This is a genomic window from Gluconobacter sp. Dm-62 (assembly GCF_018256155.1).
Lineage (GTDB): Bacteria > Pseudomonadota > Alphaproteobacteria > Acetobacterales > Acetobacteraceae > Gluconobacter.
Genome location: NZ_JAERLY010000007.1, coordinates 115,343 through 161,299, shown reverse-complemented (window position 1 = coordinate 161,299; position 45,957 = coordinate 115,343). Strand labels below are relative to the sequence as shown.

Genomic DNA, 45,957 nt, shown 5'->3' with positions numbered 1-45,957 from the left:
CGCGGGGTGGAGCAGCCCGGTAGCTCGTCAGGCTCATAACCTGAAGGCCGCAGGTTCAAATCCTGCCCCCGCAACCATCTTTAACGAAATCTCATCCAACGCCTCAGCTTCACCGCTCAAGGCGTTTTTTGCGTTCAGGGCTTTTGTCGTTTGGTCCGTGTTCAAACAGGATCGTAATGGTATCGGACAGATGTCCATGCATGAGCAGATCGGTAATTCTGGATCGATTGCAGCAGAGGGTGCCGAACACTTGGTAAATCCATGAATTTATCAATATAGAAGAAAGAATAGAATAATTATGCGTCCTCAACTATTTTTTTACTAGAAACCTGATCCATATATCCCTTCCAAAGCAACTCACGATCTGCATCCACTCAACAAGCATTCTCTCACCGCCGTAAAAACAGTTCTGCGCATGCGGGAAAACATTTCCCCATGATTTTCCCGGCCGCCCCTATCAGGTCCAATAACGCAGATGTATGTTTGCGAAGATATATGCATTAACTATTTTCCTGACGACATGAGGCTGAAGATACATGAAGATTTCTGACTGGATGGTGCAATCAGGAGTGGCGTTCGGGACAAGCGGTGCAAGAGGGCTTGTGATGTCCATGACGGATGCTGTCTGCTTTGCTTATACTGTCGGCTATCTGAAATATTTAGAGGCAGTCGGAGAATTCAGCCCCGGAAAACCCGTAGCTATTGCCGGGGACCTGCGTCCGAGCACCCCTCGTATTCTACGGGCATGTGCCGCCGCTATCGTGTGGATGAAGGGCAACCCAGTCAATTGCGGTCTGGTTCCTACACCCGCGTTAAGCTTGTATGCATTTTCGCAGGATATTCCGTCACTTATGGTGACAGGAAGTCATATCCCCAGCGATCGAAACGGTATCAAGTTTAACCGGGCAAAGGGAGAATTTCTCAAAAGCGACGAAACCGGTATGCGCGAACAGGACGTCAGCCTCCCGCACGGATGGTTCGATGACCAAGGTGCTCTGACGGCCGATATCACGCTTCCTTCCCTCACAAACGTTCTGCCGGAATACATTGCACGCTACGTGGAGTTTTTCGGTCCTAAGGCGCTCTCTGGTAAGACGCTTGGGGTTTATCAGCATTCAGCCGTAGGACGGGACGTGCTGGTGTCTGTTATCGAGGCATTGGGAGGAAAGGCTGTCCCTCTGGCACGTTCGGATGTGTTCGTTTCCGTGGATACAGAGGCAGTGCGTCCGGAAGACGTCATTCTCGCACGGGACTGGGCGCAGAATGGTGAATATGACGCTATCCTGACAACAGACGGGGACTCAGACCGTCCTCTCCTCACAGATCAGCATGGACGCTGGCTTCGGGGAGACGTTCTTGGAATCCTCGCGGCACAGAGCCTCGGTGCCGCTTCAGTGACGACACCCGTCAGCAGCAATACAGCCCTCGAAGCTTCGGGAATTGTTCCTTCCGTATGTCGTACCCGGATCGGCTCACCATACGTCGTGACGGGAATGATGGACGCCGTTAAGGCGGGAAACGTTCCGTCTGTCGGTTACGAAGCCAATGGTGGCTTCCTGCTGGCCAGTGATATCAGCCGTCAGGGAAAATTTCTCGCTGCCCTGCCAACCCGGGACGCGGTCTTGCCAATGCTCTGTGTTCTGACCTCTGTTCGGGAGGGGCGGGGCGGTGTGGCGGAACTTCTTGAAACACTCCCGCCGCGTTTTACACAGAGCGATCGTTTGCAAGACATTTCGAGAAAGCAGAGTGAAGAGCGCTTGGCTATGTTGCGTGAGGACGTTGCAGGTGTCAGTGAGAAGCTCGGTTTCGTCGCAGCCTGCGGTCCCGTTGCGAATGTCGATGAAACGGACGGTATCCGCATCACGTTCCATAAGGGCGACATCATCCACCTGCGCCCGTCAGGAAATGCCCCGGAACTGCGGGTATATGTTGAAGCTCCCACCCCTCAGCGGGCCGAAGAACTTCTGAAGCTGGGTATGGCGGCAGTCGGCCGCTGGATGGCATAGCAGCGCCGTATAAGTCCCTGCCTCTAAGGCAGGGACTTCACACAGTGTCAGTTCGGGTTGAATGCTGGCAAGGCAGGCCCGTAAACGGGAGCGGGGCCGTCCATGACAGCGATCTTTCCGCGAACGCCATATGTGTGGGCCGGAAACTGGATCGCACTATACGGGCTGTCGCTCTGGACCCAGTAGTCGCTGCTTGCCTTTCCATCGGACTGACTGACGATCACAAAGGACCCGGCTGTCATGAAAAGTGCACCCGCAGGCTGACCGACCAGGGCATGAAGCCGGATCGGAGGCGTGTGCGGGGGAGCGATTTCAATATGTCCGTCGAAACTCCACAGACCTGAGATGATTGCAGTCATCGCGTTGTAATCCAGACGCGACCCGAGCCAGTCCAGTTCCATGCCGGCTTCGTCATCGACGCCCAGGGTATTATTAAAAACGTTGACATCTTCCAGTGTAATGCGCTCTCCCGCATCCACTGCATTAGGGGTCGTATACAGACCCGTCGCGTTATTGTGGATCTGGACGTGAGAAAGACCAAAAACATAGGCATGACTGCCAAAAGTCAATCCGCGGCGGAATCCGGAAATCGAAACATTTTCCAGCGTCATGGCGGCCGTGCGGATATTATCATCATTCCTGTTATCGAGAACGATCCCATCCGCTTTGGGCTGCCCTGTCAGAACGATGTGGTCGATGCTGCTTGCCGCGGTATCGTAACTTTCAGGCTGCCCCGCACCATCTGACGACACAAGAATTGCAGGCTCACCATCCGGCAGGCCCGAGGCGTCCAGTACGCCGTTGGTCAGCCTCATCGTGAGCGGATTGAGATGCAGGGTATGCGGTATCTTGTAGACCTGTCCCTTAAGATCAATTTCGCAATGAACAGGCCATGCCGGACAGGCTGCAATCATTCGGGCAGGATCTGCTGCATCGGCATGTGAGGCAAAAATGAGGAATACGGCCGGGATCGCATTCGAAACAGCGAAAACTTTGAGAAAATATCCTGTCATAAACCTGCCTCTACAGTTGCTCCGGGAAAGGACCCGGGATGATCAGGAAATATTTTCTCTTGGCGTGTGCCGTGCAATCCGGCGGGCTTCTGTGGAAAAATATCCTGCCAGCCGTCCCTGAAGCGTCCTGAAAAAATATGTCGCCTGATCAGATTTCCGTCGCAGAAGGTTGAGGAATGTTCCTCCCAGCGGGCGGATAAAGAATGTCAGAACCGTTCGCATGGAAGCGTGGTTTTTACGCAGGACATATCCCATCCCGGTCCCGTAATCATAGGCGCGGGCACCATTGATCGTGGCAGACTTGTCCATGTGACGGACCAGCAGGCTGCGATCATGATATCCATGTGCCCCGGCGGACATCAGGCGTAGTGCAAGATCTGGCCCCTCGCAGGAACCGAATGGCGTACAAGGGCCCAGATTTTCATCAAAACCGCCGACCTGCTCGAACAGGTCACGAGGCATGAAGAAATTGAACTCGATCAGGCCTGTCCAGATGCTGTGACGGTCAAGCGGCTGACTTTGTTTCAGCCATCGCCCCATTGCGGTTGGTGCGCCATCCAGGTTCAGTACAGCGCCGGTTATGAAACCCTGATCATCCGTCTTCTGGAAATAGGCATCCACACGTTCGAGAGTGTCCGGTTCATAAATGCAATCATCATCAGGGAAAGCAATAAGTTTCCCCACGGCCTCACGGGCACCCAGATTACACGCATGCCGGGGCTTGCGGACGTCAGAACGGATATGCTTCACGGGCCATTTGCGGCCATATCGTGCAACAATGTCGTCAAAGAGGTCTGTTCCGCTCTGATCAACGAGGATGACCTCGAAGTCACGGAAAGTCTGGCGGTCGAGACCTTGCATGAAGGCTTCGACTTCGACCTGCCGGTTGAGAGTAGGAACAACAAGTGAAAAACGCATGTCAGGATGTTACTTTTGAAATGGTGAGTGTGGCGGCACGTTCAGGAGTGATGCGGTTTCGGACGAGATCGCCTACGCCGATCAGATTTCCCCGCAGACGTCCCCTGCGGTCAATGTAAGGTTCTGGTTTGAAGGATTTGACGGCATTGATGAGCAAATGTCTTCCCGCACTTTTCAGCGCATGTGACCAGGGGTAAGTCCCCTTCCCGGCAAGATAGATGCTATTGATGATCTGGGAATAACCGAGGCGGACGCCTGAATTTTTACCGGTCTTGTTGCCAAGGTGCACGCCCCGGGCGCCATTGACCCTGACAATCCTGCCATGCGGCAGGAGAGAACGGGAAAAATCCATGTCCTCATACCAGGAGTAAAGAGGCAGGTTTTCATCGAAGCGGGTGCCCAGACGCTTTATGGCATTGCAGCGAAACGCCATGTTGCAGCCATAAGTATTGAAGGCGTCTTCAACCTGAGGCCGAAATGTTGTTTCGGCGCTTGCGTTCAGCCGGTTGGCCTCTTCGATTTCCAGACCGGGCCCCTTGGCACCATCGGCCAGAAGATGTCCGGTGGCCCCCAGAACATCCGGATGATCACGAAAAGCCTCGATGATTCTGGAAATATATGTGGGATGCGGAAAGAAATCGTCATCCAGAAAGAGGATGATGTCCTCATCCTTCACACGATCAAGGATAACATTACGCTGGACGGCAGCGCCCATATGGCCGGTGACGAATTCAACGGGCATACTGCCCCAAAGCGCCTGGGGTATCGCAGCAATATCGCCCGGTTTGGCATAGCTGATAATGAGTCTGTAAGGCTGGATCGACTGTTTGGCCAGCTGATCCACAAGTTCGGCCAGAATTGCAGGACGACCCGTAGTCGCGATGCCAACGATGACCCTGGGGCCGGCTGACAGCAAGCCCGTTTCACCGCCCTGTATGAGCGGATCAACAGATTTCTTCGGAAGTAATGAGACAGTTTCAGGTGTCATGGCCTAATCCAGACCGATAGTAACGATGTGTTCGCCATGGTGTTGAGCCAGGGATATCGCGGTATCTCTGGCCGTCGTGGCATGTGTCTTATCCCGATAAACTGCACAGGCATGATCGCTGTTGCGGATCGTCAGATTGTAGCGACTGTTCACGACCGTCACGAAACGGCTGCTCGCAGTCCACAACGCCATGTGACTGAGTGTCCCTGTCGGAGCCGGATCAGAAACGAACAGACGGTTCGATGCTGCATCCGTGATCATACACCATAACTGCGTCGTCACAGGCGAAGGCGCTGAAGCCGTGTCCTCATCGACGCCGGGTTCCTGCGCACTAACCGGCATGATGCTACTGGCTGTGAACAGCATAACCAGCATGTGCAGGATGCGGACGATCTTCAGCATGCGGAGAATTCCTCTCGCATGACATTCAGAAGTTTCCCCGCCGCGATTGACCAGCGATATTGGCGCACCCGCTCCTCGCCCGCATGACGAAGTATTTTGGCAACGCTGGGATTATCAAGAATTTCCAGAACCCGGGCCGTCAGATCGGCCGGCTTGGAACCGTAAAGAGCAGCCTGACCACAAACTTCATGCAACACAGGAATATCACGCGCGACGACGGGGCACCCCGCTTCCATGGCCTCGATCGGCGGGAGACCAAACCCTTCATAAATGGAAGGGAAAACAAAGCAGGCTGCGTCTCTGTAAAGGGCGTGAAGTTCCTCATCCGTCACACGACCGACATACGTGGCGTGCTGCAGATCCGGTATGTCACTCTCAAAAACCCGCTTGTTCATTCCGCCGCTGATGACCAGTTTTACCCCGCGCTGCGGGAGCGTCGACGCCAGATGATCAAGTGCCGCGAAATCCTTGTGGGGAGCCATATTGCCAACAGCCAGCACATATTTCCCTGCTTCCAGGCCATTGCGCTCAAGAATGGTCCTGTCTGCCGGGAGACGCGTGGCGTGTTCCGCCCCCTCGGTGATGACACTGATCCTGGCCGGATCAATCCGCAGATGACTGGCAATGTCACTGCGGGCGAAGTTCGATACCGTGACAATCCGGGTCCTGCCTGAAGCCAGCAACCGGTGCAGCGTTTTGTAGTAGGCACGGAACTGCCGGGAGTAGGACTGGGGCGTAGAAAAGACACCGGCATCATGGATGACGACGATCTGACGGCTGTTTCGCGCTGGCAGGAGAAGGGGCCCGGTATTCCCCAGATTCACGAGCAAGCCATGCCCCGCGGCTCTCGGGAGATCAATCTGCTCCCACAACTGGCCTTGAAAATGACCACAGGGACGGACCGGAAACCCCATATCGACAGGTGTCGACGCAGAAGAAGCAACCCGCGGCGTCAGCAGTTCGGGGCGTGGCAGGTCAACTGGCCAGATTCCCGAAAGTGCGCGGGTAATCTCCGTTGCGAAACGCTGGACTCCACTGAGGGACTGAACGGAAAAACGTCCGTTCAGAGAAATCCGGGGCATGGAAGAAGCAGCCATTATGGTGCAGAGACAAGCTTGCGATAGTAGGCATATTCGCCAATCCGGACACTCTCTTCAGGGTGCAGATTCTCGATATCGACAAACGTCAGAACGGCACCCAGACAGTTTGCGTGATGGGTACGCAGGATTTTCTGTGCCTCAAGAACGGCACTCGCAGACGTATGATGCCACTTGACGGCAAGGATCACGCCTTCAGCGAAAGAAGCCAGAACACCCGCCTCAGGAAAGCTCAGAACTGGCGGGGTATCGATGATGATCTGATCATAATCATCCCGATGCGTCTCCATAAACTGCGCCAGGGCTTCAAAATTCATCACACCGCGTTCGCTGCTCTGACTGGCCACGAAAATATCCATGCCCGGCAACGCCTCGCGGATAAAACCATCAGCAGTTTCCTGCAGCCCGAGTGACAGAAGAACACTTGGACGATGGGCATCGCAATCGATCAGAAGAGCGCGTTTGCCCAGCGCACCCACACTGCTGGCAAGCGAAATGGCAAGTGTGGTTTTGCCTTCACTGCCCATAGCCGAGGTAATGACTGTGGTTTTCGTGCGGATGGAAGGATTGCCGAAGGTCAGGATGGCCCGCATGGAATTGAGCATCCGTCCGTAGAGGGAGTTACTCAAACCCAGTTGCTGCCGCAGGGGGCCTTCGAAACGCGGAAGAGCGCCAAGTCCGAACAGACGGGTCTGCTGCTCAAGCTCGCTCAGGGTCCGCAGCGTGCTACGGGAACGGTCTTTCAGCAGGGCGGCACCGGCTCCAAGTCCCAGAGAAATCAGCAGTAGCAGTACGCCATACTGTTTTTTGGGCGGCCCCGCAGGTCCAAGGGGCTGGTCAGCTGGCGTGATGAGACGTGCTTCCGCCTGCTGTATGGCCGTCTCGGCTGAAATCTGACCAACGCGCGACAGGTAATCCCGATACAGGGTCTGCGCGGCTGTCGCTTCGCCGACAAGCTGTCGCAGGCGGATGTCAGCGTGCTCTTCTTCCGTCGCATTTGCCTGCAGGGTGTTTGTACGCTCTTTCAGAGCGTTGACCCGCTGTTGGGCAGCTTCAGCCTCGTAACGGAGGCTCTGCAGAAGTTTTTGGCCTTCAATGCCAATCTGAGCATCAATTCGCGCTGCTTCGGCACGGGCAGCGATCAGTTCCGGGTTCTGATCGAGAGCTGTAGCGGCCAGCGTCGAGATACGTGCATTGACCCGCGCCTGCTGAAGACGAAGACTCTGGATCAGCGGCGAGCCCGTGATTGCCGTAATGGTGTCGATGTTTCTGTCAGATTCAGCCTGACTGTACATCGCCTGCTTTCGCGCAAGATCAGCTTCCGCTTCGCCAAGTTCACGGTTCATCTGCACGAGACGCACGTCGTTTGTTGTCGCGGGTAGCGCAACACGCCCCTTACGATCCGGATCATTGCCCGTATCGTCTCCAAGCAGGTGCAGATTATGTTCCTGCCTGTAGAGGGAAACGGCCTGCTCCGCCTGGATCGCTCTTTCGCGCAGTGGGGCAATCTGCTCCTCAAGAAGAACGCTTGCATTGCGGGCCGCCTGAATCTTGGCCTGCTGTTCGAAGTCGAGATACGCCCGGACGTAGGCATTGGCGATGGCCGGCGCCAGATCGGGCGTGGCAGACCGTGCAGCAATCCCGAGGATCGCCGAACGCCCGTCATTGCTGATGACCACCTTCTGCATGAGCAGGTCGGAAACCAGCTCTTCATGCTCTTCCTGCGTCAGCGGAGCCGGGGCCTTCTGGAGACCAAGACGCATCTTGAGTTTTGACACAAGCGAGGGACGGAGTGCCTGCTCGTATTCCGGGGTGCCCGCAAGATGCAGTCTTTGCGTCACCATCAGCGCAATTGCTGGGCTCTTGATGATGCGGAGCTGGGTATTGAGCGCGACCAGATCCAGCGCGTGATCAGCATAGGGGCTGAGCTGTGACGGCGAAATCATGCCGCGTGCGCCCACTGCGACTTCGGCAACGGACTGATAGTAGGGTTTCAGGCTCGCAATAGCGGCTGCACCCAGAAGGAACGTGCCTCCTGCAACAGAGCACATCAGAAGCCTGTGCCTTTTGAGGCTTGAAAACAGCTGGCTGAAACCAGCGAATTCCTGCTCGTGGGCAGGCGTTATCTCAATCGGATGCGGGGCATTCAGGTTCATTGCAGCAGAAATCTGACTCATAAATATTAATTTCCGCTTACCGAGCACCACGTCTGAAGAAAACTGCCGGAAGGGTTTTCGCTAGAATGGCAACGTCGTGCCACAGAGTCCAGTTACGAACATACTATCGATCAAGCTGAACACGTTCAGCATAACCCGTGTCGCTTCTGCCACTAACTTGCCACAGGCCGGTAATTCCCGGACGGATAGCCTGATAGTACTCGAAGTTCTCACCATAATGATGGACTTCCGCCTGCACAATCGGACGCGGCCCCACCAGGCTCATGTCCCCTCGAAGCACGTTGAGAAGCTGGGGCAGCTCGTCCAGACTGGTTTTCCGAAGCAGATGCCCAATACGGGTGATCCGAGGGTCATTCCGGAGCTTCTGTGTCTTCTGCCATTCTGCGGCGGCCCCACTATCGGTAGCAAGAAGATGCTTCAGGATCTCATCGGAGTTTTTCGCCATTGTGCGAAATTTCAGGCAATTGAATGTCTGCCCGTTCTGACCGATCCGGCGATGACCATAGATTGGCTGCCCCCCATCCAGAGCGATGAGCACATAGAGGATGACGTAAACAGGGAAAACGAGCGCAAGCAGAACCAGAGCTATTACAAAGTCGAACGTGAATTTGAAAAAGCGCTGAACCGGCTCTTCCAGATTGCTGCGGTACGACAGAATAATAGTGTCATGACTGAAATAGGATGACTGCGTCAGACCATGAGTAGGCATTCCTGAGACCTGCGGAATCAGGGCGAAAGGAATACGCTTGCGGGTCAGTCGTTCGATGAGGTCCCGAGAACATGTGTCGGTCGGGTCAAGGCATAACAGGAACTGGAACCAGCGGGAGAAATTCGTTTCTTCGGAGACCGCAAGGAGGTTAATCGCATCCGCCGGACTGAGGCATTTCGTGATTTCATGGCTGGGGAGAGATTCACTATTCAGGATGCGTTTTGCCTGATCCGTTTCGGCCTCGTCTCCAACCAGCACCGTGGGAATTTGCCATAGGTGGATTGCATGCAGTCCATGACGGCAGACCTGCCGCAACAGTTCACTGCAAAACGGAAAAATGACCCAGGGCAGCAGGAGCGCCATCCGCAGATCGGAAATCTGGAACGCAAATGCCCAGAAGCCCGATGCCAGTAATGCACAGAACGACGCTGCGATCAGACGTCCGAACTCGCTCCAGAACGGGTATCTGTTACGATATTCGCCGCTGACAAACATGTAGAGCAGAACGCCGATACAGATCGGCATAAGATGGCCTGCTGCACGGGATGCATTCAGGTTTGCATCAAGAAACAGCGGCGCGCCGGCTGACAGGTTGTGGACGGATGAAGCAATCCAGCTTCCGGACACGGCCGACAGAAATATAGCCGCGACATCACTTACGAAAAAGACGAGAGGGACCCGACGGGAAAACTCCATAACAAACCGGGACCGCACACCACCAGCCGCAGAAACCATCATCGTATCTGCAGGTGTTTTGAAAGCATCCTGGTTAAAGGAGGGGGATAATCTCATCTGTTCTCCGTGAATGACACGCATGATCGCAGGCGATAGCAGTGTTACTCACGGCCACTTTCCAGACGATATACAACAATAATAATTCTTGTCGCTGACGACGAGTTCTATCTACATGAAAACTGGCGCGCGTCTATATCGGCAGGAGTTAATAAAACGTTATAGCTTCAGCGGATATATACTTCCGAACTGATCCTATAGGAAGGATTTCTGGACAACTGTTTTTCTGATAAGAAATTTCCTTATGTTCTTGTCTCGGGAAAAATCTGGTCTGAGCGTATTGTTCGCTCTGGGAATTGGTGGGGCTCTCCAGTCGCCGCTGTTTCTGGGGAAAGCGGCGTATGCGCAGGTCGTCACACAGAACCTTTCAGCTCTGGGCAGCCCTGAAAGCAGCGCAACCGTGGATGCGTTTCAGTCGGACACAGATCACCGATACGGAGCCCAGGGTCTCAGGTTCGGTCCCTGGGCTGTGAATGGGGAAGCTTCCGAAGGATGGGGGTACACCAACAACGCCGACCAGATCATGGGTGGTGTTCCCAGCGCCGTCAGCCAGACCAAGGCCGATCTGGAAGGATTACTCACACAGAGCCGGCGACAGGTCAGGGTAGGGGCGTCCGTCAACCAGCTCTACTATCCCGAGCGCCAATTACAGGATCAGACCAACTGGTCGGCATTTCTGTCGGGAGATGAGAGGCTGGGCCATGATCGGCTCGAGTATCATCTGAGCCATGAGAAAATGACCCAGATGCCATTTGATCTGGGCGCACTGGCCGCAAACCGGCCCGTTCCCTATTTTGTGCAGGATCTGGCTCTGGACGACCGGATCGAGACGCACGGAAAGCTTTCGATAATTCCGAATTTTGATTTGAAACGCTTTCAGTTCGCAGATCTGGGTGGAAGCGATGCCTACCTGCAGCAGTCTTACCGCAATCGACTCCTGTTCTCCGAAGGGGTCGGGCTGCGCTATTCCCTGGCCGAAGGCAGCGATCTTCTCATGATCGCCCAAGGTGTCGAGATCCGGTATTCGAGCAACCGTTTCAACCTGCCTTCCAGAAATTCCAACGGTTTTTCTGCTCTGGCAGGATACGATTACCAAATTCCTGGCCCGTTCAACGTTCGCGTGCTGGGGGGATATCAGAGCCGTTCCTACGCAGCTTCGGCCTATAAAACCCTAAATACATTCTACGTTGAACTCAGGGGAACATGGACGCCCACGCATCTTACACGGGTTTCTCTGACCGTCTCGCGCGGGATTGCCGATAGCGCTTTCGAAAGTGTGGTCGGCTTTGTTTATACGAACGCTGCACTCGATATCCGCCACGTCTACTCCCGCAACCTCGTACTGCATGCCGGGGCTCAGGTTCAGCAAGGCGGAGCGGGCAGGACGCCAGCCATCTTCGAACATACGCCACTGTATCAGGTCATGACATCCCAGCTGAATTCTGACTTCAGCGTCGGCTTTGACTGGGCGCTGGACCGGAACTTCTCTCTGGGGGTATCGAATATTTACAGAAACGCAAACGCTGTCGGGACGGGGCGATACAGTATCGATACGGCTGTGATAAGCGTGAAATATCAATTATGATAAAGTTCTCATCATGACGGAATTTCTTGGGATGCGCCTTTTACAGAGCCTGCGAAAATATACTCTCCTGTGTGTGACGGGCTGTTGCCTGGCCGCCTGTAGTCCAGGCCGGGGCCTGACACCGGTCCCTGTGTACGATCCGATGCAATACAGACTTGGGACGGATGATGAAGTCCGTCTGATGACGTATGGTCAGGATCAGTTGACTTCTGATTTCCGCATCGACAGCGCAGGCAATATTGATGTGCCACTTCTGGGAAACGTACACGCGTCAGGATTGACGACCCGCGAGCTTGGACAGTCTCTTACGGCATCACTTCGGCAGAAAGCCATTCTTCGTGACGCGAAAATTGCGGTGCAGGTCACAGCCTACCGCCTCATCTCGGTCATCGGAGAGGTCGAGCACCCTGGTCAGTATGCGTACCAGCCGGGTATGACGCTGCTTTCAGCTGTCGCAGCGGCAGGAGGATTCACGTACCGGTCATGGGAACGCTATGCGTATACGATCCGGCAGCAGGGAGGAAGCACCGTCACCGGCCTTCTCTATCCCCAGAATTTTGTTAAGCCCGGAGATGTCATCAAGGTCTATGAACGGCATTTCTGACAGTGCGTCACCTTTTTCCGAAGATGAGCAAGCCGCCAGTCTTTGCGACTGATCAGGAAAAAAGCCAGTAGCCCCCGGCAATCCACATGCAGGCGCCGAGCACTGCTGCCAGACCGATGCCGCTTCCGGCAACTGGGGTAGAAGTCTTTTTTGACGACGGCGCTGCAAAGACATCGTAAGTCCCTGCTGCCAGCGGAACTTTTAAAACCGCAGAATGAGAAAAAATTGACATGAAATCTATCCAGGTTGCGATTGTACACGAGTGGCTGGAAAACTGGGCTGGTTCCGAGCTTGTCATCGAGCAATTAATTAAATGTTACCCGGACGCAAAAATTTTCTCTGTCGTGAACTTTCTTTCCCCAAAAGACCGCGCGCGCCTGGGAAATCGGGAAATTCAAACGTCATTCATTCAAAAACTTCCATTCGCACGCAAGTTTTTCAGGCATTACCTCGGCCTGATGCCTCTGGCGGTCGAGCAGTTTGACCTCAGCGGGTTTGATATTGTTATTTCCAGTCACCATGCCGTGGCAAAGGGTATTATCACCGGACCAGATCAACTCCATGTGTCCTATGTCCATTCACCAATGCGATACGCCTGGGATTTCCAGAATACTTACCTGCGTCAAAGCGGGCTGAACAAAGGACTGCGTGGCCTCTATATCCGCTGGCTTTTCCATCGTCTGCGCAACTGGGATGTGAGGACTGCGGCTGGTGTGGACGCCTTTGTGGCGAATTCGGGTTACATTGCCCGCAGGATCCGCAAGACATGGCGACGGAAAGCCCATGTCATTCCGCCCCCTGTCAATCTGGACCGGTTTTCCGTCAATGGCACAAAAGAAGACTACTACGTCGTTGTGTCACGACTGGTACCCTACAAGCGGATTGACCTGGTGGTCGAAGCGTTCCGCCACATGCCTGACAGGAAGCTGATCGTCATCGGTGGCGGAACCGATGCGGAGCTTGTCCGGCAGAAAGCTGCCGGGGCTTCGAATATCAGCCTCAAAGGACATATCTCCGACGCAGAATTGCAAACGACATTGAGCAATGCCCGGGCCTTCGTTTATGCCGGGGAAGAGGATTTTGGTATCTCCCTCGTCGAAGCCCAGGCAGCGGGAACGCCCGTAATCGCCTACGGACGCGGGGGCGCCTGCGATATTGTCCAGCCTGGAACAACAGGTCTTCTGTTCGAAAGCCAGAGCGTGGAAAGCATCGTCGATGCAGTGCAGTCATTTGAAAAGCATGAAAAGGACATGACGCCCGAACTCTGCCATCAGAATGCGCTCCGGTTTTCGGAAGAACTGTTCCGGTCGCGCTTCACGACGTTTGTTGAACAGCAGTGGCAGGCATTCGGACCTTCCCGAGCAGCCGACAAGGTCTGACATGGGCCTGACTGCGATGGGGCTGATCTTCTGGCCCCTCAGCCTTCTCTTCTTTTTCAGAAAAGATCCGCAGCGACTTCTGGAGCTGACGCTTGTTGGCGGAGTCTTACAGGCTGCCGCCGTTCTGGTGCTGGGCGGCCTGGGCCTGCAGCCCTCCATGGCGCCGGGAATGATGTTCATCGCCTTTATGGGGCTTCAGCTCGTGCTGGGCATCACCTTTCCTGGAGCCATGCGCCAGATAAGGTTTTGTGCGCCGCTGTTTCTTGCCTTTTTGTGGGCAATCCTCGGCTCCATTATCTTTCCGCGCCTGTTTGAAGGAAAAGTCCTCGTCTGGCCCCAGAAGCTGGATGAGATCGCAGTCCGAATGCCGCTTTCCCCGCAACGCGGCAACATGACGCAGGACGCCTATCTCGTGCTCAACCTCGTCATGTTCGTCATGACGGTCTTATTCCTGACGAGACGCGAGGCCGACCCGAGCCGGCTCTACCGGGCCTATCTCATAGGGGCGATGCTCGCCTGCGTTGTCGGGTTCTGGGAGATGGCACACAGGCTGATCGGAAGCATTCCGTTTCCAAAAACCCTTTTCTATTCCAATCCCGGCTGGGCTGTCCTCGATACGCAGATGAGCGGACCAGTGCCACGCATCAACTCCACGTTTACGGAACCTGCGGCCTGCGCAACATTTCTGATCGGGACCCTCTACTCGACGGTCTGGTCGACATTGAGGGGCTATGGCGGATGGCTGACGCGGCTCATGCTGGTCATGAGCGTGCTTTGCCTGCTGATGACGACCTCGACCACAGGCTATATCGCCATGTTGATCGGCCTGATGCTGCTGGTCATCTATGCGCTTGTCAGTCGAAAACGGCAGCTGTTCCGGCGGTTGATGCTGTTCATCGGAGCCGGTGTCCTGTGCATGGGTTTCACGACATTTGCCCTCGCAGCTTTCGCGCCTGACGTCATCAAGGGGGCAGCAGCAGTCCTTCTGGAAACACAGGAAAAGAAGCAGTCCGCGTCTTACGAAGAGCGCACTCAGAAAGACACCGATTCCTACCAGCTCGCTCTGGAAACCTATGGCCTTGGCACCGGCTGGGGCAGTAACCGCTCTTCCAGTCTTCTTCCTGGCTTTTTGTCCACCATTGGTGTGGTGGGAATTCTGGCACTTGTCGTCTGGAACGGACGACTCTTCACGACAATCTTCCGTACTCTCAAAGCAGCAGCAAATGAACAGTCGCTTGATGCATGGATGATCGAGGCCACAGTGACCGCGTTGCTGGGGCGCACAATAGCGACGCTTATTTCCGGTCCCGTTCTGGGAACAATGGATTTCTATGTGCTGCTGGCTGTGCTGGTCTCATCGCTGGTGAGGATTCAGACCAGAAAGGGAAAAACGGGGCGTGCCTGACAGCCCCATGATGTTGATCGGCTTTCTAAGTGATTTCGGGGACGAGAATATTCTGTGGCCCCTGATGGCACTGATCAGTCTGGTCCTCATCCTGCAAGGCCGATACAGGATATTTCTGTACTATTCTGCCCTGGTGCTTCTCGTCTTCGGCGGAACCCTGATTCTCAAGCTCTGTTTCGAGGCCTGCGGACGTCTTCCGGGACAAAGCCTCTACAGTCCCAGCGGACATACGGCCGGCACGACTTTTGTCTATGGCGGGGCGGCAGTGCTTTTCAGCCGATCCCCGCGCACATGTCTTGCTTTGGCGTTTGGGATTGCGCTGTTTGCAGGCTGTGCACGGATCGCCCTTCATGTGCACTCCCCCGCGGAAGTTGCTGTCGGTGCGAGTGTGGGTCTGCTGGGCGTCCTGTTTCTGACACTGGCGAGAAAAAACGAATTACATGCGCCTGAGGCAAGGGCGTGGTTGAACCGGCCCGTCATCTTCCTGATAACCGGCGGTCTGGTTCTGACGATGGTACTGCACGGTCTGCGCTCCCCGGCGGAGGCATGGCTCGAGTATTTTTCGCACCAGTTTGTTGCACCCCTCATGCGGTGTCCTGTAACCCCTCCTGCATTCCAGGAACCACATCATCATGATTTGGGAAAGTAACATGAAAAATTTTCGTGTCCCGTTATTTGGCACCTCTGAAGCGAAACTGAAACACGCACAGAATCTTCTGAAAAACGGGAAGACGAGACGAGGAATAAAACAGCTTCATACCCTGGCGACAGAAGGAAACGCGGAAGCCCAGTTCATGCTGGGAGAACTGTACCTGGCCGACCAGGACGTTCCGATGAACGCAAACGAGGCACTCCGCTGGTTTCGTCAGGCCGCAGCCCAACAGCATGCCAAAGCCTGTCACAGGCTGGGTGTGCTGAGTCACATGGGCTTCAGCTCCTCTGACGGAGAACAGGTCAAAGTCTTCGATATGACCCTAAAACAGGGAGAACCTGACCCTGAAAAGGCCCTGTTCTGGGCCGAGCGGGCAGTGGAAGGCGGCGATTTTGACGGCATGGTTCTGGCGGCACATCTCCTGACGCAGGGGCCGGAAACTCTTCGCGACCCCGCAAAAGGCCGCGAACTTTACCAGCGTGCGGCGGAAGGAGGACATGTCCAGGGATTATACGGCCATGGGGTCGCTCTGCTGAGTGAAGCACAGACCCCAGAAGACCGCAGCAGAGCCGTAGCGTTCATCCAGAAGGCGGCTAAAGGTGGTCTGCCGGATGCCGAATCGATGCTTGGTACAATTCTGGAATACGAAGGCGGGAAAGACGCGCAGGCTTTCAGTCATTTCATGAAGGCCGCAACACAAAACCATTCAGTAGCCCAGATGAAGACAGGAGTTGCCTATTATCAGGGGAGGGGGGTCGAGCGGGATGTGTCGAAAGCCGAAACATGGCTGCGAAAAGCCGCTCAGGCCGGCGAGGTGGAAGCCATCGCACTGGTCGGCGATATCAACCTTCAGGGAGATGGCGTCGCCCCGAATTTCCTTGAAGCCCATTCATGGTACCGCCGGGCCGTCGAAGCCGGACATGTTGGCGCGGCGGTAACGCTCGCCCAACTCTTCTACAATGGAATGGGGTGCGAGGCCGATCACGCGGAAGCAAAGCGGCTTCTTGATTTTGCCGCAGACCGTGGAAGTGAACAGGCAATCAAACTGCGTCAGTTTCTTGATGCCCGCTCCACTCAATCCAAGCCGTAAAACAACGCTACAGACCACACACCAACATTCAGATCTGTGGCTGTGGTTTTCTGAATTTCGACAGGCATTTTCCGACGATCTTGGCCTCAATATCGTCGGCCTTTTTCCCGGTCAGATGCCAGAGTGCAAGAAGAGCAATGATATAAGCGCCTATTCCGGCCCCTCCCAGAATGAACAGCCTCACAAGCCCTGGCCATGTCGAAGGCAGGATATCGTATTTCATGCCCTCTATGACGAGGCAGGATATGATCCCAGCCAGACCGGTACGCCAGTTCTGGAAAAAGATTTCAGTATAGGATGTCTTGATCAGAGATTTGGTCGTCGCAAGGCAAACAATCATCATAATGAATGCCACCCCGATACGGGCCCAGCACGCCCCGATCGCTCCGAAGAAAAATGAGACGCCCGTAATAATGGGGATCTTGAGACAGAACTCAAAAGCATTAAGGCGCATATAAAGATGGTTTTTCTTAAAAGCCATCACCAGAGCCCCGATCCCTTCAGCCAGTCCTGCAATGATTGGAGGAATGGCAAGAAGGGCAATGTAAGTTACCGATTTTTCCCATTTTGGTCCCAGAATCGTATGAACGATTTCATTGGAAAGCGAAGACATTTCAATGAAAATAGGAAGAATGACCATGAAAATGGTGGTGTTCGACAGGCGATAGAGATTTCTGAGCCGATCCAGATTGTCCCGGCTCGCCACGAGAGCCGAAAGGAGGGGGCGACTGAGCGGAACGGCAATGGCCTGAGAAGGAATGGCAACAAGATCGCTTGCTATCGAAAAAGCACCCAGCGTCTGTGCAGAAACAAGACGGCCGAGAATAAGACGGTCATATTGCCAGTTAATGGCGCTGAGAATCTGGGCACCGCTGCTCCAGCCAAGAAAGCTTCGGAAGTCATTCCATCGAGACAGCGTGAAACGTGGCCTATACGCAGATATGACGTAAGAGACGGCCATGGACGCAACAGAGCTGGTAATTGTTGCCGCCGCGATGGCCCAGTATGAGCGTGTTGTAAAAGCGACAAGAACGGCAACGGCCAACGCGCAGCCTTTCCCCAATAGCTCAATGATACATTCGCGCGAAAAATCGAGACGCTTGGCGTAAAGTGCGAGACCCGGACTCTGCATTCCGCGGAAGGCTGGCGCGAGACTGAGCGCGACAAGAAGCGGAAGCAGCCGGAAGTCGTGATAGAAAATCGAGAACGGTACTGAAATAACCAGAATGACGATACAGATGACAAAGCCACGCAGAAAACTCAGCGTAAATGCCGTATCAAGATGGTCTTTATCTATCAGATCCAGAACAACAAGCGCCTGATACAGAGGAAGCTCAAAAACGGCCTCTGCCAGATAGATTATGGACATGGCCAGAGAGACCACCCCGAAATCGGCCGGCCGCAGAAGATGCGTCAGGACGACAAGAGCAATAAAATCCAGAGCGCGGCCTGAAAGCTTGGTCCCAAGCAGAAATGCCGCGCCCCGCGCTGTTTTTGCACCTGTGTCCGTTATGGCCTCATGTTCCGGATTCATAAGGATTTCTGGCTGGGATCTGTCAGTCACGAGGTCAGTTCAGCCCTTCAGCGCGGCCGCGACCGCTTCAAGCGGCTTCAACCCGAAACGGGTTTCGGGTTCCAGAACATTGCCTTCCGCCCACTCATTCCAGGCTTTGAAGAAAATGAAATTATCACTGCCGACCTGCCGGTTCCGCAGCACAGCCTTGCGGACATATTCGCCCAGCAGCTCAGGAGAGTACCCCTCGAACACAACCCCTCTTCGCTTCGAACGCGGGGTATTGTCCCAGCCCGTTGTGATGCAGGGAATGTAAGCCGGAGACGCAGGAAGGTCTTTGAACGCCTGATCGACGACATCCCGGAATGGGTGATGAATCGGCGCATTCATTGCTTTTCGCAGGGAATCAGGCAGCCAGTCAGCCTGCGACGTGCAGGCGAGACGACGCAAGACGCGGCTGATCAACCCCAATGGCCGATGCTCCAGATAATCTCCTGGCCCAAAGGGCATGACCTGGTCGCAACAGGTCAGGAGTTTGTCAGCACCACTATTGGCCATGCCGATGATGTGCAGCCCCGGGAATCCATGCTCAACCGCCAGATTCCGCAGCGCCATGATGTAAGCCGGTGGATCAGGCAGGTCACGCACACCATAGATCGGAAAGACAGGCCGCCCGTTAAAGGTAATGTAGCGCGGATCACGGAAAGCCTCTGTGAGGAATGCAAAATGGGCGCGCATATCCTCATCGCCATTATAGGTCTGCTCCATGAGAACCCGGCCCGGAGCCCCATGCCACACACCTGTCCAGGACTGGTTGGCCCAGCACAGGCAGAAAGGAAAATCAGGCTTCCCCGTCTCCAGAACCTTGTTAAAGGGCTTCTCGAGGATACGTTTTCCGTTTCCGAACCAGTAATGCCAGTAGCAGAATCCCTCGATTCCGTGAGTCCGGGCCATCTGCGCCTGAGCGGCATAAACCTGCTCGTCCAGCAGATCGTAATATCCCAGCTCTCCAGGCACAATCGGCTGAACATGCCCCTTGAAGAGAGGCTTCGCTTTGCGGACGTTCGTCCACTCCGTAAAGCCCTCACCCCACCATTCATCGTTTTCCGGAATCCGATGAAATTGCGGCAGATAAAATGCGATGTTTCTTACTTCGGCGCTCAAGAGGGGTCTCACTGTAATACTGTTTTGCGGGAACGTGGAGAAGTCAGCCAGATTGATTTACGCAGCTCCTGCCTTCAGACGCTACGCCAGATCAATGATCTGACTGTCCCGGGACAGAAGAACGTCAGGCCCCGGAAACCCTGACCGTCCTGTTCCTGCATTCCGGATATGTTGTGAGTGTCATAATCACCGTTTGCCTGTCTGTGCAATTCTTCAGGGCGGATGAATCGCGGTCGAAAAAGCCGATCGTTCCAGGCGATCCCATGCAGCCAGACCTGCGCCATGTATCAGGAAATTTGAAAGAACCGGCACAATCCCCGGGATTTCCGGGGTTTTTCTGGCAATGCTCCGTTTGCTAAAAAAAAACATTTAACGTCTTATTAATGAGAAAATATTTTCGATATGTGCGAATTAATCCGGCATTGACCCGGGATGAGAGTGCGCGGGTTGAATAATTCTGCACTCGAGTTTTGAATATAGAAATATCCGGGTTTCCCTGGAATATAGGATACTTGTTTAATGGCTTCTACTTATTGGACCGGCGGCTCAAACGGCGATTTTTATAATGTTAAGAACTGGTCCACGGGTGCTTCTCCGACCACTTACCATGATGTCGATATTACAGGGACGAGCTCCACTGCCACGGCAGAAGCTGTAGCCGGAACTGCAAGCTCGACGGCTGTTCCCAGCCTCACGATCGGTGATTACGGCACGCTCGACATCACGGCGTCCTCCTGCTCGTCCAGCGAAAGCTCGCCTGTTTTCTCGACGAGTTCTTTCCAGGTGTCGCAGTACGGATCGATCGTCGTTGATACCGGTTCGGCTGTTCAGCTCGGTGACATCAACGTCATGAACGGCACCATGACCATTGAGAACAACCGCAGCAACGTCTTCATGGGCGATGGTGAGCGACTGAACGGTACCGGCACGCTGAACCTTGTCAATTCGACATTCGGCAGCCAGACGGACGGCGTCAACATCGCCAACTCGATGCACATCACCCTGTCCGGTCAGAGCTCCGTCTACACGGGCTTCCTGGCAACGGGCGTTTCTGTTTCCTTCGATCCCAAGTCGAGCGAGCAGTTCTTCCTCAACGGTCAGGACACGACCGTTGGCACAAGCTTCAGCGACGTTTCCGCCAAAACGCAATTCGGTATCACCGCCAACACAGGTGAAACCCCGGTTTCGGCTTCCTACGTCAAGAACGCCGACGGCAGCTACAGCCTCGTTGTCCAGGAAAGCGATAACCACACGCTGACCCTGAGCAATGTCTCGATGGCTTCCGGCTACACACCGGGTACGCTTCAGATCACGCAGGACAAGAGCGGAAATTATCTGATCTCTGATGCCTCGGCCAACAAAGGCAGCTCTGATTCGCATTGTGGCCACTGGGACCACAACGGACATTCCGGCTCGAACGGACAGTCTGGCTGGAACGGTCACGCCGGAAACTCTTCGCACAGTGACCACAATGGCGGTGCTTCCTGCGGGAACCAGAGCAGCCAGAGCGGAAACTGTGGCTGGGGCTTCGGCGGACATGGCGGAAGCGATCTCGCATCCTCCATCCAGAAGATCGTTTCTGCAATGCACGGCGCTTTCTCGTCCTGCAACAGCTGGCAGGCAAGCAGCTGCGGTAGCAGCAGCTGGTTTGGTGGCAGCAGCTTCGGCGGCAGCTACGGCCAGTCGAGCAGCGCATGGGGTTGTTCCACGGCGTCGAGCCACAGTGGTTCGCAGGGCTGCTACTCGTCGAGCACGCAGTCGGCTTCGCACACGCAGACTCCCGTATATCACAACACGTCCCACTGGGGCTGCTGATCGTCTCAGCACCCAGAGTGTTTCTGGACACGAAAGGAAGCACCCGTCCACGGGTGCTTCCTTTTTTTATTTCAGCGGTTTTGTAGCGAACTGAGAGTTACGGGAGAAAGAAGTAACGGTGTCTCATACGATTGGCAGATCATTCAGGGTCACGAAACCTTTTGACAACCATATTCCATCGCTCCAGTCCCTGCGGGGAATTGCTTCCCTGGTCGTATTGCTGCGGCATTATGTGCTTTGCTTTCCTGTAAGCAGTTCTTTCGGGCTTGTTGCTGAGAATGTTTTCCTCAATTCCCATGCTGCAGTCGTAGTGTTTTTTGTTCTGAGCGGTTTCGTTCTGTCACCGTCTTTTTTCAGCAAACCCCTTGGAACAAGAGAGATCGCGGGTTTTTATACACGCCGGATCTTTCGGATACTGCCTCTCCTGATGGTCGTCACCGTCCTCTCCCTGATTTACGTAAAATCGCATTTCTCGGAAAGACGCGTGCCATTCCTCAATGACTGGTTTGAGGGATTATTGCCTCACGGGATGCCTTTATCCGCTCTTGCCATCATTAAATGCCTTGTTGGCATGAACAGTGCTCTCGTCCCTCAGAACTGGACGGTTGCCTGTGAAATCCTGGTTGCGCTTGTCTTGCCATTCTTGATCAAAGCCTGCACCGGACGCATATGGGTATCCGCGCTGACGACCGTGGCCTTCACAGGACTGTCGTTTCTTGTGACTGGCGGTAGCGGAAAGACGCTGCCGATCTTCTATGCGGTAGACTTCATTATTGGAATTCTGACATTCAGAATTCTGAACGCGCATCAACGAAGCTATCCAGATGTATTCTTCTATCTTGCGGTAATCGGCCTTCTTGGCGTTCGGGAAACCTTGAATCTGCTGTCCCATCACGGGGAGATCCCATTCCACGACCCCTTATGCAGCCTGATAGAAGCCCTTTTTTCTGCGATCATTATTTACGGGCTGGCGACAAGAAATCACATGTCCAGAATTCTGTCGTATCGCTGGCTGTCCTGGATTGGAGATATATCGTTCGGGATATACCTTTTCCATTTTCTGGTAATCGTCATTGTCGCACGTCTGATAGCGCCCTTCCTGCTTTCAGCACCGCTCTCCGCGCAAATGCCGGTCATGCTGGTTCCTGTCCTGATCCTTTCGTTCCTATCAGCATATTTCTGCTTCCATTTCATTGAAATGCCGGCAAACAGGCTCGGTCGTACCCTTCAGAAATATATCCAGTGAAGCGCGATAGCTGCTGTAAAACCAGATCAAGCAGCTCCCCCTGTTCTATCACCTGTTAACCCGCGTGAAGGTAGCTGCCTCCATATTGCGACCGTCGCCTGCACAGGCGACGGTCGCAATCATCTGTCATCTTCTGGTTATGAGTCCGGCGCATGATGCGCTAGGGTATCGTCATGCGTTATACACTGCGTCAGTTAGAGTATTTTGTTGCGGCTGGTGAAGCGGGCTCAATCCGCCATGCGTCCGAACGCCTTTCAATTTCTCAGCCGTCCATTTCGACAGCGATTTCTCATCTTGAACTTGAACTGAACGTACAGCTCTTTATCCGGCATCACGCGCAGGGTCTTTCCCTGACCGCGGTGGGCCAGATCCTCATGGAAGAGGCCAAGCGCGTTCTGGGGATGGCCGAAAATCTCTATTCCTTGGCTGCCGAAGCCACGGACCAGGTTCGAGGAACACTTTCGGTAGGAGCAATGGTTACGCTTGCTCCAATGATCATGCCCGAACTCGTGCATAATTTCTGCACAAGATATCCTGCCGCTGAAATCCGTCAGGTAGCCTCCAATCACGAATGGCTTGCTGAAAAGCTCAAGCAGGCCGAAATCGATATTGCGATTACCTACGACCTTCATCTGCCGTCAGGAATCGAGTTCCTGCCTCTGGCCAGCTTGCCCCCCCATGTCCTGGTGAGCGAAAACCACCATCTGGCACAGCGCGCCTCTATAGATCTGGCCGAGCTTGCCGCAGAACCAATGATCTTTCTGGATCTCCCTCTCAGCAGGCAGTATTTTAACGCGCTCTACCATCGCGAAGGGCTGGAACCCAACATCTACGCCCGTACTGCCGAGCAGGAAGTCGTCCGGACGATGGTCGCCAACGGATATGGATATACGCTCGCGAATGTCCGTCCCTGTTCAGATATGGCCCTTGACGGCAAAAAGGTCGTTCGTGTGAAGCTGTCAGGCGACCATCGCCCCATGGTCATTGGAATGGCGACATGGCAGGGCGTCCGAAAATCTCGTCTTCTCGACCTTTTCGCCCACCACTGTCGCTCCTCGATTTCGGATAACGCAATACCGGGCATGAGTCCGCTTCATTAGAACCTGCTAGTTCAGCGCTTAGGGCAGGAGCGGGCCCCTGATGGAACGGATTACTCAGAATAATCCGGCTCTTCGCGGTCAAGGATAAGTTTCATTTCCTCAAAATGCCTGATGGAGAAATCTGTGATTTTCTCCCAGTCACGCGCGGTTCTCTCGGCAACATCATCAGACAGGATGGAGAGTTCACGTCCCGTGGAATAAGCCGTCACCAAAATCTGGCAGGCGCGTTCGATCGTGTACATGTCGTCGAAAGCCTCTCCGATGGTCGGAGCCACGACCAGCACACCATGATTGCCCATCATCAATCTGGTCTTGTCTTTCAGAAGAGAGCTCAGACGGGCTCCCTCCGCCTCACTGTCGGCCATGCCACCATATTGAGTATCGACGGCAACCCGGTTGAAATACCGCGCGGTATTCTGATCGATCGGCAGAATCGTGGGGTCCCGAAGCGTGGAAATCGTCGTGCTGTAGATGGGATGAAGATGCATGGCGACCCGCGCTGTAGGACACAGGCTATGTAACTGCCCGTGGATCGCCCAGGCTGTGGGATCCAGATCAAGTGCCGCCATGCTGGCAGGGTCTTTCGTATCGACCAGAATAAGATCGCTGGCCCGGATGCGTGAGAAATGACGCCATTTCGGATTGATGAGAAAGCGCGAACCATCCGAAGACACCGAAACACTGAAATGGTTCGCCACGGCTTCATGCATGCCAAGCCGGGCAGCAAGACGAAAAGCTGCAGCAAGATCGATCCGGGCTTGTTTCTCGTCATGGGCGGTCATGGGAGCAGCTCCTGCACAAGATAATCTGAAATCTCGGGATTCCTCCATCCTTTAAAGATCCCACGGTGTACGGGAAAGACGGATTTAGCGAATGCACTCTCTTGTTTTTCCGATGCAGCACGCCCGAAAACTCTTAGGAAAAGACTAAGCAACGATAATCAATTCGATTGTTTCTCACGGCATATCGTTTCCATACAACAACGGAGAGGTCTTCCTGAGTTGTGGAAGAATTCTTCTGTCAGTCCAGTAGGAAATGTCCAGCATGACAACGGAAACCGTCGATACCCTCATTATTGGTGCTGGCCAGGCCGGCGTGGCAATGAGCGAGCATCTGGGCAAGCGGGGTGTACCACATCTCGTCGTCGAGCGCGGAAAGATCGCCCAGAGATGGCGTGCCGAACGCTGGGATTCCCTTGTCGCCAACGGACCAGCCTGGCACGACCGTTTTCCTAACAGAACATTTGACGAAACCGCCCCTGATGGCTTTGCCCCCCGGGCACAGCTCGTCGAATATTTCGAAGCCTATGCTGGCCAGATCGACATGCCAGTGCGCTGCGGAGTAGAGATACGTCACCTCAAAAAGTCTGCGGACGGCTCGGGATTCGAAGCGCAAACGGCAGACGGCACCATCAGGGCGAAAAACGTCGTGGTGGCGACAGGCCCCTTCCAGAAGCCGTCTTTCCCCCAGATTATCCCCGAGGATTTCGACGTGCTCCAGATGCACTCGAACACCTACAAAAACCCGCAGCAGATCCCCGAAGGCGGCGTTCTGGTTATCGGCGCGGGCTCGTCCGGCGCCCAAATTGCGGACGAACTCCGCGCTTCGGGGCGTGACGTCTGGCTGTCCGTTGGCCCCCATGACCGTCCGCCCCGTCGTTATCGCGGCCGCGATTTCGTATGGTGGCTCGGCGTGCTCGGCCTGTGGGATATGAAAGTGCCCAGCCCGGATACGGAACACGTCACCATCGCGGTAAGCGGCGCGCATGGCGGCCACACCGTTGATTTCCGCAATCTCGCCGCCAATGGCATGACCCTGCTCGGCCGCACCGAAACCTTCGAGAATGGCTGCCTGCACTTCGCCAGAGACCTTCAGAAGAATATCGAAGGGGGAGACGCCAACTACCTGTCGATGCTGGATGCCGCGGACGCCTATGTCGCGGCTCACGGACTGGACCTGCCAGAAGAACCGGAAGCCCGCGCCATCGGAGCCCTCCCGTCCTGCGTGACAGACCCGATCCTGAGCCTTGATCTGGAAAAAGCCGGCATCAAGACCGTCATCTGGGCCACCGGCTACAAGTTCGATTTCAGCTGGATCGATATCGACGTCCTCGATGCCCGCGGCGCCCCGCGTCACGAGCGCGGCGTATCCGTCGAACCCGGGCTCTATTTCCTTGGTCTGGCATGGCTGTCACGACGTGCCTCTCCGTTCATCTGGGGGGTCTGGCACGATGCGGATTACCTCGGAGAATATATCGCGGACCGTCGTCTGGCTCTGGCAGGCTGACGGCGGAGGCGCCCGGTGTCCGTCTCCAAAATCGAGACCATCCTCTCGACGCTCGTCGGCTTTCCCAGCGTCTGCGGGTTGCCAAACGGTGAGATCATCGACTGGATCGAAGCGCATCTTCTGGCCTCCGGGGCCAGAGTGCGCCGCGTCCCCGGAGATCCCGCCACCGGTGTTCCGGGGCGCTACAGTCTGTTCGCTGCCATCGGCCCGGAGGAGGAAGCGGGCGGCATCGTCCTGTCCGCCCATGCCGATGTGGTGCCCGTCACCGGCCAGAACTGGTCTTCGGACCCGTTCGTCCTGACCCGCCACGACGACCGGCTCTACGGCCGGGGCAGCAGCGACATGAAGGGCTTTCTGGCCTGTATGCTGAACCTTGCCCGTGAAGCGGGCAGGGAAGGACGCCCCGCCCTGAAGCGCCCGCTTTATCTTGCGATTTCCCATGACGAGGAATTGGGCTGCCTCGGAGTGCGCTCCCTGATCGACGGCATCCGCGAAGAGGGCGACCTTCAGGCCGTCGGCTGCATCGTCGGCGAACCGACAGGAATGCAGGTCGCCGTCGCCCATAAAGGGAAAATCGCGTTCGAAATCATCTGCCGGGGGCAGGCGGCCCATTCGGCAAATCCGTTCCTCGGAAAAAGCGCCATCACACTGGCAGGTGACATGGTGGGGGCCCTCTCCCGCCTTCAGGAACACATCCGCCAGACCGAACGGCATGACGGACGTTTCGAAGTCCCGTTCTCCACCGTTCAGGCCGGGCTGATTTCCGGCGGAGCCGCCCTCAACATCGTCCCGGACCTGTGTACGCTCACAGCGGAGCTGCGCCTTCTGCCGGGTCAGGACGGCGCGCCCTATCTGGACTGGCTGGAAAACGCCGGACGCGAGGCTGTCGGGAAACTCGGCGGTGGTGCCGTCGAACTCCGCGTCATCAATTCCTACCCCGGCCTGAACGCGGTCCCCTCAAGCGATATCTGTTCACTTGCCTTGCATGAAGCCGGCCAGAATCAGGTCGGCACCATTGATTTCGGAACGGAAGCAGGGCTCCTGAGTGAACATCTCGGGATGGATTGCATTGTCTGCGGCCCGGGCTCCATCGCACGCGCCCACAAGGCTGACGAATACGTCACCCTGCCCGAACTGGCCGCCGCAGAGCGTTTCCTGAACGGGGTCCTTGAACATCTCAGACGATGAGCGGCGTCATGAGCCGCTCCATTCATGAAAGACACTGCCCATGACATTTTCCATTGTCGCCCGCTGTGAGCGGACCGGTCAGTTCGGGATGGCCGTTTCGTCCTCCTCCCCGGCCGTCGCCAGCCGCTGCGCCTTTGCCAGAGCCGGTGTCGGCGTCGTGGCTACCCAGAACATCACGGACCCCCGCCTCGGCCCGTCCGGGCTGGACCTGCTGGCGCAGGGCGCAACGGCGGAGGAATGCCGGGACATTCTGGTGCGCGGCAACGCCTTCCGGGAGTTCCGTCAGCTCATCGTCCTGGACCGGGATGGAAACACCGCACTCTGGGCGGGAAAACAGATCCTGGGATGCCACGCCGAAGTGTCCGGCACGAATGTCGCCGCAGCAGGCAATATGCTGGCCCGCGAAGATGTTCCGAATATCATGATCGCAGCATTCAATGCGTCCAGCCCGGCGCTGGAACTGTCGGAGAGGCTGATCCTTGCCATGGAAGCCGGTCTTGAGGCTGGCGGGGAAGCCGGGCCGGTCCATTCCGCCGGGCTGATGGTGGTGGAAGAGCAGAGCTGGCCTCTGGTAGATCTGCGTGTGGACTGGAGCGACGCCCCCCTCGCTGACCTGCGCCGCCTCTGGACGCTCTGGCAGCCCCAGATGCACGACTACGTCACGCGCGGCCTCAACCCGCTTTCGGCCCCGTCTTATGGGGTGCCGGGGGACCGCTAAAGCCCCCCGTTTTCTGGAAGAGCCTTATTCAGGCGTCTTCCAGAATCATTTTCGCCGCCTTCGCCCCGATCATCATGCTCGGCGCGCTGGTATTGCCGCTGATGAGCGTCGGCATGATCGAGGCATCCGCAACGCGCAGACCCTCAATCCCGCGCAGCTTCAGGCGCGGCGTGACAACCGCGTCGTCGTCTACGCCCATGCGGCACGTCCCCGCAGGATGAAAGACCGTCGCCGCACTCTGCCGCAGATACTCCAGAATCTGCGCATCGCTTTGTACGTCTTTGCCCGGCGCGATTTCCGCGCCCCGCGTTCCGTCAAACGCCGCCTGCTCCAGAATTTTCCGCGCCGCCCGGATGCCTTCGCAAAGGATTTTCAGGTCATGCGGGGCCGAGGCGAAATTGAAATCGATGACCGGCTGCTTCGAGCCATCCGTCGCCAGCCTGATGCTGCCCCGGCTCTTCGGCCGCAGAACACAGGTATGGATCGCAATCCCATGCCCCCACTCGAACAGTCGCCCGCGCGGACTGCGATAACCGGGCACGAAATGGAACTGGATGTCGGGCACATTGTCGCAGGCGATGGGCGTGCGGGCAAACCCTCCGGCCTCGACATAATTCGTGGTCAGCCACCCCTTGCGCCCGAAGAGGAATTTGAACGGAGATTTGAGAATGGCTGGCAGAGAACGGCCGGAAAAGCCCAGCGTCCGGTGATCTTTCGAACGGACCGTGACCAGCCCGTCCAGATGATCCTGAAGATTCTGCCCAACGCCGGGCAGATGATGAAGGGGCGAAATCCCCGCTGCAATCAGGTCCTCACTCCGCCCGATCCCCGACGCCATCAGGATCTGCGGTGAACCGATCGCGCCTGCGCAGAGCACGATTTCCCGCTTCGCCCGCAACAGTTGCGTTGCGCCGTCCTGAACGATCACGATTCCCCGGGCCACCCGCTCCTCAATCACCAGATTGCGGACCTCAACACCCGACATCAGAGTGAAATTCGGCCGCGTCAGAATCGGATGAACGAAAGCGCGATACGCACTGAGCCGATACCCATCGCGCTGCGTGACGTCATAGATCCCGACGCCCTCCAGCGTGGCTCCATTGAAGTCGGAGTTTTCCGGGAACCCCGCGCTGACACCAGCCTGCACGAAACTGCGTGACAGCGGATTGACGTCCCGCGGCGTTGTAACATCCAGCTCCCCCATGACGCCATGAAACGCCGGATCAAGCTTGCGATGACAGTGTTCAAGATCCCGGAACTCGGGAAGAACGCTGTCCCACCCCCATCCCGTGCAGCCCAGAGCCTGCCAGTGATCGTAATCCGTGCGGTCGCCCCGGATATAGATCATGCTGTTGAGCGTGGTGGACCCACCCAGCGCCTTGCCGCGCGGCACATGGATGCGCCGGGCCGCCAGATGCTCCTGCGGCGTGGAGTGGAACTGGTAGGCAAAACGCCGGCTTTTGTAGAGCGTCAGCGTCCCCGCCGGGATGCGGATTCTCGGGGTACGGTCGCTTTTCCCCGCCTCGATCAGACAGACGCGGAAACGGCCATCGGCGCTGAGGCGGTTAGCGAGAACACATCCCGCCGAACCGGCTCCCACAACGATGAAGTCAAAAGACCGGGACAGGTCGCTGTACATGTCCATCAGAAACCCGTGGAAACAGTCGCAAGGCAGGCGAAGGACGGCGCCACATAATAGCTGGATGTTCCTGCCACCGGGCCGGTGCTGTAAACGCCGGACAGGTAATGGCTGTCGCCCAGATTGACGATGTTCAGGCGGATGCTCGGCTTCTTGAAAAACCCGATATCGTGCGTGCGCGCACCCAGCATCATGTCCACCTGCTTGTGGCCGGGGATGCGCTCGTCGTTCATGAACGTGCCGTATTCCTTGTCGACATACTTCATGGACACGCTGCCAAAGAACGTCCCGTCATCATACTGAACACCAATGGCCGCCATCCAGCGCGGCGCCGACGTCGCGATCTTGCCCTTCGTGGCGTAGGTCACACCGCCCATCGTGATGTTGTTGTCATTGGTGGCGTAAAGATATTCGGCAGACATGTACGGCGAAAAATGGTGCCAGGGCGTAAAGCCGAGTTCCGCATCCACCCCGCGCGAGGTCATCCCACCCGCATCCAGGAAGTAGGGAACGGCGTTGATGTACTGGTTGATGGCATGGTGGACGAAGTTGTAGTTGAACAGCGTCACCGAACCCATGATCCAGTTGTTATGATACCGCGCGCCCAGTTCTTCGGCGATGCTGTATTCATCCTTCAGATGCGTATTGGCCGTCTGGTAAAGGCTGGCATCATACGGGCTGTTATACTGGTTGTAGAATGCCGACCCCATCGGAACACGGAAGCTCGTCGTCGCATTGGCAAAAAGCTGGATGTTGTTATTCACCTTGTAGCTGATCGACATGCGCGGAAGCGGCTCGGCCGAGTTGTAGCCAACAGCATATTGCGGCCCCGGCTGCTGAAGCGTCCCGCTGCGCGCGGTCATGACTTCCTTGAAGCCGACATTGATGTGCAGCCGGTCATTGAGCAGCCGCACCTCATCCCCGACATACAACCCGACCATCTGCGTAATCGTATGATACCGCCAGCCATTGAGAACGGTCCCGTCCGTCAGCTTGAGCAGCGAATTCGAAACATTCCCGGCCTCGTCCAGCCCCGAGAAAGGCTCGCTGACATTCATGTCGCTGTAGCCATACCACGCCCCGAAAACCAGATGATTAATTCCGGCGTCGTAATGCATGGCCGCATTCAGGCCGGTATAGTTCTCCCGCCCGTACCAGTCCCATTTCGCGGCGACATTGCCATCCTGCGAATAGGTGTTCCCCGCAAGCTGGCCATTCACCGGCTGCGTCCCATCATAATAGGTGCCGCTCGTCGGGATCGTATAAACGCCCAGCGGATAATTCCCCGACCCATGATAGAAATACGGGGTGATATCCACGGAAAGCTGATGGTTCAGCTTGAAGTGGGACTGACTGCTCAGGAAATAATCCGTCCAGTTCGTCTGGAAGCCCTTGTAGTAGTTTGCGTCGCCAAACTTGTAGGTCCCATCCAGATTGATCCCACCGCCAAGACCGCTCTTGTTCCATGCCGCCAGCGAAGGCGTGCTGTACCAGGCCGTGCTCTCGTTGTTGTACGTGAGAGACAGGGTCGTATAGCTCTCCGGCGCCCAGTCCTTGATCGCCTTGAAATCCATGTGCCGACGGTTATTCCGCCCCGGTCCGCGCCACGCCTGACTGGTCAGGTTCGAAAATGACGCAAACGCCCGCACACCCGTATTCCCGATCTCCCCGGTATCATAACGGATGAACTGCCGGTTCATCTGATGCGAGCCATAACTGACATCAATCTGCCCCGAACGCTTGTATTCCGGATTGCGGATCCGCACGTTCATCGTGCCACCAGCAGAATAAACAGTCGGAATTTCGATATCAGGCGCGCCCTGCTGAAGCTGGACACTTTCCATGTTCTCGCTGTCCACCCACTCCGACGAGTTGGGCGTGTAATTGTCCGGGTCGTTCATCGGCGCGCCTTCGAAGATGTAGCCGATTTCCTGCTGGTTGAGACCGCGGACGCTGACGGAGGACTGGTCGGTGACGCCGAAGGGGTCTCCCATGGCGACGTTGGCGCCGGGGGAAAGGTTGACGAGGGCCAGGGTGTTGGAGGCGGGGGACTGTTTGGCGATGAATTCGTGGGAGATGGTGCTGATGGAGCGGGCTGCGGTTTCGCGTTTGATCAGGCCGCCGCCTGGTCTGTGGCGGCTGACAGAGACGTTGATTGTTTCGCCAGGGCCGGTGTTTTCTACCGAGGTGCGTTTAGCGTGGGCTGGGGTAGCCGCCGGCTGGGCGTTGTGAGCGGGAGCGTTGTGTCTGGTTGTGGCTGCAAGGGCTGTTTTCGCGCCTCCTCCCAGCAGGAGAACTGTCGAGGAGAGAAGCAAACAATGGCGTGAAAGCAGGGATTTCGTCTGCATGGCGGTGCCTCGGCATGGATGACCCGTGCGGCGCGGGTCTTTCGTTAGGGAGGAGGGGCTTATGGCGTGTGTTCAGTCCGGGATGACGGCGATGACGTCCACTTCGATCAGCCATTCAGGCCGGGCGAGCGCGACCACGACCAGTCCGGTGAAAACGGGAAAAACCCCTTTGAGGTGCTGTCCCAGCACGCGGTAGGTGGCCTCGCGGTAGCGGATGTCGGTGAGATAGACCGTGACCTTGCAGATATGGGACAGGTCGGAGCCTGATTCCTTCAGGAGCAGAGTGATGTTTTCCATGACCTTGTGGGCCTGTCCGACTGGATCGCCGACGGCCACGTTCTCACGCGTGTCGAGATCCTGAGGGACCTGTCCGCGGACATAGACGGTATTTCCAGCAACGACGGCCTGACAGAGATCGTTGTCGAGGCTCTGTTCGGGGTACGTTTCCTTCGTATTGAAGGGGCGGATTCGGGTGTGGACGGGCATGGAACTGTTTCCTCAAACTCTTCGCGCCTGATGCGAGTTTGGTGCGATAGAGTAATGGTCGCAATTCGATGCGCTGAGTTAAAGAACGGATGTATGGGGAAGCGCTTCGGAAAAACTGAAGAAGGCTTTCGCAGAGAGGCCAACCGTCAGGTTCTGTGTCGCGCCAGCGCACGATAAAGAAGGCCGGGGACGAGGATTCCGAGGATCCAGGAGACGTCGATTCCGCCGATGGCGCGGGCAAGCTGGCCGGTATAGAGGCCGTTAGACAGGAACGGAATCTGCACGATGACGCCTATGGCGTAGCACAGCAGCGCCGGGCGGTTGGCGCGGCCGTAAATGCCGCCGTCGTGCCGGAAAAGGGAGGGGATATCGTAGGTTCCGTGTCGGACCAGATAATAGTCAACGAGGTTGATGGCGGTCCAGGGAGACAGGACCGCGAGCAGCAGCGCGATGACGTTGTCGAGAATTTCCAGCACGCTTCCATTCAGATTGATGGTGATGACGGCGCAGCACAGACACAGGGTCAGGGCAGCCAGGGCCCGCGATTTTCCGGTTGGGGTCCAGTTGGGGCGGAAGGTCTGGAGGAAAGTCAGGGAGGAGAGCGCGGCGCAGTAGATCTGCATCGTGCAACTTACCAGTGTTGAGACCATCATTACCGCAAAGAGGGCCATTGGGAGCAGCGGCGACCAGGGCCTTACGGCGTCGTACATGTTTCCTGAAAATCCGGTGCTGCCGATATAGGAGCCGATGAATGTCGGGAACGCGGTGCCGATGACGCTGCCTGCCAGACAGACGAGGAAGGCCGTGCGTTCACCGGTCGCTGATGGAAGATAGCGCGTGTAATCAGAGACATAGGGGGCGTAGGCGATTTGCCACAGGACGCCGAGCGACAGGGCCGTCAGGAAGTCGTGGGGTGTGGGGGATTGCCACATCGGCTGTGCGAGATGACCGCCGGAGGCGGACATATAGGCGAAGGCAAGAAGGACGAATGTTATGGCGGCGACAGGAATGAAGCCGGAGATGAAACGTTCGATGACGTCATGGCCGATTGCACAGAGGCTGCCGATCACGATGACGGAAATCCATATCGGGAGCTGGCTGACGGAGTTTCCGAACACTTGCACGATCTGTTCGCGGCTGATGGCGAAGAATGTGGATGTGAAGCCGACATACATCAGGATGATGATGGCAATGATCAGCAGGCTTCCGGACGAGCCGAACTGCCCGCGTGTCTGTTGCATCTGGGGAATGCCGAGATGGGGACCCTGGGCGGCGTGAAGGGCCATGAAGACGCCTCCCAGCAGATTTCCCGTGAGAATGGCGAGGAGTGACCAGCCGAGGGAAAGGTGACAGATGTTCGGGTAGATCAGGCCGGTCATGATGGCCATGATGTTCTGGTTCGCGCCGATCCAGACCATCAGGAGGGACCATGCGTTTCCATGGCGACGGTCTTCAGGGACGGGAAAGATCGTTTCGTTTTCAACGGCAAAGGCTGACGTTGCGGTTTCCTGAACGGTCTTATTCTGGGACGGGTTCATGAAGGGGGATCTTTCCCGTTTTCTGGATCAGATATCGTTCCACTCTGGCACTGTATGGGCTGGGTCGATAGCCCTCAGGAAGCGTGAGATCACGTCCTCTTTTTCAGGCTCGGCGCCGCACATCAGGGCGATGGCGAGTCCCGTCAGGGAGGAGGCCGGGGTGTGGCGGCTTTTGGGGTTTGAGTCTGCTCTGGCGCAGAGATCCATGACGAGAGTCGGGCAGCAGAACAGACCGGAGCGGATGGTTTCGCGCCAGTTGGCGGGCAGGACGTTGCGTTGCGCTAGCCCTTCCAGAAGAGGGCGCCACAGGAACCGGGCCTTGTCGCGGAGGAAGGCCCGTCTCAGGGACGGGAGCGACCAGTGCGTTGTGACGAAAGCGGTTCCGTTGCTGATCCGGATTTCGGGGCAGGTGTCCAGTTCAGCAGAATGATAGAGCCAGTCCGCATGGGCGAAGATGTTGTGAAATGTGGCTTTGATCTCGGCGAGAAGGGCCGGGATGTTGCGTCCGGCGAAGGCAGGATCGAAAAGGGTCAGGCTGGCGCTGTCAGGGTTGAACCAGACATTGGCGTTATGGGCGTCTCCGTGGGCCACGACACCGCCGCTTTGAGCCAGCGTTTCGGGCGCCAGATTTTTGAGCGAGTTTTGGAAGCAGTCTTTCAGGGTGCGGTCGTAGCGTATGTCGTCGATCACCCAGTTCAGTTCGAGAAGCTCGCTGCCAGTCAGGACGATGCCGGGGAAGGTGAATTCTCGTTCCGGAGCGAAGAACTTTGTTGCTCTTCCGCCGAGCGTATCGGACGGTTGATCCGGTGTGGTGAGGCGATGGTGAAAGAGCTGGTGGATCGGTTCGTCCGCGCTCTGTTTCGCGGTGATCGGGTGCCATGAGCGCAGGTAGAGCGTGGCGCTCAGCTGATCGAGTGCCTGCTGGGCCTGAATGAGATCGAGTCCGTCCGAGCCATGCAAAGGCGTTCCATGATCGACCGCGCGGGCGGCATCGGCGAGTTTCGGGATGGTTTTGAGCGGGTAGAGCAGGATCTGCCGTCCGACGCGACGGCAGACATGGGCGGGCATATCGACCGGGAAGCCTGCGTCCAGCAGGATTTCGCCCCGGTAGAATTCCTGAAGGACGGAGTCTTCGTTTTCTTCGTGGTGGAACTTGAAGAAAAACTGTTCTCCGTCGTCACGGGTCATGAACCCGTTGACGGAGTTCAGGCTGTAATCATCCGCGCCGAGAACGACTTCCGTGATCCGGAAGCCGAACTCCTCCTCGATCATGCGTGACAGGAGATCCCGGGCGAGAGCGGGGTTTCCGCTTCGGGCTGCGGCGAGGATTCCGGCCGCGCTGACGGTTTCCTCGCTGCTTGCTTCGGGGCTCATCGTGATTCGAGCTTTGGCATGGGGCGGGCCGAGGAGACGGCGCGGGCATGGCCTGAGAAGTTCTCGTAGCGTGCGAAGCGTTCCGCGTGGCGGGCGGCTTCCGGATAGGCTTCCGGCGAGACGCGGGCGAAGGACATGCGCTTCATGAAATCATGGACTGAAAGCGGGGAGTGGGTCCGGGCAGCGCGGTTTGTCGGGAGGACGGCGTTCGGGCCGAGGACGTAATTGCACAATGTGACGGGAGAGGCCGTGCCGAGAAGGACTTCGCCTGCGTTACGGATGCGTCCGAGATCCGCCATCGGATCGACCGTCAGGATTTCGAGATGTTCCGGTGCGTAGGCGTTCGTGAAATCGACGGCAGCGCTGAAGTCCTTGGTCAGGATGACGCCGCCATGAGCGCCACCCAGAACGGCGCGGGAGAATTCGGCGCGTTTGGCGTCCATTTCGGCCCAGTGTGCGGGCAGGGCGGCGATGACGCCTTCGGCCACGCGGCGGCTGCTGGTGACGAGCCAGGCAGAGGAATCCGGACCATGTTCGGACTCGATGATGAGGTCCAGTGCGGCCAGCACCGGATCGACGCTGTCATCGGTCAGGATGATGCTTTCGCTGGGGCCTGCGGGGATGCCGGGGTCGATCCGGTCGGACAGCAGTCGCTTGGCGGCGACGACATACGGACTGCCGGGGCCGACGATCTTGGCGCAGGCGGGCACGGTTTCCGTTCCGAAAGCGACGGCGGCAACGGCCTGTGCGCCGCCACATTTATAGACCTCCTCGACTCCGATCAGGCGAGCGGCAACGAGAGTGCCGGCATCGACGGTGCCGTCGGGGGACGGGGGTGTGACGATGATCAGACGGGGGACGCCGGCCACTTTTCCGGGAATGGTCGTCATGTTCACGACGCTTGGGAAACTGCCTTTGCCGCGTGGGACGTAACAGGCTACGGAATCGATCGGGACGTTGCGATCACCGGCCCAGATGCCGGGCTGGACCTCGATCATCCAGCTTTCCTCGGGCTTCTGGGCTTCGTGAAAGCGGCGGATGTTTCTGATGCCGTATTTGATGGATTCGAGGACGTCGGGCTCTATGCTGGCGAAGGCGGCGTCGAATTCTTCCGGCGTTGCCTTGATGCTCATATTGGGAGTGGTCACCCGGTCGAAGGCCTGTGCGAAGTGGCGCAGGGCGGCGTCGCCTTCGGTGCGGACCTGTTCGATGATCGGTTTGACGCGTTCGAAGAAAACCGACAGGTCACTCTCTGTCCGTTGCAGCAGGGCTTCGGGGGTCGTCTCAGTCTGGGTCAGATCGTGGAATGTAATGTTTTCAGACATCGGATATCTCTTTCGAGGGGGATGTTCGACAGCATCCCAGGGGTTGTGAGGATCAGAGAGCGGCGAGTGTTCCGCCATCCACATAGAGAACCTGTCCGGTGATGTAGGCGGAGGCTGTGGAGCAGAGGAATTGCAGGGGGCCGGCAAGGTCTTCCGGCAGTCCGAAGCGGCCGAGGGGGATGTTCGACAGCATCTTTTCGCGCCATGCGCCGTCCTGAAAGAACATGTCGGTCATGTCCGTATGGAAGTAGCCGGGCGCCAGAGCGTTGACCCGGATGCCGCGCGGCGCCCATTCGACGGCGAGGCTGCGCGTCAGTCCGAGGATGCCGGATTTCGAGGCGCTGTAGGGGACGGCCTTCGCAACGCCTGCTGCGGAGGTGAGGGAGGCCATGTTGACGATTGTGCCCCCGTTCTGCATCAGGCGGGCGGCCTGCTGGGCGACGAAGAACGGTCCTTTCAGGTTGGTGTCCAGAAGGCGGTCCCACAGGGGTTCATCCACGTCGTCGCTGGCGCGCAGGGTTTCGTCGCCGGCGTTATTGACGAGGATGTCGAGGGAGCTGCCCTTACGGGGGATGTGGGAGAAGGCCTCGTGTATCGAGCCGAGGTTACTGACATCCATAACGAGCGGATGCAGTTCCATGCCGCAGGCAGCGGCTTCCGAGCAGGTTGCTTCGAGTGTTGCGGCGTTGCGGCCGGAGATCCAGACTTTTGCACCGCAATGGGCCAGGTGGAACGCCATGGCTTTTCCGAGCCCCCGGCCGCCTCCGGTAATGAGGGCCGCTTTGCCTGTCAGCGAGAAAAGCTGGGGCATGTCTACCATGTTCCGTCCGTACCGTTGGGGGCGATCAGGGTTTTGAGGCGGTTTTCTGCGCCTGAGAGCAGGTGGGTATAAAGGTCTGGCAGGTCGGTGAGGCTGGCGGCTGGTGTGACCAGTCGTTCGAGGAACGGGATGAGGTCTGGCAGGATTGCGATGGCCTGAGGCATCTCATTGGCGAAGGCGCTGACGCCCCTTATGTCCAGCTCCCGCTCCACGATCAGGTTGAAGTCCATTTGCGGTGCGTGATGGAAAATGCCTGCGAGAGCGAGGCGGCCTCCCGGAGCGAGCCGGTTGCATGCCATCTGCACAACGGTTGCGGAGCCCGTGGCGTCGAGGATGAAGCGTGGGCCTTCGGGACCGAAGCGGGCGCTCCAGCCTTGTCGGTCGGCGGAGAGCGGAGTTGTGCCAATGGTTTCGGTGAGAAGTGTCTGGCGCCCCGTGTTGCGTTCAAGCAGGTACACATCATGACCACGCTGCCGGAGCAGGAGGGCGGCCAGCCCCCCGATGGTGCCTCCGCCACAAACGACCACGGGCGCGCCGGGCAGTGGGTCGAGGCGGTTGACAGCATGCAGTGACACGGAAAGTGGCTCGACAAGGGCACCGTATCGCAGGGGGATTGTGCGGGGGAAAGACAGGATCTGGGAGGCTGGCAGGATGACCTCTTGTGCGAACCCGCCGTCGCAGCTTTCGCCGACGAAACTGAGGTTGCGGCAGAGGTTTTTCCGGCCCGACCGGCAGGCCTGGCAGGTGCCGCAGCCGACTCTTGAATCTGCGATGACGTGCTCGCCGACTGTATGGGAGCCGCAGTCGCCGCTGATTTGTGTAATGACTCCGGAGAACTCATGTCCGGGTGTGACGGGACATTGGGAGATCCACTGGCCGGTCTGGAAATTGTGCAGGTCAGACCCGCAGATCCCGGCGGCTTCGACCCGGATGCGGACTGATCCGTCAGGCAGGTCTGGAGAGGTCTGGACGGGAAGAATGCGGATGTCTCCAACACCTGAAAAGCGCGCAGCAAGCATGACAGTCGTCCTTTCCCTTCAGGGTGAGGTCGGGCGTTACACCACCCTTCCGGTATAGATATGATGATGGCGGAATGAAAAGGCCGGCATGCTGGTTCTTCGCGTAGCTTTTTCCGGGGTACGGCTTCGGGAAATATGCACCAGAAACACATTACCAATACGGAAGAATGTATGTTTTATAATGGTCCGATGTTGCAATGGAGTGCGGCAGTATCAGCGCCTTTCCGGACAACGGATTGACTGGCATCAGGACGGAGAGTGGCACGATGGATACCATTGGCACACTGGAAGCAGAGACGATTTACCCCATTCCTGCGGATCGCCGTCATGGGACTGCAAAAGACCTCTTTACGGTCTGGTTCGGGCCTAACCTCATGATGCTGACTGTCGTGACCGGGGCGCTGGCGACAACGGTTTTCGGGTTGTCTCTGATCCCTGCGCTTCTGGCGCTGCTGGTGGGTAATCTGGTGGGCGGCATTTTCATGGCGCTTCATGCGGCGCAGGGGCCTCGGCTCGGGGTGCCGCAGATGATCCAGACACGCGGGCAGTTCGGGTTGTTCGGGGCGGTTCCGGTGACCGCGATCATTGTGCTGATGTATGTTGGGTTTGCGGCCTCCAATCTTGTTCTGGGAGCGGAGGGGCTTCAGTCCTGCTTTCCGGGGCTGGGTCGGCTTCCCGCAATCCTGATCATCCAGCTTCTGTCCATCGCTCCTGCCATTCTTGGTTATCACGTGATCCATGTTGCGGCACGTATCCTGACGCTGCTCTGTGGGGCTGCCGTGCTTGTCTGCATATGGCAGGTTATGGGGGTTCATCCGGTCGTGCATGATGCTGTTACGCAGCCATGGGGCTGGACTGGTATTCTGCAGACCCTGTCGCTGGCTGCCTTATGGCAGATTGCCTATGCGCCCTATGTTTCTGATTCATCGCGTTATCTTCCGGCGGGGCCCCGAAGCGAGAAATATGCGTTTGTGGCATGTTTTTCGGGTTCTGTTTCCGGTTCGATGCTGGCCATGGGGCTGGGGGCGGCGATCGGGCTCGTGGCTGGCGGGGCGCATGTCATTCAGGCTCTGACGGCGATCCTGGGTGTGGCCTCGGTGCCTGTTCTGCTTGCGCTTTCAATCGGTATTGCGGTGGCGAATGCCATGAATGTCTATTGCGGGGCGCTTTCGACACTGACCGTCGCACAGACTTTCACGCCCGGTTTTCATTACGGGAAAGGTGCGAGGTTGGTCGTCACTGTCGGGCTTCTGTCACTGGCTTTTGGAATGGCGACGCTCATGGCTGATCAGTTCATGACGGCGTATAGCGAGTTTCTGGAGCTTCTGATGTCCGTCATGATTCCCTGGACGGCTATCAATCTGACCGATTACTATATTTTGCATCATGGAGACTACGATGTGCCCTCTTTCTTCAGAAAGGATGGCGGTCTTTATGGGTATTATAATGTCCCTGCACTGACCTGCTATGTGGTGGGGATTGTTGTTCAGATTCCGTTTCTTGCGACAAATCTTTATACGGGGAGCGCGGCCAGGTTTCTGGGCGGTGTGGATATTTCCTGGATGGTCAGTCTTCTTTTTACACCAGCGCTCTATATTCTTGCTGAGCGCACTTTCCGGCGGAAGGTTCTGCCCGGCGGAGAACGGGCATGAAGCTTCTGTATAATGCGAGGATTGCGCTGCCGGGGAATGAGCGGCTTGAGGGTGCGCTCCTGATCCGTGATGGTCGAATTGCGGCGGTTGGCGAACGCTCTGTGCTTCTGGACGGTTGTCCGGAGGATGTGGAGCAGATCGATCTTGGGGGCGCCTGCATTCTTCCGGGGTTTGTCGACAGTCATCTTCATCTGCTGATGGGGGCCGAATATCTTTCGAATATCGGTTTTCGGGACGCCCGAACGATGGCGGAAGTCGTGGCGCGGGTAGAAGGATTTGCTGTGGCGCATCCGGAGCGGGAATGGCTGCTGGGGCTGGAGTGGAGTTACGGGTATCCGGATCTGCCGCCAGAAGGTTTCGACCGGTCAATGCTGGATGCCGTGGTGCCGGACCGGCCGGTTTTTCTGAGGTCGGGGATGGCTCATGCGGCATGGGCCAATAGTAAGGCGCTTGAGCTTGCGGGGATTGATGCGTCTACCCCGAACCCCGAGGGCGGGGAAATTGTTCGGCGGCCGGACGGTTCTCCGACAGGATGGCTCAAGGAAGAGGCTGGCAAGCTGGTCGGGGCTCATGTGGTGCCCATGGATGATGCAATGATCCGGGACGGGCTTGAGCGCGTGCTGGGTGAGATGGCGCGATGCGGAATTACGCGGGTTGAGAGCGCGGCTTATGACGAAGGGCTTTTCCCGGCGCTTGGTGAGATGGAGGCTTCTGGCGGGCTGACCTGTCGTGTCGGGGTCATGGTCGAGATGCCGCCACCGGCGCTGTCGGAAAAGCGATTGGCCGAGATCGAGGGGCTGCGTGAGCGTTACCACTCCCCTATGCTGAGTCTGGATGGCGTAAAGTTCTTTCTGGATGGGGTTCTGGAATCGCATACCGCCTGCATGCCGCAGGGATATGCGGATCGTCCGGACGAGACGGGGACGCTGGTCTGGAAGCCTGAGGCCTATAAATCTGCGGTCCGGCAGGTTTCGGAAGCCGGTTTTCAGATCTGGACGCATGCGATTGGCAGTGGTGCGATCCAGTTGGCTCTGGATGCTTATGCTCAGGACCCGGACAAGACGCGATCGCTGCGGCATCGTGTTGAGCATGTGGAAATCCCGTTTGCGGAAGACATCTCCCGCTTCAGGGAGTTGGGCGCTGTTGCGTGTCTCCAGCCGGTCATGGTTGCGCCGTCCGATGAGTGGATGGGGATGCAGGGTGTCTGGGCCCAGCGGGTTCGCGAGAGTGAGCTGGAGCGGGCTTTTCCGAACCGTGCGCTCCTTGACGCAGGTAGTGTCGTGGCCTTTGGGACGGACTGGCCGATCGTATCGCTTTCTCCACTTCGGGGGATCAGCAAAGCCGTGACGCGCCGCAGTCTGGCTGGCGGGGCAGCTTTTGTTCCGCAGCAGGCCATTACTGTGTCCGAGGCGTTGTATGCCTATACGGAAGCGGGGGCGTTTGCCTGTCACCGGGATGCACAGGAAGGCAGCATTGAGGTTGGGAAGCTCGCGGACCTGGTCGTCCTGAGTGCTGATCCTGAGGATGTGTCGCCCGACCAGATCCCGGAGATTTCGGTTCTTATGACCTTCCTTGGAGGGCGGATCGTTTACGATGCACGGCCTGATGCCGGAAGTGCCATCTAGCTGTTTGCGCTCATGACAACCTGTGCGGAGTTTTCTGTATATGCCGCTTGATGACGGTGTCTTTTCCAGTGTTGCCGCGTCTGCGAGGCGGCGTCTTCCACGGCTGTTTGCGGATTACGTTGATGGTGGCGCACATGGTGAATGGACCATGGCGCGCAACCGCGCGGCTTTCCGGAAATGGGGGATCGTGCCGCGGGGGATGAAGAACGTCGAGACGGTGGATGCGGGTGTCCATTGTTTCGGGCAGCAGTGGAAAGCACCGTTCATGCTGGCGCCCGTCGGCTTTGCGGGGATGCTACATCCTGACCGGGAAGCAGGGGCGGCGCGGGCGGCATTGCGGTGTGGTGTGGGGATGGCTGTTTCCACTTTTTCCATTGATCCCATGGAAAAGGTGGCGAAGGTCGGGGGAGCACCGCTCGCGCAGATCTATGTTTTCCGGGATCGTGCCCTGACACGGGATATGCTGGCGCGGGCTGCGCAGTGCGGCATCGACGGCATTATCGTGACGGTGGATACGGCCATTACGCCGGTTCGGGAGCGGGATGTCCGCAATGGCTTCCGTCATCTCTCCCATCCCACGCTCATGCAGATGGCGGGGCTGCTTGCTCATCCCCGCTGGTGTTTGGGCATGGTGGGACGTGGGACACCTGCGATCGGCAATCTTGCTGGATATACCACCGCGCATGGCATCATGGGACAGGCCAAGGAAATGGCCGCCCAGATTGACCCCACGCTCGACCGGGCTGGTCTTGAATGGCTCAGGAGCGAATGGAAGGGGCGGCTGGTTGTGAAGGGGGTCATGCATCCGGAAGATGCCCGTGTTGCCATTGAGGCGGGTGCGGATGGTGTGATCGTCTCCAATCACGGGGGGCGGCAGATGGACCCGGCGCCTGCCACGATCGACGTTCTGCCGCAGATTGTGGCGGCCGTGGAAGGGAAGGGCGACATCGTTCTTGATAGTGGAATCCGCCGGGGTGGGGACGTTGTCATGGCGTTGGCGCTTGGAGCGACGGCGGTTTCCATAGGGCGTCCGTGGGCCTGGGCGCTTGCCGCCGGGGGCGAGGCGTCGGTTGAGAACGCCATCAGGGCGCTGTCTCAGGAAGTTGTGGATATTCTGGGGCTGGCCGGTCTCGAAGATATTGCCGCGCTGCGCAGGCGCGGGTCGGATGCCCTGTGGGAATTATAGTCTGACATGTCCGGGGCAGAACGCCCGCGGAATGTCCCCGAGACGAAAAAGAGAGCCGACCGGATGACGAAAAGTACCGAGTTTTACACGAAGCGTGCTGCCGAGCTGTCTTTTCGCAATGATTGCTGGATTGACGGCCGGTTTGTTCCTGCCGTTTCCGGACAGCGTTTTGACACGCTCAATCCTGCGACAGCTGCTGTTCTGACCCGTGTGGCGCGGGGCGATGCCGAGGATGTCGACCGGGCTGTTGTCAGCGGGCGGGCGGCCTTTGCGAGTGGTGTCTGGGCCGGGATGACGCCTGCGGAGCGCAAGGCTGTTCTGCTGCGCTGGGCTCAGCTTCTGCGGGACAATCTTGAAGAGCTGGCGCTTCTGGACACGCTGGATGTCGGGAAGCCGATTTCGGACACGCTCACGATTGATGTTCCGGGGGCTGCGGCCATTCTTCAGTGGCATGCCGAAGCCATCGACAAGCTGTATGACGAGATCGCTCCGACGGGCGGGCGGGATCTTGCAATGGTGCGCCGGGTCCCACTTGGCGTCGTTGGCGTGGTTGTCCCGTGGAATTTCCCGCTTGATCTGGCGATCTGGAAAATTGTCCCAGCTCTGGCCGTGGGCAATTCCGTTGTGCTCAAGCCCGCCGAACAGTCCCCGCTTTCCGCACTGCGACTGGCAGAGCTTGCATCCGAAGCCGGTCTTCCAGATGGCGTTCTGAATGTTGTGCCCGGGTTCGGGCATGAGGCCGGGCAAGCATTGGGGCTGCACCCTGATGTGGACTGTCTGGCGTTTACAGGCTCGACGGAGATCGGGAAGCTGTTTCAGGGCTATGCCGGTGACAGCAACATGAAGCCGGTCTGGCTTGAGACGGGGGGAAAGAGCCCGTGTCTGGTCTTCCCTGATGCCGATCTGGATGCGGCGGCGGAGAAGGCGGCCTGGGGGATCTTTTTCAATCAGGGGCAGGTCTGTTCCGCGAACTCGCGTCTGTTGGTGCATGAGTCGATCGCGCAGGACATGATCGAACGTGTGAAGGCGAAGGCCGAGGCGCTTGTTCCCGGAGATCCGCTGGACCCGTCCACCCGACTTGGGCCGATGGCATCGGCGGAGCATGCGGAGCGTGTGGTCGGATTTATTGCGGCAGGGCGCGAGAGCGGCCGCCTTGTGACAGGGGGCGGCCAGTTGAGCCGCGGGGCATCGAAAGCCTACATCCAGCCGACGATTTTTGCGGATGTTCCGCATGATGCCCTGATTGCGCGCGAGGAGATTTTCGGGCCGGTTCTGGTTGTCCAGACTTTCCGGGATGAGGCGGAAGCCGTCACTCTGGCCAATGACACACCTTATGGCCTCGCCGCATCCATTTGGACGCAGGACCTGACGCGGGCGCTGAGCATATCGGACATGCTGAATGTCGGGACGGTGTCGATCAATACCGTGGACGCCCTGTCTCCCATGACGCCTTTTGGCGGGATGAAGCAGTCCGGCTTCGGGCGCGATCTCTCGCTTCACAGTTTTGATAAATACTCCGCGCTCAAGACGGTCTGGATCAAATACTGAGCCGTTCTGAGCGCGACGACATTTTGCGGGGAAATCTTATGGTAACGCTTGCAGTCAGTGCTGAAGGCCCTGCCGCCTGGGAAAACTGGCGTAACGCCTTTCATGAGCTGGCGCCTGATCTTCAGACGGTCTCGTGGTTTGATCCGGCGTTTGATGCGTCAAAGGTAGATTACGCCCTGGTCTGGGATCCTGCTCCCGGAGAAATGGCGAAGATGCAGCATATGCGCGCCATTTTGTGTAGCGGGGCGGGCGTCAATCAGCTGGTCGGGCGGTCGGATTTTCCAAAAGACGTCATGCTGGTGCGGATGGGCGGTGACCAGACCGTGGTTCTGATGGCGGACTATGTGTTGTGGGCGATCGTGGCGCTGCTGCGGGATGCGCGGACATGGGCCTTGCAGCAGGAAAAGAAAGTCTGGCGGCGCAATCTTGAATATCGCACGAGCGCAGAGACTACGATTGGTATTCTGGGATACGGCAATCTTGGATCGGCTGTGGCGCAGAGGCTGGCAAAAGCCGGATTTCAGGTTTCGGCCTGGTGCCGCCGTGCGCGGCCGGTTGAGGATATTCCGCTGTATTTCGGGGAAGACGGTAAGGTGGAGCTTCTGGGAAAGACGGATATTCTGGTTAATCTTCTGCCCAGTACGCCGCAGACCCGAGGGCTTATTGATGCGGAATTCCTGTCACATTTGAAGCCCGGCGCCAGTCTGATCAATGTCGGGCGTGGCGATCAGGTGGTGGCGGATGATCTGGTTTCGGCTCTGGATGCAGGGCGCATGCGCGGGGCCGTGCTGGATGTCTTTGCTCAGGAGCCGCTCGAAAAAGACGCCGTGTTCTGGGAGCATCCGAAAGTTTTCGTCACCCCGCATGTTGCGGCGGAGGCATCCTGTAGGATGCAGGCGGCCTATGTGGCCCAGACGATCCGGGAGATAGAGGCGGGGAAAACCCCCGCGCTGACCTATCATCCCGAATGGGGGTACTGAGGGTCGTGCCGGGTGTTACCGGCAGTGTTTCGGAAGTTCGTTCATGACCTCTGTGATGCTTTCACGGAGGATCCCCCCGATTTTGGCAATCTGTTCTTCCGAGAGGGTCAGCGGGGGGGACAGGATCAGGATATGTCCCAGGGGGCGAGCAACAAGGCCTTTTTCCTGAGCTTTTCGCGCAACCAGCATGCCGATGTTGAGCTGTGCGTCGAAGAGGGTCTTGCTGCCCTTGTCCCTGACGAATTCGATGCCCATCATGAAGTGGCTGCCGCGCACTTCGCCCACGATGTCGATGTCTTCAAGTTTTCGCAGCGTGTTCTCAAAAATCTTTCCGGTGATGGCTGCACGCTCGGGGATCCGTTCGGCTTCCATCAGGGCGATATTGGCCAGACCGGCAGCAGCAGCGGCGGGATGACCGGCATAGGTCATGCCATGGGTGAAGACGCCATCGGGGCCTGAAACCACGTCATAAATCTCGTCGGTCATGATGGTGGCGGCGAGGGGCTGGTAGCCGGAGGTGACGCCCTTGGCCACGGTGATGATGTCTGGCTGAGTGTCGAAAACCGCTTC

Annotated in this window: 38 protein-coding genes and 1 tRNA gene (1 of these 39 running past the window's edge); 19 read left to right on the top strand and 20 right to left on the bottom strand. The window is 57.3% G+C overall.

The annotated features are described in order from the left end of the window. Window positions 1-77, top strand: a tRNA-Met gene (locus JK202_RS09465). Window positions 78-554: 477 nt separating this feature from the next. Further along, window positions 555-2,006 carry a phosphomannomutase gene (locus tag JK202_RS09460; protein ID WP_211560494.1) on the top strand — a complete coding sequence of 484 codons (1,452 nt, stop codon included), beginning with the start codon at window positions 555-557 and terminating at the stop codon, window positions 2,004-2,006. Between the two features lie 47 nt (window positions 2,007-2,053). Here JK202_RS09460 and JK202_RS09455 read toward each other — a convergent pair whose 3' ends face one another. From JK202_RS09455 to JK202_RS16245, 7 genes are all read right to left on the bottom strand, one after another. Further along, a complete protein-coding gene (locus JK202_RS09455) occupies window positions 2,054-3,019 on the bottom strand; it encodes a hypothetical protein (RefSeq protein ID WP_211560466.1) in 966 nt (321 codons plus the stop codon). A 42-nt stretch (window positions 3,020-3,061) separates the two neighbouring features. Beyond that, the gene (locus JK202_RS09450; protein ID WP_211560464.1) at window positions 3,062-3,937 is read right to left on the bottom strand and encodes a glycosyltransferase family 2 protein; all 876 of its coding nucleotides are present in this window, start codon (window positions 3,935-3,937) and stop codon (window positions 3,062-3,064) included. 1 nt (window position 3,938) lies between these two features. After that, window positions 3,939-4,925 (bottom strand): glycosyltransferase family 2 protein, encoded by a 987-nt coding sequence (locus tag JK202_RS09445; RefSeq protein WP_249199885.1) that lies wholly within the window; start codon window positions 4,923-4,925, stop codon window positions 3,939-3,941. A gap of 3 nt (window positions 4,926-4,928) precedes the next feature. Continuing rightward, window positions 4,929-5,327 carry a hypothetical protein gene (locus tag JK202_RS09440; RefSeq protein WP_211560462.1) on the bottom strand — a complete coding sequence of 133 codons (399 nt, stop codon included), beginning with the start codon at window positions 5,325-5,327 and terminating at the stop codon, window positions 4,929-4,931. Then, entirely contained in the window at window positions 5,321-6,409 is a 1,089-nt protein-coding gene (locus tag JK202_RS09435) for a glycosyltransferase family 1 protein (protein WP_211560460.1), read from the bottom strand. Before JK202_RS09435 ends, JK202_RS09440 begins: the two co-directional genes overlap by 7 nt. Window positions 6,410-6,423: 14 nt before the next feature. Beyond that, window positions 6,424-8,601 (bottom strand): polysaccharide biosynthesis tyrosine autokinase, encoded by a 2,178-nt coding sequence (locus JK202_RS09430; RefSeq protein WP_211560458.1) that lies wholly within the window; start codon window positions 8,599-8,601, stop codon window positions 6,424-6,426. 103 nt (window positions 8,602-8,704) lie between these two features. Further along, window positions 8,705-10,048 carry a sugar transferase gene (locus JK202_RS16245; protein WP_249199883.1) on the bottom strand — a complete coding sequence of 448 codons (1,344 nt, stop codon included), beginning with the start codon at window positions 10,046-10,048 and terminating at the stop codon, window positions 8,705-8,707. 298 nt (window positions 10,049-10,346) lie between these two features. On the opposite strand from JK202_RS16245, the gene JK202_RS09420 reads away from it, so the two are divergent. Together JK202_RS09420 and JK202_RS09415 are read left to right on the top strand one after the other, a co-directional pair. Beyond that, complete coding sequence (locus JK202_RS09420; RefSeq protein ID WP_211560456.1) at window positions 10,347-11,687, top strand: outer membrane beta-barrel protein; 1,341 nt, start codon at window positions 10,347-10,349, stop codon at window positions 11,685-11,687. Window positions 11,688-11,700: 13 nt separating this feature from the next. Further along, window positions 11,701-12,291: a polysaccharide biosynthesis/export family protein gene (locus JK202_RS09415; protein ID WP_249199881.1), complete on the top strand. Its 591-nt coding sequence runs from the start codon at window positions 11,701-11,703 to the stop codon at window positions 12,289-12,291. A gap of 52 nt (window positions 12,292-12,343) precedes the next feature. Here the strand turns inward: JK202_RS09415 and JK202_RS09410 are convergent, their stop codons facing one another. Further along, window positions 12,344-12,523, bottom strand: a complete 180-nt coding sequence (locus JK202_RS09410; protein ID WP_211560454.1) for a hypothetical protein — start codon at window positions 12,521-12,523, stop codon at window positions 12,344-12,346. Between JK202_RS09410 and JK202_RS09405 the strand changes: the two genes are divergently transcribed. The 4 genes from JK202_RS09405 to JK202_RS09390 are packed head-to-tail and all read left to right on the top strand — an operon-like array spanning window position 12,522 to window position 16,817. Beyond that, entirely contained in the window at window positions 12,522-13,670 is a 1,149-nt protein-coding gene (locus tag JK202_RS09405; protein WP_211560452.1) for a glycosyltransferase, read from the top strand. The genes JK202_RS09410 and JK202_RS09405 overlap by 2 nt on opposite strands. Before the next feature lies 1 nt (window position 13,671). Then, window positions 13,672-15,075 carry an O-antigen ligase family protein gene (locus JK202_RS09400; RefSeq protein WP_211560450.1) on the top strand — a complete coding sequence of 468 codons (1,404 nt, stop codon included), beginning with the start codon at window positions 13,672-13,674 and terminating at the stop codon, window positions 15,073-15,075. Beyond that, entirely contained in the window at window positions 15,068-15,724 is a 657-nt protein-coding gene (locus JK202_RS09395; RefSeq protein WP_211560448.1) for a phosphatase PAP2 family protein, read from the top strand. Before JK202_RS09400 ends, JK202_RS09395 begins: the two co-directional genes overlap by 8 nt. After that, window positions 15,708-16,817, top strand: a complete 1,110-nt coding sequence (locus JK202_RS09390) for a tetratricopeptide repeat protein (RefSeq protein WP_349291851.1) — start codon at window positions 15,708-15,710, stop codon at window positions 16,815-16,817. The genes JK202_RS09395 and JK202_RS09390 overlap by 17 nt, the downstream gene beginning before the upstream one ends. A 28-nt stretch (window positions 16,818-16,845) precedes the next feature. On the opposite strand, the gene JK202_RS09385 is transcribed toward JK202_RS09390, so the two are convergent. Both JK202_RS09385 and JK202_RS09380 read right to left on the bottom strand, forming a co-directional pair. Then, entirely contained in the window at window positions 16,846-18,381 is a 1,536-nt protein-coding gene (locus JK202_RS09385; protein ID WP_211560444.1) for an oligosaccharide flippase family protein, read from the bottom strand. A 9-nt stretch (window positions 18,382-18,390) separates the two neighbouring features. Next, window positions 18,391-19,494: a glycoside hydrolase family 99-like domain-containing protein gene (locus tag JK202_RS09380; RefSeq protein ID WP_211560442.1), complete on the bottom strand. Its 1,104-nt coding sequence runs from the start codon at window positions 19,492-19,494 to the stop codon at window positions 18,391-18,393. A gap of 519 nt (window positions 19,495-20,013) precedes the next feature. Here JK202_RS09380 and JK202_RS09375 point away from each other — a divergent pair. From JK202_RS09375 to JK202_RS09365, 3 genes are all read left to right on the top strand, one after another. Then, the gene (locus tag JK202_RS09375; RefSeq protein ID WP_211560440.1) at window positions 20,014-21,309 is read left to right on the top strand and encodes a hypothetical protein; all 1,296 of its coding nucleotides are present in this window, start codon (window positions 20,014-20,016) and stop codon (window positions 21,307-21,309) included. A 118-nt stretch (window positions 21,310-21,427) separates the two neighbouring features. Further along, window positions 21,428-22,555 carry an acyltransferase gene (locus tag JK202_RS09370; protein ID WP_211560439.1) on the top strand — a complete coding sequence of 376 codons (1,128 nt, stop codon included), beginning with the start codon at window positions 21,428-21,430 and terminating at the stop codon, window positions 22,553-22,555. 173 nt (window positions 22,556-22,728) lie between these two features. Further along, entirely contained in the window at window positions 22,729-23,655 is a 927-nt protein-coding gene (locus JK202_RS09365) for a LysR substrate-binding domain-containing protein (RefSeq protein ID WP_211560437.1), read from the top strand. A 50-nt stretch (window positions 23,656-23,705) separates the two neighbouring features. On the opposite strand, the gene JK202_RS09360 is transcribed toward JK202_RS09365, so the two are convergent. Continuing rightward, on the bottom strand, window positions 23,706-24,437 hold the full coding sequence (locus JK202_RS09360; RefSeq protein WP_211560435.1) for a class II aldolase and adducin N-terminal domain-containing protein: 732 nt from the start codon (window positions 24,435-24,437) through the stop codon (window positions 23,706-23,708). A 262-nt stretch (window positions 24,438-24,699) separates the two neighbouring features. Between JK202_RS09360 and JK202_RS09355 the strand changes: the two genes are divergently transcribed. Genes JK202_RS09355 through JK202_RS09345 form a run of 3 tightly spaced genes read left to right on the top strand, consistent with a single transcriptional unit; the run spans window position 24,700 to window position 27,847 of the window. Next, complete coding sequence (locus JK202_RS09355) at window positions 24,700-25,941, top strand: NAD(P)/FAD-dependent oxidoreductase (protein WP_211560433.1); 1,242 nt, start codon at window positions 24,700-24,702, stop codon at window positions 25,939-25,941. Between the two features lie 15 nt (window positions 25,942-25,956). Further along, on the top strand, window positions 25,957-27,129 hold the full coding sequence (gene argE, locus JK202_RS09350; protein WP_211560431.1) for an acetylornithine deacetylase: 1,173 nt from the start codon (window positions 25,957-25,959) through the stop codon (window positions 27,127-27,129). 40 nt (window positions 27,130-27,169) lie between these two features. Next, the gene (locus JK202_RS09345; RefSeq protein ID WP_211560429.1) at window positions 27,170-27,847 is read left to right on the top strand and encodes a DUF1028 domain-containing protein; all 678 of its coding nucleotides are present in this window, start codon (window positions 27,170-27,172) and stop codon (window positions 27,845-27,847) included. Between the two features lie 28 nt (window positions 27,848-27,875). On the opposite strand, the gene JK202_RS09340 is transcribed toward JK202_RS09345, so the two are convergent. The 8 genes from JK202_RS09340 to JK202_RS09305 form a co-directional block, all read right to left on the bottom strand. Further along, window positions 27,876-29,492 carry a GMC family oxidoreductase gene (locus JK202_RS09340; RefSeq protein WP_249199880.1) on the bottom strand — a complete coding sequence of 539 codons (1,617 nt, stop codon included), beginning with the start codon at window positions 29,490-29,492 and terminating at the stop codon, window positions 27,876-27,878. Beyond that, window positions 29,492-31,834, bottom strand: a complete 2,343-nt coding sequence (locus JK202_RS09335) for a TonB-dependent receptor (protein WP_211560427.1) — start codon at window positions 31,832-31,834, stop codon at window positions 29,492-29,494. Before JK202_RS09335 ends, JK202_RS09340 begins: the two co-directional genes overlap by 1 nt. 72 nt (window positions 31,835-31,906) lie before the next feature. Then, the gene (locus JK202_RS09330) at window positions 31,907-32,320 is read right to left on the bottom strand and encodes a RidA family protein (protein WP_211560425.1); all 414 of its coding nucleotides are present in this window, start codon (window positions 32,318-32,320) and stop codon (window positions 31,907-31,909) included. 146 nt (window positions 32,321-32,466) lie between these two features. Then, a complete protein-coding gene (locus JK202_RS09325; RefSeq protein ID WP_211560422.1) occupies window positions 32,467-33,858 on the bottom strand; it encodes a cytosine permease in 1,392 nt (463 codons plus the stop codon). A 27-nt stretch (window positions 33,859-33,885) separates the two neighbouring features. Further along, the gene (locus JK202_RS09320; RefSeq protein WP_211560420.1) at window positions 33,886-35,232 is read right to left on the bottom strand and encodes a hypothetical protein; all 1,347 of its coding nucleotides are present in this window, start codon (window positions 35,230-35,232) and stop codon (window positions 33,886-33,888) included. Further along, window positions 35,229-36,557, bottom strand: a complete 1,329-nt coding sequence (gene hisD / locus JK202_RS09315) for a histidinol dehydrogenase (protein WP_211560418.1) — start codon at window positions 36,555-36,557, stop codon at window positions 35,229-35,231. The genes JK202_RS09320 and hisD overlap by 4 nt, the downstream gene beginning before the upstream one ends. A 52-nt stretch (window positions 36,558-36,609) precedes the next feature. Next, entirely contained in the window at window positions 36,610-37,377 is a 768-nt protein-coding gene (locus tag JK202_RS09310) for an SDR family NAD(P)-dependent oxidoreductase (RefSeq protein WP_249199878.1), read from the bottom strand. After that, entirely contained in the window at window positions 37,371-38,396 is a 1,026-nt protein-coding gene (locus JK202_RS09305) for a zinc-binding dehydrogenase (protein ID WP_211560417.1), read from the bottom strand. Before JK202_RS09305 ends, JK202_RS09310 begins: the two co-directional genes overlap by 7 nt. A gap of 266 nt (window positions 38,397-38,662) precedes the next feature. On the opposite strand from JK202_RS09305, the gene JK202_RS09300 reads away from it, so the two are divergent. The 5 genes from JK202_RS09300 (at window position 38,663) to JK202_RS09280 (ending at window position 45,387) form a co-directional block, all read left to right on the top strand. After that, window positions 38,663-40,048 carry a cytosine permease gene (locus JK202_RS09300; RefSeq protein ID WP_211560414.1) on the top strand — a complete coding sequence of 462 codons (1,386 nt, stop codon included), beginning with the start codon at window positions 38,663-38,665 and terminating at the stop codon, window positions 40,046-40,048. Then, window positions 40,045-41,673 carry an amidohydrolase gene (locus tag JK202_RS09295; protein ID WP_211560412.1) on the top strand — a complete coding sequence of 543 codons (1,629 nt, stop codon included), beginning with the start codon at window positions 40,045-40,047 and terminating at the stop codon, window positions 41,671-41,673. Before JK202_RS09300 ends, JK202_RS09295 begins: the two co-directional genes overlap by 4 nt. Before the next feature lie 40 nt (window positions 41,674-41,713). Beyond that, complete coding sequence (locus JK202_RS09290) at window positions 41,714-42,859, top strand: alpha-hydroxy acid oxidase (protein ID WP_211560410.1); 1,146 nt, start codon at window positions 41,714-41,716, stop codon at window positions 42,857-42,859. Between the two features lie 63 nt (window positions 42,860-42,922). Beyond that, window positions 42,923-44,407 (top strand): aldehyde dehydrogenase, encoded by a 1,485-nt coding sequence (locus tag JK202_RS09285; RefSeq protein WP_211560408.1) that lies wholly within the window; start codon window positions 42,923-42,925, stop codon window positions 44,405-44,407. 38 nt (window positions 44,408-44,445) lie between these two features. Beyond that, window positions 44,446-45,387: a glyoxylate/hydroxypyruvate reductase A gene (locus tag JK202_RS09280; protein ID WP_211560407.1), complete on the top strand. Its 942-nt coding sequence runs from the start codon at window positions 44,446-44,448 to the stop codon at window positions 45,385-45,387. Between the two features lie 15 nt (window positions 45,388-45,402). On the opposite strand, the gene JK202_RS09275 is transcribed toward JK202_RS09280, so the two are convergent. Beyond that, window positions 45,403-45,957: the 3' portion of an aminotransferase class III-fold pyridoxal phosphate-dependent enzyme gene (locus tag JK202_RS09275; RefSeq protein WP_211560405.1), read on the bottom strand. It continues 825 nt past the right edge of the window; the window shows 555 of its 1,380 coding nt (coding positions 826-1,380); its start codon lies beyond the right edge, outside the window; it ends in the stop codon at window positions 45,403-45,405.

What these genes read in the sequence shown, in the direction of transcription:
- JK202_RS09310 (WP_249199878.1), bottom strand. Translation starts at nt 37,377, where the DNA reads ATGGTAGACATGCCCCAGCTTTTCTCGCTGACAGGCAAAGCGGCCCTC.
- JK202_RS09390 (WP_349291851.1), top strand. Translation starts at nt 15,708, where the DNA reads ATGATTTGGGAAAGTAACATGAAAAATTTTCGTGTCCCGTTATTTGGC.
- JK202_RS09330 (WP_211560425.1), bottom strand. Translation starts at nt 32,320, where the DNA reads ATGCCCGTCCACACCCGAATCCGCCCCTTCAATACGAAGGAAACGTAC.
- JK202_RS09295 (WP_211560412.1), top strand. Translation starts at nt 40,045, where the DNA reads ATGAAGCTTCTGTATAATGCGAGGATTGCGCTGCCGGGGAATGAGCGG.
- JK202_RS09445 (WP_249199885.1), bottom strand. Translation starts at nt 4,925, where the DNA reads ATGACACCTGAAACTGTCTCATTACTTCCGAAGAAATCTGTTGATCCG.
- JK202_RS09285 (WP_211560408.1), top strand. Translation starts at nt 42,923, where the DNA reads ATGACGAAAAGTACCGAGTTTTACACGAAGCGTGCTGCCGAGCTGTCT.
- JK202_RS09290 (WP_211560410.1), top strand. Translation starts at nt 41,714, where the DNA reads ATGCCGCTTGATGACGGTGTCTTTTCCAGTGTTGCCGCGTCTGCGAGG.
- JK202_RS16245 (WP_249199883.1), bottom strand. Translation starts at nt 10,048, where the DNA reads ATGATGGTTTCTGCGGCTGGTGGTGTGCGGTCCCGGTTTGTTATGGAG.
- JK202_RS09405 (WP_211560452.1), top strand. Translation starts at nt 12,522, where the DNA reads ATGAAATCTATCCAGGTTGCGATTGTACACGAGTGGCTGGAAAACTGG.
- JK202_RS09335 (WP_211560427.1), bottom strand. Translation starts at nt 31,834, where the DNA reads ATGCAGACGAAATCCCTGCTTTCACGCCATTGTTTGCTTCTCTCCTCG.
- JK202_RS09400 (WP_211560450.1), top strand. Translation starts at nt 13,672, where the DNA reads ATGGGCCTGACTGCGATGGGGCTGATCTTCTGGCCCCTCAGCCTTCTC.
- JK202_RS09280 (WP_211560407.1), top strand. Translation starts at nt 44,446, where the DNA reads ATGGTAACGCTTGCAGTCAGTGCTGAAGGCCCTGCCGCCTGGGAAAAC.
- hisD (WP_211560418.1), bottom strand. Translation starts at nt 36,557, where the DNA reads ATGTCTGAAAACATTACATTCCACGATCTGACCCAGACTGAGACGACC.
- JK202_RS09430 (WP_211560458.1), bottom strand. Translation starts at nt 8,601, where the DNA reads ATGAGTCAGATTTCTGCTGCAATGAACCTGAATGCCCCGCATCCGATT.
- JK202_RS09420 (WP_211560456.1), top strand. Translation starts at nt 10,347, where the DNA reads ATGTTCTTGTCTCGGGAAAAATCTGGTCTGAGCGTATTGTTCGCTCTG.
- JK202_RS09340 (WP_249199880.1), bottom strand. Translation starts at nt 29,492, where the DNA reads ATGGACATGTACAGCGACCTGTCCCGGTCTTTTGACTTCATCGTTGTG.
- JK202_RS09410 (WP_211560454.1), bottom strand. Translation starts at nt 12,523, where the DNA reads ATGTCAATTTTTTCTCATTCTGCGGTTTTAAAAGTTCCGCTGGCAGCA.
- JK202_RS09415 (WP_249199881.1), top strand. Translation starts at nt 11,701, where the DNA reads ATGACGGAATTTCTTGGGATGCGCCTTTTACAGAGCCTGCGAAAATAT.
- JK202_RS09320 (WP_211560420.1), bottom strand. Translation starts at nt 35,232, where the DNA reads ATGAGCCCCGAAGCAAGCAGCGAGGAAACCGTCAGCGCGGCCGGAATC.
- JK202_RS09305 (WP_211560417.1), bottom strand. Translation starts at nt 38,396, where the DNA reads ATGCTTGCTGCGCGCTTTTCAGGTGTTGGAGACATCCGCATTCTTCCC.
- JK202_RS09300 (WP_211560414.1), top strand. Translation starts at nt 38,663, where the DNA reads ATGGATACCATTGGCACACTGGAAGCAGAGACGATTTACCCCATTCCT.
- JK202_RS09360 (WP_211560435.1), bottom strand. Translation starts at nt 24,437, where the DNA reads ATGACCGCCCATGACGAGAAACAAGCCCGGATCGATCTTGCTGCAGCT.
- JK202_RS09460 (WP_211560494.1), top strand. Translation starts at nt 555, where the DNA reads ATGGTGCAATCAGGAGTGGCGTTCGGGACAAGCGGTGCAAGAGGGCTT.
- JK202_RS09435 (WP_211560460.1), bottom strand. Translation starts at nt 6,409, where the DNA reads ATGCCCCGGATTTCTCTGAACGGACGTTTTTCCGTTCAGTCCCTCAGT.
- JK202_RS09365 (WP_211560437.1), top strand. Translation starts at nt 22,729, where the DNA reads ATGCGTTATACACTGCGTCAGTTAGAGTATTTTGTTGCGGCTGGTGAA.
- JK202_RS09375 (WP_211560440.1), top strand. Translation starts at nt 20,014, where the DNA reads ATGGCTTCTACTTATTGGACCGGCGGCTCAAACGGCGATTTTTATAAT.
- JK202_RS09440 (WP_211560462.1), bottom strand. Translation starts at nt 5,327, where the DNA reads ATGCTGAAGATCGTCCGCATCCTGCACATGCTGGTTATGCTGTTCACA.
- JK202_RS09355 (WP_211560433.1), top strand. Translation starts at nt 24,700, where the DNA reads ATGACAACGGAAACCGTCGATACCCTCATTATTGGTGCTGGCCAGGCC.
- JK202_RS09345 (WP_211560429.1), top strand. Translation starts at nt 27,170, where the DNA reads ATGACATTTTCCATTGTCGCCCGCTGTGAGCGGACCGGTCAGTTCGGG.
- JK202_RS09450 (WP_211560464.1), bottom strand. Translation starts at nt 3,937, where the DNA reads ATGCGTTTTTCACTTGTTGTTCCTACTCTCAACCGGCAGGTCGAAGTC.
- JK202_RS09325 (WP_211560422.1), bottom strand. Translation starts at nt 33,858, where the DNA reads ATGAACCCGTCCCAGAATAAGACCGTTCAGGAAACCGCAACGTCAGCC.
- JK202_RS09455 (WP_211560466.1), bottom strand. Translation starts at nt 3,019, where the DNA reads ATGACAGGATATTTTCTCAAAGTTTTCGCTGTTTCGAATGCGATCCCG.